At 69.1% G+C, this 46,230-nt stretch carries 47 protein-coding genes (1 of these 47 running past the window's edge); 25 read left to right on the top strand and 22 right to left on the bottom strand.

Going from position 1 to position 46,230, the window contains the following annotated elements; genetic code table 11:
* Positions 1 to 231 precede the first annotated feature (231 nt).
* The gene (xseA, locus tag HV742_RS22210; protein ID WP_059271491.1) at positions 232 to 1,596 is read right to left on the bottom strand and encodes an exodeoxyribonuclease VII large subunit; all 1,365 of its coding nucleotides are present in this window, start codon (positions 1,594 to 1,596) and stop codon (positions 232 to 234) included.
* Between the two features lie 355 nt (positions 1,597 to 1,951).
* On the opposite strand from xseA, the gene HV742_RS22205 reads away from it, so the two are divergent.
* The 3 genes from HV742_RS22205 to lpxK are packed head-to-tail and all read left to right on the top strand — an operon-like array spanning position 1,952 to position 4,028.
* Entirely contained in the window at positions 1,952 to 2,569 is a 618-nt protein-coding gene (locus HV742_RS22205) for a MotA/TolQ/ExbB proton channel family protein (RefSeq protein WP_049073098.1), read from the top strand.
* The gene (locus tag HV742_RS22200; protein WP_049073097.1) at positions 2,566 to 2,979 is read left to right on the top strand and encodes an ExbD/TolR family protein; all 414 of its coding nucleotides are present in this window, start codon (positions 2,566 to 2,568) and stop codon (positions 2,977 to 2,979) included. The genes HV742_RS22205 and HV742_RS22200 overlap by 4 nt, the downstream gene beginning before the upstream one ends.
* Positions 2,976 to 4,028, top strand: a complete 1,053-nt coding sequence (lpxK, locus tag HV742_RS22195) for a tetraacyldisaccharide 4'-kinase (protein WP_175146363.1) — start codon at positions 2,976 to 2,978, stop codon at positions 4,026 to 4,028. The genes HV742_RS22200 and lpxK overlap by 4 nt, the downstream gene beginning before the upstream one ends.
* Here the strand turns inward: lpxK and HV742_RS22190 are convergent.
* A complete protein-coding gene (locus HV742_RS22190) occupies positions 4,025 to 6,262 on the bottom strand; it encodes an IgaA/UmoB family intracellular growth attenuator (protein WP_175146362.1) in 2,238 nt (745 codons plus the stop codon). The two genes, lpxK and HV742_RS22190, sit on opposite strands and share 4 nt — an antisense overlap.
* A gap of 193 nt (positions 6,263 to 6,455) precedes the next feature.
* Here HV742_RS22190 and HV742_RS22185 point away from each other — a divergent pair, with 193 nt between their 5' ends.
* From HV742_RS22185 to HV742_RS22150, 8 genes are all read left to right on the top strand, one after another.
* Positions 6,456 to 6,641: a Trm112 family protein gene (locus HV742_RS22185; RefSeq protein ID WP_049073094.1), complete on the top strand. Its 186-nt coding sequence runs from the start codon at positions 6,456 to 6,458 to the stop codon at positions 6,639 to 6,641.
* Between the two features lie 11 nt (positions 6,642 to 6,652).
* A complete protein-coding gene (gene kdsB / locus HV742_RS22180) occupies positions 6,653 to 7,417 on the top strand; it encodes a 3-deoxy-manno-octulosonate cytidylyltransferase (protein WP_049073093.1) in 765 nt (254 codons plus the stop codon).
* A 92-nt stretch (positions 7,418 to 7,509) separates the two neighbouring features.
* Positions 7,510 to 8,166: an adenylate kinase gene (gene adk / locus HV742_RS22175; protein WP_175146361.1), complete on the top strand. Its 657-nt coding sequence runs from the start codon at positions 7,510 to 7,512 to the stop codon at positions 8,164 to 8,166.
* Positions 8,167 to 8,297: 131 nt separating this feature from the next.
* On the top strand, positions 8,298 to 9,056 hold the full coding sequence (locus HV742_RS22170) for a 3-hydroxyacyl-CoA dehydrogenase (protein WP_006384004.1): 759 nt from the start codon (positions 8,298 to 8,300) through the stop codon (positions 9,054 to 9,056).
* Between the two features lie 259 nt (positions 9,057 to 9,315).
* Positions 9,316 to 10,875 (top strand): murein biosynthesis integral membrane protein MurJ, encoded by a 1,560-nt coding sequence (gene murJ / locus HV742_RS22165; RefSeq protein ID WP_059271498.1) that lies wholly within the window; start codon positions 9,316 to 9,318, stop codon positions 10,873 to 10,875.
* Positions 10,876 to 11,073: 198 nt separating this feature from the next.
* Positions 11,074 to 12,045, top strand: coding sequence for a FecR domain-containing protein (locus HV742_RS22160; protein WP_175146360.1), 972 nt, complete (start codon positions 11,074 to 11,076; stop codon positions 12,043 to 12,045).
* 311 nt (positions 12,046 to 12,356) lie between these two features.
* Positions 12,357 to 12,620: a 30S ribosomal protein S20 gene (gene rpsT / locus HV742_RS22155; protein WP_006396042.1), complete on the top strand. Its 264-nt coding sequence runs from the start codon at positions 12,357 to 12,359 to the stop codon at positions 12,618 to 12,620.
* A gap of 31 nt (positions 12,621 to 12,651) precedes the next feature.
* A complete protein-coding gene (locus HV742_RS22150) occupies positions 12,652 to 12,834 on the top strand; it encodes a hypothetical protein (protein WP_175146359.1) in 183 nt (60 codons plus the stop codon).
* 60 nt (positions 12,835 to 12,894) lie between these two features.
* Here the strand turns inward: HV742_RS22150 and HV742_RS22145 are convergent, their stop codons facing one another.
* Complete coding sequence (locus HV742_RS22145) at positions 12,895 to 13,809, bottom strand: LysR family transcriptional regulator (protein WP_054415873.1); 915 nt, start codon at positions 13,807 to 13,809, stop codon at positions 12,895 to 12,897.
* Between the two features lie 115 nt (positions 13,810 to 13,924).
* On the opposite strand from HV742_RS22145, the gene lysA reads away from it, so the two are divergent.
* Positions 13,925 to 15,154 carry a diaminopimelate decarboxylase gene (gene lysA, locus HV742_RS22140; protein ID WP_175146358.1) on the top strand — a complete coding sequence of 410 codons (1,230 nt, stop codon included), beginning with the start codon at positions 13,925 to 13,927 and terminating at the stop codon, positions 15,152 to 15,154.
* A 48-nt stretch (positions 15,155 to 15,202) separates the two neighbouring features.
* On the opposite strand, the gene garL is transcribed toward lysA, so the two are convergent.
* The 5 genes from garL to HV742_RS22115 all read right to left on the bottom strand — a co-directional run bounded on the left by garL (position 15,203) and on the right by HV742_RS22115 (position 20,074).
* Positions 15,203 to 15,970, bottom strand: coding sequence for a 2-dehydro-3-deoxyglucarate aldolase (gene garL / locus HV742_RS22135; protein WP_049073087.1), 768 nt, complete (start codon positions 15,968 to 15,970; stop codon positions 15,203 to 15,205).
* Between the two features lie 69 nt (positions 15,971 to 16,039).
* Positions 16,040 to 17,035 (bottom strand): Bug family tripartite tricarboxylate transporter substrate binding protein, encoded by a 996-nt coding sequence (locus HV742_RS22130; protein ID WP_054502062.1) that lies wholly within the window; start codon positions 17,033 to 17,035, stop codon positions 16,040 to 16,042.
* A gap of 114 nt (positions 17,036 to 17,149) precedes the next feature.
* Positions 17,150 to 18,256 carry an Ldh family oxidoreductase gene (locus HV742_RS22125; protein WP_175146357.1) on the bottom strand — a complete coding sequence of 369 codons (1,107 nt, stop codon included), beginning with the start codon at positions 18,254 to 18,256 and terminating at the stop codon, positions 17,150 to 17,152.
* Positions 18,257 to 18,310: 54 nt separating this feature from the next.
* A complete protein-coding gene (locus HV742_RS22120; RefSeq protein WP_049073084.1) occupies positions 18,311 to 19,024 on the bottom strand; it encodes a FadR/GntR family transcriptional regulator in 714 nt (237 codons plus the stop codon).
* Between the two features lie 120 nt (positions 19,025 to 19,144).
* On the bottom strand, positions 19,145 to 20,074 hold the full coding sequence (locus HV742_RS22115; protein WP_175146356.1) for a dihydrodipicolinate synthase family protein: 930 nt from the start codon (positions 20,072 to 20,074) through the stop codon (positions 19,145 to 19,147).
* Positions 20,075 to 20,306: 232 nt separating this feature from the next.
* Between HV742_RS22115 and HV742_RS22110 the strand changes: the two genes are divergently transcribed.
* From HV742_RS22110 to HV742_RS22100, 3 genes are all read left to right on the top strand, one after another.
* A complete protein-coding gene (locus HV742_RS22110) occupies positions 20,307 to 21,305 on the top strand; it encodes a tripartite tricarboxylate transporter substrate binding protein (RefSeq protein ID WP_175146355.1) in 999 nt (332 codons plus the stop codon).
* 73 nt (positions 21,306 to 21,378) lie between these two features.
* Entirely contained in the window at positions 21,379 to 22,347 is a 969-nt protein-coding gene (locus tag HV742_RS22105; RefSeq protein ID WP_054415879.1) for a Bug family tripartite tricarboxylate transporter substrate binding protein, read from the top strand.
* Between the two features lie 166 nt (positions 22,348 to 22,513).
* A complete protein-coding gene (locus HV742_RS22100) occupies positions 22,514 to 23,470 on the top strand; it encodes a 2-hydroxyacid dehydrogenase (RefSeq protein WP_049073080.1) in 957 nt (318 codons plus the stop codon).
* Between the two features lie 200 nt (positions 23,471 to 23,670).
* Here HV742_RS22100 and HV742_RS22095 read toward each other — a convergent pair whose 3' ends face one another.
* From HV742_RS22095 to radA, 3 genes are all read right to left on the bottom strand, one after another.
* Positions 23,671 to 23,910 carry a hypothetical protein gene (locus HV742_RS22095; RefSeq protein WP_049073079.1) on the bottom strand — a complete coding sequence of 80 codons (240 nt, stop codon included), beginning with the start codon at positions 23,908 to 23,910 and terminating at the stop codon, positions 23,671 to 23,673.
* Positions 23,911 to 24,112: 202 nt separating this feature from the next.
* Complete coding sequence (locus HV742_RS22090; RefSeq protein WP_054415880.1) at positions 24,113 to 24,886, bottom strand: sulfite exporter TauE/SafE family protein; 774 nt, start codon at positions 24,884 to 24,886, stop codon at positions 24,113 to 24,115.
* Between the two features lie 12 nt (positions 24,887 to 24,898).
* Complete coding sequence (gene radA / locus HV742_RS22085; RefSeq protein WP_049073077.1) at positions 24,899 to 26,263, bottom strand: DNA repair protein RadA; 1,365 nt, start codon at positions 26,261 to 26,263, stop codon at positions 24,899 to 24,901.
* A gap of 432 nt (positions 26,264 to 26,695) precedes the next feature.
* Here radA and HV742_RS22080 point away from each other — a divergent pair, with 432 nt between their 5' ends.
* Together HV742_RS22080 and hpaR are read left to right on the top strand one after the other, a co-directional pair.
* The gene (locus HV742_RS22080) at positions 26,696 to 27,346 is read left to right on the top strand and encodes a hypothetical protein (protein ID WP_175146354.1); all 651 of its coding nucleotides are present in this window, start codon (positions 26,696 to 26,698) and stop codon (positions 27,344 to 27,346) included.
* 111 nt (positions 27,347 to 27,457) lie between these two features.
* Complete coding sequence (gene hpaR / locus HV742_RS22075; RefSeq protein WP_049073075.1) at positions 27,458 to 27,904, top strand: homoprotocatechuate degradation operon regulator HpaR; 447 nt, start codon at positions 27,458 to 27,460, stop codon at positions 27,902 to 27,904.
* Between the two features lies 1 nt (position 27,905).
* Here the strand turns inward: hpaR and hpaD are convergent, their stop codons facing one another.
* Together hpaD and hpaE are read right to left on the bottom strand one after the other, a co-directional pair.
* Complete coding sequence (hpaD, locus tag HV742_RS22070; protein WP_054415882.1) at positions 27,906 to 28,757, bottom strand: 3,4-dihydroxyphenylacetate 2,3-dioxygenase; 852 nt, start codon at positions 28,755 to 28,757, stop codon at positions 27,906 to 27,908.
* Positions 28,758 to 28,796: 39 nt separating this feature from the next.
* A complete protein-coding gene (gene hpaE, locus HV742_RS22065) occupies positions 28,797 to 30,263 on the bottom strand; it encodes a 5-carboxymethyl-2-hydroxymuconate semialdehyde dehydrogenase (protein WP_049073073.1) in 1,467 nt (488 codons plus the stop codon).
* A gap of 215 nt (positions 30,264 to 30,478) precedes the next feature.
* Here hpaE and HV742_RS22060 point away from each other — a divergent pair, with 215 nt between their 5' ends.
* From HV742_RS22060 to hpaI, 4 genes are read left to right on the top strand one after another with little or no spacing between them, the layout of a single operon-like run.
* The gene (locus HV742_RS22060; RefSeq protein ID WP_054415884.1) at positions 30,479 to 31,507 is read left to right on the top strand and encodes a fumarylacetoacetate hydrolase family protein; all 1,029 of its coding nucleotides are present in this window, start codon (positions 30,479 to 30,481) and stop codon (positions 31,505 to 31,507) included.
* 22 nt (positions 31,508 to 31,529) lie between these two features.
* A complete protein-coding gene (locus HV742_RS22055; protein ID WP_049073071.1) occupies positions 31,530 to 32,279 on the top strand; it encodes a fumarylacetoacetate hydrolase family protein in 750 nt (249 codons plus the stop codon).
* Positions 32,280 to 32,302: 23 nt separating this feature from the next.
* Positions 32,303 to 33,106, top strand: a complete 804-nt coding sequence (gene hpaH, locus HV742_RS22050; RefSeq protein WP_049073070.1) for a 2-oxo-hept-4-ene-1,7-dioate hydratase — start codon at positions 32,303 to 32,305, stop codon at positions 33,104 to 33,106.
* Positions 33,107 to 33,120: 14 nt separating this feature from the next.
* Complete coding sequence (gene hpaI / locus HV742_RS22045) at positions 33,121 to 33,921, top strand: 4-hydroxy-2-oxoheptanedioate aldolase (protein WP_049073069.1); 801 nt, start codon at positions 33,121 to 33,123, stop codon at positions 33,919 to 33,921.
* Between the two features lie 199 nt (positions 33,922 to 34,120).
* On the opposite strand, the gene HV742_RS22040 is transcribed toward hpaI, so the two are convergent.
* A complete protein-coding gene (locus HV742_RS22040; RefSeq protein ID WP_020928472.1) occupies positions 34,121 to 34,840 on the bottom strand; it encodes an SDR family oxidoreductase in 720 nt (239 codons plus the stop codon).
* 226 nt (positions 34,841 to 35,066) lie between these two features.
* The gene (alr, locus tag HV742_RS22035) at positions 35,067 to 36,197 is read right to left on the bottom strand and encodes an alanine racemase (RefSeq protein WP_049073068.1); all 1,131 of its coding nucleotides are present in this window, start codon (positions 36,195 to 36,197) and stop codon (positions 35,067 to 35,069) included.
* A 139-nt stretch (positions 36,198 to 36,336) separates the two neighbouring features.
* Between alr and hpnC the strand changes: the two genes are divergently transcribed.
* The 3 genes from hpnC to hpnE are packed head-to-tail and all read left to right on the top strand — an operon-like array spanning position 36,337 to position 39,387.
* Positions 36,337 to 37,167 (top strand): squalene synthase HpnC, encoded by an 831-nt coding sequence (hpnC, locus tag HV742_RS22030; RefSeq protein WP_049073067.1) that lies wholly within the window; start codon positions 36,337 to 36,339, stop codon positions 37,165 to 37,167.
* A gap of 19 nt (positions 37,168 to 37,186) precedes the next feature.
* Positions 37,187 to 38,050, top strand: a complete 864-nt coding sequence (gene hpnD / locus HV742_RS22025) for a presqualene diphosphate synthase HpnD (protein ID WP_175146353.1) — start codon at positions 37,187 to 37,189, stop codon at positions 38,048 to 38,050.
* Positions 38,047 to 39,387: a hydroxysqualene dehydroxylase HpnE gene (gene hpnE / locus HV742_RS22020; RefSeq protein ID WP_175146352.1), complete on the top strand. Its 1,341-nt coding sequence runs from the start codon at positions 38,047 to 38,049 to the stop codon at positions 39,385 to 39,387. Before hpnD ends, hpnE begins: the two co-directional genes overlap by 4 nt.
* 60 nt (positions 39,388 to 39,447) lie before the next feature.
* Here hpnE and HV742_RS22015 read toward each other — a convergent pair whose 3' ends face one another.
* The 4 genes from HV742_RS22015 to HV742_RS22000 all read right to left on the bottom strand — a co-directional run bounded on the left by HV742_RS22015 (position 39,448) and on the right by HV742_RS22000 (position 42,987).
* Entirely contained in the window at positions 39,448 to 39,840 is a 393-nt protein-coding gene (locus HV742_RS22015; protein ID WP_049073065.1) for a CrcB family protein, read from the bottom strand.
* Positions 39,841 to 39,844: 4 nt separating this feature from the next.
* Complete coding sequence (locus HV742_RS22010) at positions 39,845 to 40,399, bottom strand: HdeD family acid-resistance protein (protein ID WP_049073064.1); 555 nt, start codon at positions 40,397 to 40,399, stop codon at positions 39,845 to 39,847.
* A gap of 127 nt (positions 40,400 to 40,526) precedes the next feature.
* On the bottom strand, positions 40,527 to 41,486 hold the full coding sequence (locus HV742_RS22005; protein ID WP_059271517.1) for a tripartite tricarboxylate transporter substrate binding protein BugE: 960 nt from the start codon (positions 41,484 to 41,486) through the stop codon (positions 40,527 to 40,529).
* 34 nt (positions 41,487 to 41,520) lie between these two features.
* Entirely contained in the window at positions 41,521 to 42,987 is a 1,467-nt protein-coding gene (locus tag HV742_RS22000; protein WP_054415891.1) for an N-acyl-D-glutamate deacylase, read from the bottom strand.
* Positions 42,988 to 43,135: 148 nt separating this feature from the next.
* Here HV742_RS22000 and HV742_RS21995 point away from each other — a divergent pair, with 148 nt between their 5' ends.
* Positions 43,136 to 44,104: a LysR family transcriptional regulator gene (locus tag HV742_RS21995; RefSeq protein ID WP_175146351.1), complete on the top strand. Its 969-nt coding sequence runs from the start codon at positions 43,136 to 43,138 to the stop codon at positions 44,102 to 44,104.
* A gap of 68 nt (positions 44,105 to 44,172) precedes the next feature.
* Here the strand turns inward: HV742_RS21995 and HV742_RS21990 are convergent, their stop codons facing one another.
* The 3 genes in view from HV742_RS21990 to HV742_RS21980 are tightly spaced (at most 54 nt apart) and all read right to left on the bottom strand, a layout consistent with a single transcriptional unit that may run on beyond the window.
* Positions 44,173 to 44,616 (bottom strand): SRPBCC family protein, encoded by a 444-nt coding sequence (locus HV742_RS21990; protein WP_059271521.1) that lies wholly within the window; start codon positions 44,614 to 44,616, stop codon positions 44,173 to 44,175.
* A gap of 54 nt (positions 44,617 to 44,670) precedes the next feature.
* The gene (locus tag HV742_RS21985) at positions 44,671 to 45,501 is read right to left on the bottom strand and encodes a phosphoenolpyruvate hydrolase family protein (RefSeq protein ID WP_054415893.1); all 831 of its coding nucleotides are present in this window, start codon (positions 45,499 to 45,501) and stop codon (positions 44,671 to 44,673) included.
* Between the two features lie 11 nt (positions 45,502 to 45,512).
* Positions 45,513 to 46,230, bottom strand: the 3' portion of a protein-coding gene (locus HV742_RS21980) for a Tm-1-like ATP-binding domain-containing protein (RefSeq protein ID WP_049073059.1). It continues 494 nt past the right edge of the window; only the last 718 of its 1,212 coding nucleotides appear in the window; the start codon falls outside the window, past its right edge; it ends in the stop codon at positions 45,513 to 45,515.

Below are 46,230 nucleotides of genomic sequence, written 5' to 3'. Positions count from 1 at the left end.
GCCACGGCCCGGCTCTTGCTTTGCGCATTGGTCGGAACCGGAGGTCCGGCGTGCGCCGGCGGCGCGGCCAGAACCGAAGCGGCCGCCAGCAGCGCCGCCCCCACGGCGGCCCGCCCGGCCGTGGGGCGCGCCGCGCGCGCATGCTTGCGTGTGTTCAACCGCATCCTTGCACCCTTGCCGGCCGGCATCCGCACGGCCCGTGTTGACCTTCCACCGACCTGCCCGCGCGTGTCAGAGATCGCGCGTCTCGCGCACTTGCCTGACTTCGACGCGGGCGCCGCCCTGCGCGAAGCTCAGGTCCAGGCCCTGCCCCGCCGCCAGGCTGGCGGCATCGCGCACGATGCGGCCGTCGGCGTCCCGGGCGATAGCATAGCCGCGCGCCAGCGTGTTGCCTGGATCGAGCGCGCGCAGTTGCGCCCCGGCCGCGGCCAGTTGGTCGCGGCGCCGCGCCAGGAGGCGCGCATGCGCCTGGCCCAGTTGACGCGTCACGGCGGCCAGGCGTTCGGCGCCGCGGCGGGTATCGGGCACGCGATGCGCCAGGCGCTGCGCCAGCAAGTTGACGCGGGCGCCGCGGCGCGCCTGCGGACCGGCCCAGGCCGAGGCCAGGCGGTAACTCAGGCCGTTCAGGCGTTCCCGCTGGTGTTCCAGGCGCTGGGCCGGCGACACCAGTTGCGCGGTGGCGCGGTCCAGCCGCTGCGCCGCGCGTTCCAGGCGGCGCTGCTGCCCGCGCACCAGCGTCTCGGCCGCGTACATGACGCGGCCCAGCAGTTCCGAACGCGGCACGCAGGCCAGTTCGGCCGCCGCGGTCGGCGTGGGCGCGCGCACGTCGGCAACGAAATCGGCGATGGTGAAATCGGTCTCGTGACCGACGCCGCTGATGGTGGTGATGGCGCTGGCATCGATCGCGCGCGCCAGGGCCTCGTCGTTGAAGCTCCAGAGGTCCTCGATACTGCCGCCGCCGCGCACCAGCAGCAGCGTATCGACTTCGCCGCGGGCGTTCGCCAGGCGGATCTGCGCGGCCAGCCGGCCGGCCGCGTCGGCGCCCTGCACCGGCGCCGGGTAGATGATGACAGGCACCTGGGGGGCGCGCCGGGCCAGCGCCGACAGGACGTCGCGCAATGCGGCGGCGTGCAGCGAGGTGATCACGCCGATGGCGCGCGGCAGCGGCGCCGGCTCGCGCTTGCGCGCAGGGTCGAACAGGCCCTCGGCGTCGAGCTGTTCCTTCAGGCGCAGAAAGGCCTCGTACAGATTGCCCAGGCCGGCGCGGCGCATGGCATCGACCTGCAACTGGTAGTCGCCGCGCGGCTCGTACAGCGACACCCTGGCCCTGATTTCGACCTGGTCGCCAGCGCGCGGCACGAAACCCACCGCGCTGGCGCGGCCTCGGAACATGACGGCGCGCACCGCGGCGCGGCTGTCCTTGAGCGTGAAGTACCAATGCCCGGAAGCCGCCTGTGTGAAGTTGGAAATCTCGCCGCGCACCCACAGCGCCGGGATGCTGCGCTCCAACAACTGCCCCACTGCTTGGTTCAGCTGGGCAACCGTCAGGATATCCCGCGCAAATACGTTGTTTGTGACCGCAAGTTCAATTGTCATAAGGCTTTCCGTTGCGTACCTGTCCACAGGGCATACGTAGCGGGCCGCAATGATACCGCGTCCGGGCATTTTTGCCGCGACTGGCCCGAAAGCCAGCAAATTCGACCTAAAGATATGATTTTTATGGAAATTCCAGCCACGCAGCGCTGCTCGAAATGGGAGCAAACAAGCGCAAGCCCTGTGCCGACAAGCGTTCCGGGGAAGTTTTGCACAGAATTATCCACAAATTCTGTGGATAGTTTCGGCGGTCGGCCGCCCTTGCCACTTCCCCGCCGCGCCGTTACAGTTCCGGCTTGATCAGATGCCGGCGCGTGGCCCCGACCGCCCCCGGCCCTCTCCCGTGGAGTCGACCGTTTTGCTTTCCATCTTGCGCGAGGCCGGCTGGCCCATCTGGCCCCTGCTGGCGACTTCCGTGCTGGGCCTGGCGCTGATCTTCGAGCGCTTCCTGTCGCTGCGCCGCAGCCAGGTCATGCCGCGCGGCCTGAACGAGCAGGTCGCCGAGATGCTGCGCAACCGCCAGGACAGCCCCGAGGCCCTGAACCGCCTGGAACGCAATTCCCCGCTGGGCCGGGTGCTGGCCGAGGTCATGCGCCATCGTCACCTGCCGCGCGAGGAACTGCGCAACGTGGTCGAGGACACCGGCCGCGCCGTGGCCCATGACCTCAGCCGCTACATTCCGGCCATCGGCACCATTGCCGTGGTGGCGCCGCTGATGGGCCTGTTCGGCACGGTCGTCGGCATGATCGAAATCTTCGGCTCATATACGCCGGGCGGCGGCGATCCGGCCCAGCTGGCGCGCGGCATTTCCATCGCGCTGTACAACACCGGCTTCGGCATCCTCATCGCCATTCCCGCCATGATCGCCCACCGCTACCTGCGCGGTCGGGTCGACGGCTACCTGAACGCCATGGAAATCTCGGCCGCGCGCCTGGCGCGCGCCGTCTCGCCCGCGCCGCGCGAGGATCGCCCATGAATTTCCGGGGCTCCCGGGGCGACCGCGACGAGCTGGACATCAACCTGATCCCGCTCATCGACGTCCTGCTGGTCATCCTCATCTTCCTGGCCGCCACCACGTCCTTTGCCCGCTTCACGCAACTGAAGGTCACGCTGCCGCAGGCCTCGTCCGAGCAGGAAACCCCGCCGGCGCTGGAAGTGGCCATCAGCCAGGACGGGCGCTACGCGCTCAACGGCACCCTCATCGACGTGTCCACGCCGCCCGAGATCGCCGAGGTGCTGCGCCAGGCGGCGGCCGGCAAGACGGAACCGCTGGTGGTCATCAACGCCGACGCCCAGGCCACCCACCAGTCCGTGATCAACGTGATGGAGGCGGCCCGTCTGGCGGGCATCGGCCGCGTCAACTTCGCCGCCCAGACCGCCCGGTGAGCGCGCCGTCCTCCAAGGCCTCGCTGCTTGCGCGCCAATGGCAGCACGGCGGCTGGCTTTCCACCCTGCTGCGGCCGCTGGCCGCCCTCACCGCCCGCGTGGTGGCGCGCAAGCGCGCCGATTACCGCGACGGCCGCAAGACGGCCTATCGGGCGCCTGTGCCCGTGGTGGTGATCGGCAACATCTACGTGGGCGGCACCGGCAAGACGCCCATGGTCATTGCCACCGTCGACGCGCTGCGCGCCCGCGGCTATACGCCCGGCGTGGTCAGCCGCGGCTACGGCGTGAAACTCGGACCGCAGGCACGCGTCGGCCAGGGCGAACTGGCCGCGGCGCAATTCGGCGATGAGCCGGCTCTGATCGCGCGCGCCACCGGCGCGCCCGTGGCGGTGCATCCGCGCCGCGCGCTGGCGGCCCAGGCGCTGCTGCGCGCCCATCCCCAGGTGGACGTGATCGTTTCCGACGACGGCCTGCAACACCTGGCACTGGCCCGGGACGTGGAAATCGTGGTGCAGGACCAGCGCGGCGTCGGCAATGGCCGCCTGCTGCCCGCGGGCCCCTTGCGCGAACCCGCCAGCCGGCTGCGCGAGGTGGATGCGGTGATCACCAATATCGGCGTGCCCGACGGCCACGCAACGGCGCCCTCCGGCCCGGGGCCGCGCCAGGTCTCCATGTGGCTGGACCCCGATGACGCCCGCCAGATCGAGGGCGGCACGCGCCGCCCGCTGGCCGCCTTCGCCGGCCAGCCGGACGTGGCCGCGGCCGCCGGCATCGGCAACCCGGAACGTTTCTTCACCACGCTGCGGACCCAGGGCATCACGCTGGCGGCCACGCTGCCCCTGCCTGACCACCACGACTACGCCACTTCGCCCTTCCAGGCGCTGGCCGCGCGGACCATCCTGGTCACGTCCAAGGACGCCATCAAGTGCGCCGCGTTGCATGACGCGCGCCTGTGGGAAGTGCCGGTGCGGGCCGGCTTTTCCGACCCGCGATTGTTCGACTGGCTGGCGCAGGCGCTGCGCCAGCGCGCCCCGCGACAGCCTTCCTAGAAGAAGGCCGAACGCGCCGCGGCCGGACGCCGCGCGTACTCCGCCAGACCGCGCTTGCGGGCAGCCGCCGCGCGCAGCCGCAGCACCGCCAGGGGCGCATGCACCGCCAACAGCAGCAACGCCAGCGCCAGCCAGATGACGCGCGCCAGCGATGGCCACGGATCGTCCAGCGAACGCCGCGCATCGACGTCGACGACCGTCGCGCCGGACGCCTCGCGCCCGACCGCGGTGACCACGCCGCCGGCCTGGAACGGCCGGGCCCCATCGGCCGCCAGCATCGCGGTCTGGTGGCCCCACGACTGCAGCAGATCAGGCATGTTGTCGCGCGGCGGCAGTTGGGGCAGATCGGCGTAGCGGCCCGGCCACACCTGCAGGACCACGCCGCCGCGCTGGCGCGCCATCAGATCATTGCCCGCGCGCGCCAAGGCCTCGCGCACCTGGGGCTCCATGCTGCTCCTGGCCAGGCCGCGCAGCAGATCGGCGGCGCGCGTGATGATGACGCCATCATCGGCATTGCGCTGCTGCTTCAAGGCCCCGCCCTGTGCCAGCCGCAACAGTGCCAGCCAACTGTCCGGCTCGTCGCGCGCCAGCATCAGGCTGTCGACTGTCTCGGCCTTGAGGCGGTCGCACTCGGCGATGGCCTGGCCGGTGGCGGCCTCGCAGGCCAGCTCGATCGTCAGCACCAGATCGGTCACGCGGTTCACGGTCACCGCCGACACATTGCGGGCGTTGTAGGCGGCCAGCGGATTGCCGGCCATGCTGCCGTAGATCTGGTTGCGGACCAGCATGTCCATCATCGGATTGGGCCGGGTCTTCAGGAAAGCGCCCGAATACAACGCCAGCGCGGCCGGCGCCAGCCGCAGCTCGTCGGCCTGGATCGCATCGCCCTGCCAACGGATCCGCTCGCAGTCGAAGCGCACCTCGTCCTGACGATACGCATCGGGCTGGAACTGGCAGCGGCCCATCCCCTTCAAGGCCACCACGTCGCCAGGCGCGGGCGGGTCCTGCGCCAACGCCGTGGCCGAGTCGTAGACGCGCGGCTGGAAGCCGCGCGCCCAGGCCGACGTCAGCGCGACATCGCCGCGCAGATCGTCGCCGCCGACCAGGCCGAACGCCGCGCCGGCGATCAGCCCCGCGAGCGCCAGTGTCACATGGCGGCCCCAGGCCACCGGCGGGAACAGGCGCTGCTCCTCATCCACGGAAAAGCGATTGCCCAGGCGCAACACGGCGTAGTCCTCCACCCGCAGGTCCACGTCGACGCGACCATCGTCCGGCAGTTCCAGGTTGGCGCGCCAATGATCAGGCAGCGTCACCGGCAGCTTGTCGCCCAGGAACAACTGGGTCGACACGGCCTGCGCATTGGCCGGGTTGGTCAGCACGATTGCGTTCAGTTCGCCACGCACCCGGTTTACTTTCTGCGCCGCGCCCAAGGGCCGGCGGCGCCAGGTCAGCCAGACGGCCAGCAGCGCGGGCGTGGCGGCCGATACGAGCCACGCCAGGCCGCCGCCCGCCGCGGCCACGCCCAGGCAGACAAACGCCGCCAGCCACAGCATGGCGGGCCAGAAGGCGATGCCGGCCGGACGGCGCCAGGCGATCTCGGCGGGCGTTTCCTCGCGCTGGCTGAGGATCTCGACCCGCATGGCCTCGGCGCACTCGTGCTCGGCCTGGACGTCCGGCGTCTGGCCCGCGCCATCCGCGGTGACCGCGTCGGCATCGACCACGTTCTGCATCTCGCCCAGCTTGCCGCTGGACCATTGCTGGTTCTGCTTCTGCCGGCGCGCCTCGCGCTCGCGGCCGCCGACCAGGTCGAATTCGCCGTTCAGCGCCACCACGATGGCGAATTTCTCCGTCAGCACCACTTCGGCCTGATTGTCCTCGCGCAGATAATCGCGCGCGTCGTAAGGCAGCACCACGTCGACGCCGCCCAGCGTGTCGTGCAGCGTGGCGGCGCCGTGGCTCGATTCCAGCCCGTGACGCACGAAGGCGCCGCGCAACGGGAACACGCCGTCATTGAGCAGCGCGACGCTTTGCGTGGGCTTGGCGGGCCGCACCAGGAATGGCTGCACCAGCGCCTGCTCCTCGGCGCCAAGGCGGCGCAACGGCTGGCCTTCCCGCTTGAGCTGGCGCAGTGCGTCCTTGTTGCCGCTGCGGCGCGCCATGTAGGTGATGGCGCTGATGACCGTCCAGGCCAGGATGATGAGCATCAGCCCGATGCGGATGGTGTTGGAATCCATTGTCGTGTTTCCTCTTTCCTCACGTCGCGGCGGATCATAGCCATCATCCGTCCCGAAATTTCGGGCACGGGGCATCAAAACATGACAACAATTAACAAAACACGTAATTCGATCCTCCCGCAGCCGTCATTTCCGACGCACCAGGCGGCCCGGCGCGGGCTGCGCCCGCCCAAACTGTTTTAGAATCCCGGTCATGGAATCCCGCCTTCTCGACATCCTCGTCTGCCCCCTGTGCAAGGGCCGCCTCGAACACGACCGGACCCGGGCCGAACTGGTCTGCCGCGCCGACCGCCTGGCGTTCCCGTTGCGCGACGGCATTCCCGTCATGCTTGAATCCGAGGCGCGTTCGCTGGACGACGCCGCCGCCGCGTCCTCCTGACCCGCCCCGCCGTGAGCTTCATCGCCCTGATCCCGGCGCGCACCGCCTCGACCCGCCTGCCCGACAAACCGCTTGCCGACATCGCCGGCAAGCCGATGGTGGTGCGCACGGCCGAGCGCGCGGCGCAATCCGGCGCCTCGCAGGTCTACATCGCCACGGATGACGCGCGCGTCCAGCATGCCGCCCAGGCCCACGGCCTGCGCGCCCTGATGACGCGCGGCGACCATCCCACCGGCACCGACCGCCTGGCCGAGGCCGTGGAACAGCTGGGCCTGCCGGACGACGCGATCGTCGTCAACGTGCAGGGCGACGAGCCGCTGATCGAACCCGAACTCATCGACGCCGTGGCCGCCCGCCTGGCCGACAGCCCGGAGGCGGACATCGCCACCTGCGCCTGTCCGCTGGCCGACGCCCAGGCGCTGTTCAACCCCAATGTGGTCAAGCTGGTCTGCGCCGTCGACGGCCGCGCGCTGTATTTCTCGCGCGCGCCGATCCCGTGGGCGCGCGACGCGCTGGCCGGCGGCGAACGCGTGCTGGCCGAGGGCCTGCCCGCCTGGCATCACATCGGCCTGTACGCCTACCGCGTGTCGTTCCTGCGCCGCTACCCGACCCTGCCGCAAGGCGCGCTGGAACGGTTCGAGTCGCTGGAGCAGCTGCGCGCGATGGAGCACGGCCACGTCATCGTCGTCCATCGGGCGTCGCATCCTCCGGCCGCCGGCGTAGACACCCCGGCCGACCTGGAACGCGTTCGCTTGATCTACAGCAATCGTCTATAAGGGTTATTTCGCATGGCGCGGCCCCGCAGAGGCTGTTGCGTTGCGGCATAATCGCTCGGATCACAAAAATTAAACCCCATTCAGGAGCACTCATGCGTCTCATCTTGCTCGGACCTCCCGGCGCCGGCAAAGGCACTCAGGCCGCGTTTCTCACCCAGCATTTCGGCATTCCCCAGATCTCCACCGGCGACATGCTGCGCGCGGCGGTCAAGGCCGGCACGCCCCTGGGCATCGAAGCCAAGAAGGTCATGGATGCCGGCGGCCTGGTCTCGGATGAGATCATCATCGGCCTGGTCCAGGATCGCCTGAAGCAGCCCGACTGCGCCAACGGCTACCTGTTCGACGGGTTCCCGCGCACCATTCCGCAAGCCGATGCGCTCAAGAGCGCCGGCGTCAAGCTGGACTACGTGGTCGAGATCGAAGTCCCCGAAGAAAACATCATCGAACGCATGAGCGGACGCCGCGTGCACCAGCCCAGCGGCCGCAGCTACCACGTGCGCTTCAACCCGCCCAAGGTCGAAGGCAAGGACGACGTCACCGGCGAAGACCTGATCCAGCGCGACGACGATCGCGAGGAAACGGTGCGCAACCGCCTGAACGTGTACCGCCAGCAGACCCGTCCGCTGGTCGACTACTACTCGTCCTGGGCCCAGCAGAACCCGGCCGACGCGCCGAAGTACCGCAAGATCTCCGGCGTCGGCGCGGTCGAGGAAATCAAGTCGCGCCTGTTCGACGCCGTCAAGAGCTGATCGGCGCTTCGCAGGCCCAGGCCTTCGGCGCCGGCCGGACGCGACGCGTTCCGCCCCCGGCCCGAAGGCCTTTTCGCATCCGGCGCCCGGCGCGCCGCTTTCATCCCTTGAATTGATCTGGTGGTAGAGACATGGAAATCGCGAACAAGGTATTCATCGTGACCGGCGGCGCATCCGGCCTGGGCGCCGGCACCGTGCGCATGCTGGTGGCCAACGGCGCCAAGGTCGTCATCGCCGACCTGCAGGACGGCCCTGGCGAGGAACTGGCCAAGGAACTGGGCCAGCGCTACGTGCACTGCGACGTGACGCAAGAGGCCGACGGCCAGCGCGCCGTTGCCGCCGCCAAGGAACTCGGCACCCTGTTCGGCCTGGTCAACTGCGCCGGCGTGGCCCCCGCCGCCAAGATCGTCGGCAAGAACGGCGCGCACCCGCTGGACCTGTTCCAGAAGGTCGTGTCGATCAACCTGATCGGCAGCTTCAACATGATGCGCCTGGCCGCCGAGGCCATGAGCGGCAACACGCCCGAGCCCACCGGCGAGCGCGGCGTGATGATCAACACGGCCTCGGTCGCCGCGTTCGACGGCCAGATCGGCCAGGCGGCCTACGCCGCCTCCAAGGCCGGCGTGGCCGGCATGACCCTGCCGATCGCCCGCGACCTGGCCAAAACCGGCATCCGCTGCATGACGATCGCTCCCGGCATCTTCGGCACGCCGATGATCTTCGGCATGCCGCAGGAAGTGCAGGACTCGCTGGCCGCCAGCATCCCCTTCCCCGCCCGCCTGGGCCGTCCGGAGGACTACGCCAAGCTGGTGCACGCCATCATCACCAACGACATGCTGAACGGCGAGACGATCCGCCTGGATGGCGCCATCCGGATGCCGCCGAAGTAAAAATGCCCCCACGCTTCGCCCCCTGCGGGGGCTCTCTGCCCCCCGAGGGGGCTTTTTCCCCTTGGGGCGGCCCGGCGGGGAATATGCCCCCACGCTTCGCCCCCTACGGGGGCTCTCTGCCCCCCGAGGGGGCTTTTTCCCCTTGGGGCGGCCCGGCGGGGAAAAGCCATCCTTTGAAGCGCCCAGGCCTGCAACGGTCCTTCCCTTCGAGGAAGGCTATTTTCCATTGACGGCCGTCCGCCTCCATCCAGTCACCCCCATGAGCCTGTTCCGTTCCGCGGCCACCGTCAGCAGCTTCACCCTGCTGTCCCGTATTTCCGGGCTGGTGCGCGACATCCTGGTGGCGCGCGCCTTCGGCGCCGGCCCCATCACCGACGCCTTCTGGGTCGCCTTCCGCATTCCCAACCTGTTGCGCAGGCTGTTCGCCGAGGGCGCCTTCGCCCAGGCCTTCGTGCCGATCCTGGGCCATGCCCGCAACAACCGCTCCGAAGCCGAGGTCCGCACCCTGCTGGACCGGGTGGCGCTGCTGCTCACCGCGGCCCTGATGGCGATCACGCTGATCGGCATCATCGCCGCGCCCTGGGTGGTGTCGGCCATGGCCAGCGGCCTGCGCGGCGCCGCGCGCGACACCGAATTTGGCGCCGCGGTGTGGATGACGCGGGTGATGTTTCCCTACATCTTCTGCATGTCGCTGATTGCGTTCGCCTCCGGCGTGCTCAACACCTGGCGGCGCTTTGCCGTGCCGGCCTTCACGCCAGTGCTGCTGAACCTGTCCATGATCGCCGCCTGCCTCTGGCTGGCCCCGCGCATGGACGTGCCGGTCTATGCCCTGGCCATCGGCGTGATGATCGGCGGCGTGGCGCAACTGGCCGTGCAATGGGTGGCGCTGGCGCGGCTGGGCCTGACGCCGCGCTTCTCGCTGCGCTTTCGCGAAGCCTGGGCCGACCCGACGGTGCAGCGCATCCTCAAGCAGATGGCGCCCGCCACGCTGGGCGTGTCGGTGGCGCAGATTTCGCTGCTGATCAACACCAACATCGCCACCTGGCTCACGCCCGGCAGCGTCACCTGGCTGTCGTTCGCCGACCGCCTGATGGAATTCCCGACCGCCCTGCTGGGGGTGGCGCTGGGCACGGTGCTGCTGCCGAGCCTGTCGGCCGCCCACGCCCGCGATGACCATGGCGGCTACAGCGCGCTGCTCGACTGGGGCCTGCGGCTGGTGCTGCTGCTGGGACTGCCAGCGGCGGTGGGCATGGCGCTGCTGTCGGACGGCCTGGTGGCAACGCTCTTCCACTATGGCGCGTTCTCGGCGCAGGATGTGCTGCAGACCCGGCTGGCCGTGATTTCCTATTCGGCCGGCCTGATCGGCCTGCTGGCGGTGAAGATCCTGGCGCCCGGATTCTATGCCAAGCAGGACATCCGCACGCCGGTGAAGATCGCCATCGGCGTACTGATCCTGACCCAGTTGATGAACCTGGCGCTGGTGCCGCTGCTGGCCCACGCCGGCCTGGCGCTCGCCATCGGTCTGGGCGCCTGCCTGAACGCGCTGGCGCTGCTGATCGGCCTGCGCCGCCGGGGCGTCTACCAACCCGGCAGCGGCTGGGGCCGCTTCACGCTGCGGCTGATCCCGGCGCTGGCGGCGCTGGCCGCCCTGCTCGTCTACGCTGATGGCCGTATTGACTGGATCGGCCTGCAGGCCCATTCCGGCCACCGCGCGCTGTGGCTGGGCGGCGTGCTGGCGGCGAGCGGGGCGGTCTACTTCGGCATGTTGTTACTGTTTGGGTTCCGTCCCCGGGACTTCGGACGCCGGGCCGCTCGATGATTTTCGGCGTTTTCCCCGCCATCTCCGCAAAAAGCCGGCCAGCCGCCGGCTTTTTTTGCATTTGATTCGTCAAGAATTGACAAGCACCCGGTAATCTTTGGTAAAAAACCTTTATTATTTACAAATTGCCATCGAAAGGATTCCCGTCCGGCCTCCGCCGGGCGGCGTGATGAAGTGAAGTACGCCCAAGGACACCCCATGGCGGACCAAGTAATCAATTGGTTGCTGCTGCTGCGCTCCGGTAAAGCGACGGCGCAGGACTACAACGATTTCCTGGCGTGGCGCGCAGCAGATCCTCTCCATGAGAATGCCTGGCAACAATTGACGGGCACATTGACAGGATCGAACTTCGGCCGGTTGGGCGACGCCTACCCGGCCGGCTATGCCACGGCAGCCCCGCCACCGCTGATTTCCGCTCCGCCGACCCCCACGGCCGTCGGCGTGCCGCCGCGTCGCCGCTTCCTGGCCGGCTCGCTCGCGCTCGCCAGCGCCGGGGCCTGCGCCGCCTACGTGGGCAATGCCTTCTATCCGCTGAGCAATGTCGCGGCCGATGCCGCCACGGCCACCGGCGAGCGCCGCCGCTACATCCTGTCCGACGGCAGTCAGCTGCTGCTGGACGCCCGCAGCCGCGTCAACCTGGATTTCTCCCCCGCCTACCGCCAGGTGCGCCTGCTGGACGGCGCCGTCACGGTCTCGGTGGCGCCCGACGCCCGCCGGCCGTTCCTGGTCCAGACCGCCGAGGGCACCGTGCGCGCGCTGGGCACCCGCTACATGGTGCGCCAGCAGGCCCAGCGCACCGTGGTGGTGGTGCATGAACACGAAGTCGTGGTGGAAACCATGGCCGGCGCCCACGGCATCGTCCGCGCCGGCACCGGCGCGCGTTTCGACGCCTCGCGCATCGACACCCCGCGCGCCGAACTGATGGCCGAGGCCGCCTGGGAAGCCGGCTGGGTCGATGCCCGTGGCCGCCCCCTGGCCGAAGTCATCGCCGCCCTGCGCCCCTACCGTAGCGGCACCCTGCGGGTCTCCATGGCCGCCGGCGGCCTGCCGGTGTCCGGACATTTCCCGCTGGACGATACCGACGCCGCGCTCGATGCGCTGCAGGACCAGATGCCGATCCAAGTGCGGCGCTATACCCCCTGGTTCGTGTCGATCAACGTCGCGACCTGACCACGGTCGCCGACGCGCGGCTGTAACGAAAAGCCGCTTCGTTGTATACTCAGTACCGTATTTTTATCCAGTAGGCGCGGCAGGGCCACCATCAGGCGTTGATCACGGGTCGATCCCACGGCTCCCATCGATGCCCATCAGGTCTCCAGCCCGGGTGCCCAACCCGGGACCTGCGGCCCGAGGGGTTTTCCTCGCAGCGCCCCCCGCCCGGTTGACGGGCGCCTCATCGGCAGACACGGCATTTAAAGCTTGCAATCCCCCGGGGACTTGCTAAAATGTTCGACTTTGCCGAATTCAACTTACATAGCAACATGGCCAATACCGCCCAAGCCCGCAAGCGCGCTCGCCAATCCGTTGAGCGCAACAAGCACAATTCCAGCCTGCGCTCGATGCTGCGCACCGCCATCAAGCGCGTTCGCCAATCCATCGCCGCCGGCGACAAGGCTGCGGCTGGCGAAGTGTTCCAAAAGGCCTCCAGCGTGATCGATCGCGTGGCCGACAAGAACATCATCCACAAGAACAAGGCCGCTCGCCACAAGAGCCGCCTGGCTGCCGCCATCAAGGCGCTGGCCTAAGCCATTCTGCCGCTCCGCCAAGCGGAGCGTCATGAATACGGCAAATGAAGAAGGATGCCCACGGGCATCCTTTTTTGTTGCCTGCTTTTGTTGCCTGCTTTTGTTGCCTGCTTTTGTTGCCCGCTTTTGTTGCCTGCTTTTGTTGCCCGCTTTTGTTGCCCGTTTTTTTTGCCGGGCGCTTTTGCGTGGTACGTTAGTCCGCGCTTTTGCCTGATACCTTAGCCCGGCGCTTTTGCCTGTCGTTGTTGCCCACCCGTGTTTTTTGAGCGGCCCGTCACTGCGGCCGAGCCGCCAGCCGGGCGCGCATCTGCGCGGCTTCGTCCCGCAGCATGGCGGTGAAGGGATCAACCAGCGGATTCTTGGGACGATGCTCCGGAAACACCAGGTTGACCCGGAACGGAAACGACCGCCGCAGCGGCCGCAGGTGCAGGCCACGGCCGGCGAAATCGAGCGCGGTCAGCGGATTGACGATGGCCAGGCCCAGCCCCTGGCGCACGAACGCGCACACCGACACCGCCGTCGGCGTCTCGATGATGGCGCGCCGCAGGACGCCCTGGGCCGCGAAGGCCTCGTCGATCTGGATGCGATAGGGATCGCTGGGCGACAGGCTGACGAACGGTTCGCCGGCGAAATCGGCCAGGTCCAGCGCGGCCCGCGCCAATAGCGGATGGCCATCGGGCAACACCGCGACCTCATCGACCTCCACCAGCAGCTCCAGGCGCGTGCCGGCCGGCTCCAGCTCATGTTCGGTCAAGCCCAGGTCGTAACGCTGGGCCGTGAGCCATTCTTCCAGGAACGGCGACTCCTGCGCCTCCAGCGCCAGGCTGACGCCCGGATGGGCCTGGCTGAAGCGGCGGAACGCCCCGGGCAGCAGCGAATGCGAAAACGCCGGCAGCGCGATCACGGCCAACTGCCCATCCTGGAACGCGCGCAGGCGCGCGGCGGTCGAGGCGACACGCTCCAGCCCCGCATACGACTGCCGCACCTCGTCATACAGCGCCAGCGCCGGCATGGTGGGCCGCAGGCGGCCGCGCACACGCTCGAACAGCGCGAAGCCGATGGCCTGTTCCATGCGTGCCAGCTCGCGGCTCACGGTGGGTTGCGACGTGAACAGCAGATCGGCGGCCTTGGTGACACTGCCGGCGATCATCAGGGCGCGGAACACTTCGACGTGGCGATGGGTCAGCATGCTGAGTCCATATCAAGAATGAATCGATGTGAAAAATATAAGCATTTTACTGGATGACCCACGTCCGGCATCATGCCGGCCTCCCCCTTCTTTCCCGCTACAAGGTTCATCCGCGATGGCTTTCGATCCGCGCCAGCTCACCCAACTCGCCGCCGAGCACGGCACCCCGCTGTGGGTCTACGATGCCGCCGTCATCCGCGAGCGCATCGCCCAGTTGCGCCGCTTCGACGTCATCCGCTACGCGCAGAAGGCCTGCTCCAACCTGCACATCCTGCGCCTGATGCGCGCCGAGGGCGTGATGGTGGACGCGGTGTCGCTGGGCGAGATCGAACGCAGCCTGGCCGCCGGCTTCGAGCCCGCGGGCGAGCCGGCCGGCGTGGTGTTCACGGCCGACCTGATCGACCACGCCACCCTGGCCACCGTCATCAAGCACGGCATCACCGTGAACGCCGGCTCGCTCGACATGCTCGAACGCGTCGGCCAGCACGCGCCGGGCCACCGCGTGTGGCTGCGCATCAACCCCGGCTTCGGCCACGGCCACAGCAACAAGACCAACACCGGCGGCCCGCAAAGCAAGCACGGCATCTGGATCGACGACGTCGCGGCCGCCATCGGCATCGTGCGCCGCTACGGCCTGAAGCTGGTCGGCATCCACATGCACATCGGCTCGGGCGTGGACTATGGCCACCTGTCCAGCGTGTGCGACGCGATGGTCGACGTGGTCGCATCGATGGACCACGACATCGAGGCCATCTCGGCCGGCGGCGGTCTGTCGATTCCGTATCGCGAGGGCGAGCCGCGCATCGACTGCGACCACTACTTCGCGCAATGGGACGCAGCCCGCAAGCGCATCGAACAGCGCCTGGGCCACGAGGTGCGCCTGGAGATCGAACCGGGCCGCTTCCTGGTGGCCGAGGCCGGCGCGCTGGTGGCTGAAGTGCACGCGATCAACCGCCGCCCCGAGCGCGATTTCGCGCTGGTGGACGCCGGCTTCAACGACCTGATGCGCCCGGCCATGTACGGCAGCTACCACCGCATCTCGGTGCACGCGCCGGACGGCGCCACGCCGCCGACGGCCGAGACCCGCGTCGCCGTGGCCGGTCCGCTGTGCGAATCGGGCGACGTGTTCACGCAGGACGCCGGCGGCGTGGTCTCGGATCAGTCGCTGCCGCGGCCGCGCATCGGCGACTTCCTGGTGTTCCACAATGCCGGCGCCTATGGCGCGTCGATGTCCTCGAACTACAACACCCGGCCGCTGGCGGCCGAAGTGCTGCTGGACCGCAATGAGGCGCGCCTGATCCGCCGCCGCCAGACGGTCGCCGACCTGCTGGCGCTGGAGCAGTAAGGCAAGGCGCGGCCGTGGCGAACGCGACGGCCGCGCGATCAGGCAGGATCAGGTGGGGAAGGCCTCGCGCAAGGCGAAGGTGGCCTGCTTGAACACGCCCAGGTCGGTGCCGACCGCGACGAAGTGCATGCCCATGTCCAGGTAGCGGCGCGCATCGGCCTGCACCGGCGCCAGGATGCCCACCGCCTTGCCCTGCGCGCTGACGCGCTGGTACAGGTGGCGAATCGCTTCCTGCACTTCCGGGTGGCCCGGGTTGCCCAGATGGCCCAGGGCCGCGGCCAGATCCGACGGGCCGATGAAGACGCCATCCACGCCCTCGACCGCGGCGATCGCATCGACCGCCTCGATGCCCGGCCGGCTCTCGATCTGCAGCAGCACGCAGATGTTGTCGTTGATGGTCTTCAAGTAATCCGGCACGGTGCCGTAGCGGTTGCTGCGTTGCATGCCGGCCACGCCGCGGATGCCCTGCGGCGGATAGCGCGTGGCGGCCACGGCGCGGCGCGCGTCGTCCTCGGACTCGATGAAGGGGATCAGCAGGTTGTAGAAGCCGATGTCGAGCAGGCGCTTGATCTCGACCGGATCATTCCAGGTCGGCCGGCCGATGGCGGCGCTGGCGCTGCCCTGCAGGGCCTGCAGCTGCTGCAGGAACATCGGCACGGTGTTGGGCGAGTGCTCGCCGTCCAGCAGCAGCCAGTCGAAGTCGGCCAGGCCCGCGACTTCCGCGGTGATGTGGCTGGACATGCACATCCAGAAACCGATCAGGCGCTCGCGCGCCAGGATGCGTTGGCGAAAGCGGTTGGGCAAGGGTGAAGTCATCGCTGCGTGTTTCCCATCGTATTGAACCCCCGGCGCCGCCCGGCGCGCGGGGGGAGTTGATACAGAACGCTAGTCCATGCGGGCGCCGGAGGCCTTGGCCGCCGCGCCCCATTTGGTGATTTCGGATTGGACGAAGGCCGAGAACGCCTTGGGGTCGTCGCCCACCACCACGAAGCCTACGCTTTCCAGCTTCTGCCGGATATCCGGTGAAGCCAGGGCTTTGACGGTGGCCTGGTTCAGCCGCTGAATGACGGCCGGCGGCGTCTTGGCCGGCGCCGACAGGCCGAACCATGATTCGGCGGCGAAGCCCGGATAGCCGGACTCCGCGACAGTGGGCGTATCCGGATAGGCGGGATTGCGCTTGGCGCTGGCCACCGCCAGCGCGCGCAGCTTGCCGGACTTGACCTGCGGCAGCAGCGTGTCCTGGTTCAGGAACATCACCGAGACACGGCCGCCGATCATGTCGGTGATGGCGGCGGCGCCGCCCTTGTAGGGCACGTGCACCAGGTCGATCTTGGCGGCCTGCTTGAGCATCTCCATGGCCAGGTGGCCCGACGACCCATTGCCCGAGCTGGCGTGGGTGTACTTGCCCGGATTGGCGCGCACCAGCTTGATGAAGTCGGCGAAGTTGGTGGCCGGGAAATCCATGTTGGCCACCAGCACGTTGGGCCCGGTGGCCAGCAGCGAGATATGGGCGAAGTCGCTGTCGCGGTACGGCATGCTCTGGTAGAGCGAATAGCTGATGGCGTTCGAGCCCACGCCCGACAGCAGCAGCGTGTAGCCGTCGGGCTCGGCCTTGGCGACCACATCGGAACCGATGTTGCCGTTGGCGCCGCCCTTGTTCTCGACCACCACACTCTGCCCCAGTTCCTTGGACAGCTCGGCGGCCAGCAGGCGTCCGACCGCGTCGGTGCTGCCGCCCGCGGGGAACGGCACGATCAGCTTGACCGGCCGTGTCGGCCAGTCCTGCGCCAGCAGCAGCCCCGGCGCGATCGCCGCGGCCGCGCCCAATGCCAGCGCGGCCAGTCCCAGCCGGCGGCGCGCCGGCGATGTCTTGTGTTGCATGGTTGTCTCCTTGTCGTGTTTTTCTAATGCTTGCCGCCCGGTGACCGGGTCGGTGAATCAACGCGCGGGCAGGCCCGCGCGGCGGGGAAAACGTCATGCGACCGGGCGGAGGGCTCAGTCCAGCAGATACGGCACCGCGGCCCGCTGGCAGATCTCGCGCAGGCGCGAGGCGAGGGCGGGCGGGATCGGGATGCCCTGCTCGCGGCGGCGCGCGCGCTCGGCGGCCTCGGGTTCGCCGGCCACCAGCACCGGTTCGTCGGGCCGCGCCGGCGGGGTGTCGTGCAGCGTGTCGATCAGGTCGTCCATGTCCGACTCGAACGAGCCGCTGGCGCGGAAAGCGTCGGGATTGAGCGCCAGGAAGAAGTGGCCGACGTCGTCGGGTTCGCCGGGACGGCGCGTGACGTTGCGGCGCGCCGCCAGCGCGCTGCCGCTGAGCGTGCCGCCCAGGATCTGCGCCATCATCGCCAGGCCATAGCCCTTGTGGCTGCTCATGGCCGGCGTGCCACCCAGCGGCGTCAGCCCGCCCTCGGGATGCTTGAAGATGAACTGCATGGCGGTGTCGGCGGCGGTGACGGGCTCGCCCCGCCCGTCCACCGCCCAGCCCGGCGGCAGCGGCTTGCCGAGGAAGTCGTAGACCTTGACCTTGTTGGCCGCCACGGTGGTGGTGGCCATGTCGAGCACGAACGGCTCGTTGTGCGCGGCCGGCGCGCCGAAGGCGATGGGGTTGGTGCCCAGCATCGGCATGGCGCCGCGCGTGGGCACCATGATGACGCCATTGGCGCTGCTGGTGACCAGCCCGACCACGCCGCGCTCGACCGCGATGCGCGCATAGACGCCAGCCGCGCCGAAGTGATGCGAATTGCACACTGACACCGCGCCCACGCCATGCTCCAGCGCCTTGTCGACGGCCAGGTTCATGGCCTGCGCCGATACCGGATAGCCCAGCCCGCCCATGCCGTCGAGCAGCGCGCTGGCGCCGCCGTCGCGCAGCACGCGCGGGCGCGCGTCGAGCTTGAGCGTGCCGGCGCGCAGCTTTTCCTCGTATGACGGCAGCATCGAGATGCCGTGCGAATCGATGCCCAGCAGATCCGTCTCGGCCATCAGGCCGGCGGTGATGGCGGCCAGGTCGGGCGCCATGCCCCAGGCCTGCAACACGATCAGAATCTGTTCACGCACCTGCCCCGCCGATGCCGCTGTTCCTGCCGAACCATTGCCTTGCACGCGATGTCTCCTGCTGTTGTCAGTGTGAAGCTCCCGGACGGCGCGAGCGGCCGGTCAATCGCGTTCGCGGTCGACCAGCCGGTGGCGGGCCTGGCCCAGGTGGAATTGCATGGCGACCCGGGCGCGCTCGCCGTCCTGGGCGCGGATCGCGTCGAGGATGGTGGCGTGCTCGTCGAGGACGCGCTGGGCGCGCTGGCGCGACCCGGTGCGGGTCAGGTTGAGCGTCAGGCGCATGAAGCCGTTGATGGACTCGTGGATGCTTTCCAGCACCCCGAGATAGAAGTCGTTGCCGGTGGCCTCGGTGATGCTGGCGTGGAACGCCAGGTCGGCCTCGGCCGACATCTGGCCGCGCGCCAGGCTGTCGGCGAAGGCGGCGTGCGCGGCCTCGATCTTGTGCAGTTGCTCGTCGGTGCGGCGCAACGCCGCCAGCCGCGCGGCATCGCCCTCGAGCGCCACGCGCAATTCCTGCGCGCGCAGGTAGGCGCCGACATTGCCGACATCGCTGAAGGCCGTCAGGCGCGGCGCCGGCTGGTGGCTGACGAAGGTGCCCAGGCCCTGGTGGGCGGTGATGAGGCCGTCGGCGCGCAGCCGCAGCAGCGCTTCGCGCACCACCGGCCGCGACACGCCGAAGCGCTCGGAAATCTCGTTCTCGGAAGGCAGCTTGTCGCCGACGTTGAGATTGCCGGCGACGATCTGCTCGAAGATCTGGCCGTACAGTTGGTCGGCCAGCCGCACGCGATGGCCGCGTTCCAGCACCAGCGCGCCCATGGCGTCCGGCTCGGCGGGCGCGGACGGCGCGGAGGGAGGCGATGCTTTGGGTCGGGCCACGAAATCTCCTGGGGCGTATCGACAGCGCTCATCGTACCGCCGATGCGGCGGGCGCGGTCGTCAGGCCGCGACGGCTTCGCGGTCCCACTCGGCCAGCGCGCGCGCCACCGGCGCGACCCGCTCGCGCTCGACGCTGGAAATACCGGTCAGCAGCGGCAGCATCGGACCCATGTCAGCCACGCCCGACAGGGTCACGGCGTCATGCAGCACACGGATCGGGCTGATCGCGTCGCGGCAGTCCTCCAGGCCCAGGTAGTGGGCGCGCACCGACTCGGCCTCGTCGTGGCGGCCTTCCTTGAGCAGGCGCAGCAGGCGCATCGAGCCGCGCGGCGCCACGCAAACCGAGCCGGAGGTGAAGCTCTTCAGGCCGAAGTCGCGGTAGTGGACGATGGCCGGGCGCTCGCCGATGCCGCTGACCACGCGATTGGCGTCCACGCTTTGCAGCAGCGCCGACAGGTAGGCGTCGCGCGCCGGGTCCTCGCGCACCACGGCGTACTTGAACGCGACGATGCGGTCTTCCTCGACCAGGCGCGCCGCCGTGGCCGGCGCCAGGTAATCGGCGGACTTGATGTAGACCACCGCGGGCTTGCCCAGCGCGTCGGTGAAGCGGCGCACGCCGTCGGCCAGGCCGGCGTCGGTGTAGGGAAACGACATCGGCAGCAGCATGGCCGTGGGAAACGCGCGGCCGCGCAGGATCGCCGCCTGGTCCATCATCTTGCCGAAATCGGGGCCGACCGACGGCAGGATCCAGGTGTCCGGCCCGGCCAGCGCGGCCAGCATATCGACGATGCGCGCGTATTCGCCCACGCCGACGTTGTAGAAATTGGCATTGCCGCCGTACATCACGTTGCGCACCCCGCCCGCCTCCAGGTGCCGCAGCAGGGCCTGGTTGGCGGCTTCGTTCAGCGACAGGTCGGCATGGCGCGCCAGCGGCGGGACCGCGATGACGGAACGCTGCAGGTCCTGCACGGTGACCGGGGAGGTTTTCATGGCGGGTCTCCTGGCGGATTCCGAGGGGGAATCCAGTTGTTAGATGAGTGGCTTGGAAAAAGTATACTTGGTTGACAAGTAGACCCTCAATACCTATATTCGTTTTACAAGTCATCGGTATTCACGACGGCAAGGCGCGACAGACGCCGGCAGCATTCAGACCCGGGCCCCGGCCTGGCAGGAACACCCCACAAACGATGCGCGGCCACGCGCACACGAGGAGACGACTTCCATGCTTGCAGCCCCCTTGCGCGGCCGCCTGGCCCTTGCCGCCTGTCTGGCGGCGGCAGCCCTGTTGCCCGCCGCCGCGCGCGCCGCCGACTATCCGGCGCGCGACGTCAGGATCATCGTGCCCTTCCCCGCCGGCGGCACCGCCGACATCGCCGCGCGCGTGGTCGCGGCCGAACTGGGCAAGGCCTGGGGCAAGGCGGTAGTGGTGGACAACAAGGCGGGCGCGGGCGGCAACGTCGGCACCGCCGAAGCCGCCCGCGCCACGCCCGATGGCTACACGCTGCTGATGGGCACCGTCAGCACCCATGCCATCAACCAGTCCGTTTACGCCAAGCTGCCCTACGACCCGGTCAAGGACTTCACGCCGGTCACGCTGGTGATCCCGGTGCCCAACGTGCTGGAACTGAATCCGGCTTTTGCCGACAAGCACGGCATCCGCAGCGTGGCGGACCTGATCAAATACCTGAAGGCCAATCCCGGCAGCGTCAACATGGCCTCGACCGGCAACGGCACCTCGACCCACCTGTCGGGGGAACTATTCCAGACCATGACAGGCACCCGCATGACGCACGTGCCCTACAAAGGCAGCAGTCCGGCCCTGACGGATGTGATGGCGGGGTCGGCCGACCTGATCTTCGACAACCTGCCGTCGTCGATGGGCTTCATCAAGGGCGGCAAGCTGCGGCCGCTGGCGGTCACCACCGCCACTCGCTCGCCGGCGCTGCCGGACGTGCCGACGCTGGCCGAGGCCGGCGTGCAAGGCTACGAGGCGTCCAGCTGGTTCGGCCTGCTGGCCCCGGCGGGCACGCCACAACAGATCGTCGACAAGGTCCAGCGCGATGTCGCCGCGGCGCTACAGCAGGCGCCGGTGCGCGAACAATTGCAGGCCCAGGGCGCGACGCCGTCGGGCAACACGCCGGCGCAGTTCACCCAGTTCATGGCGCGGGAAACCGTCAAATGGGCCGCGGTCGTGAAGCAATCGGGCGCCAAGGTCGACTGACCCGCGCCGATCCGGGCCCGGCCGCCACGCGTGGGCGCCGGGTTCTTCATCATCACGCGAACCAGGAGACACCATGAACAGATCGATCAGCGCGGTCGCGCTGTCCGCCGCCCTGCTTGCCGGGCCGGCGGTCCACGCCGCCGGCTATCCCACCAAGCCCGTCACGATGATCGTGCCGTTCGTGCCGGGCGGCTCGTCCGACATCACGGCGCGCAGCGTCACGCCGGGGCTGACGAAAGCGTTGGGCCAGACCTTCGTGGTCGAGAACAAGCCGGGCGCCAACAGCGCCATCGGCGCGCAGGCGCTGGCCCGCGCCACGCCCGACGGCTACACCATGATGGTCGGCTCGATCGGCACCTTCGCCATCAACGAGGCGCTGTACAAGAACCTCTCGTACAACCCGAGCAAGGACTTCGAGTACCTCACGCAAGCGGTGCGCAATCCCAATGTGCTGGTGGCCTCGCCGTCGTTCCCGGCCAGCACGGTGGCCGAACTGGTCGACTACGCCAACAAGAATCCGGGCAAGGTGTCGTACGCTTCGTCCGGCACGGGCTCGTCCGACCACCTGTCGGCGGTGATGTTCCGCCAGCGCACCCAGACCTCGGGCGTGGACGTGCCGTACCGTGGCGGCGGCGCCGCCATCGCCGACCTGATCGGCGGCCAGGTCAACGTGTCGTTCCAGAACCTGGGCGCGGTACAGACGCATATCAAGGCCGGCAAGCTCAAGGCGCTGGCCATCACCGGCGACGCGCGCGCGGCGGACCTGCCGGACGTGCCGACGCTGGCCGAGGCCGGCATCAAGGACATGGTGGTGTATTCGTGGCAGGGCTTCGCGGTGCCCAAGGGCACGCCGCCGGCCGTGGTGCAGCAGCTGACCAAGGCCCTGCAGACCGCCCTGCGCGATCCGCAGACCGAGAAGACGCTGCAGGGCCTGGGCTTCGAGGTCGTGGCGAACACGCCGCAGCAGTTCAGCGCGTTCCAGCAGGCCGAGGTCAAGCGCTGGAAGGACGTGATCCAGAAGGCCAATATCCAGCTGGAGTAAGGCTGCTTGAAACGGGCTGCTTGGGGCAGGCTGCCTTGGGCAGCCCGATTCGAGCCCGCCGCTCAAGGGCGCGGCCCGGGAGGGTTCCCGCGGCCCGCGCCTTCTCAGCCGGATTCAAGGCCGGATCAAGTAGCATGAAGGTTTCGCCACCCACCTGTACGACAACATGACCACCAAGCATCGCATCATCCAGGTCGGCTCGCTGGCCGGCTCGCCCTCCGCCAACCAGCGCCTCGCCGAGCGCTACGACGTCATCGAGCTCTGGAAGCAGCCGGATCGCAAGACGGCCCTGGCCGAACTCGGCAAGGGCGTCACCGCCGTCGTCACCTCGGCCAACTTCGGCGCCAACGCCGAACTCATCAACGCCCTGCCCGACCTGAAGGCCATCTGCAGCTGGGGCGTGGGCTACGAGACCATCGACGTGCAGGCGGCGCATGCGCGCGGCGTGCAGGTCAGCAACACGCCCGACGTGCTGACCGACTGCGTGGCGGACCTGGCATGGGGCCTGATGATCGCAGGCGCCCGCCGCATGGGCCAGGGCGAACGCTTCGTGCGCGCCGGCCAGTGGGGCCAGGTGCACGGCAGCATTCCGCTGGGCCAGCGCGTCAGCGGCAAGAAGCTCGGCATCGTGGGCCTGGGCCGCATCGGCGAGGCCATCGCCCGCCGCGGCATCGGCTTCGATATGCAGGTGCGTTATCACAACCGCAGGAAGCGCGACGACGTCGACTACGGCTACGAGGCCTCGCTGACCGACCTGGCGGCCTGGGCCGACTTCCTGGTCGTGGCCACCGTGGGCGGCCCGGCCACGCGCCACCTGGTCAATCGCGAGGTGCTGGAAGCGCTCGGCCCGCGCGGCATCATCGTCAACATCGCGCGCGGCCCGGTCATCGACGAGGCCGCGCTGGTGGCCGCGCTGGAGGCCGGCAAGCTCGGCTGCGCCGCGCTCGACGTGTTCGAGCACGAGCCCAAGGTGCCCGAGGCCCTGATCAAGAGCGACCAGGCGGTGCTGCTGCCGCACATCGGCAGCGCCACGCTGGAAACGCGCCAGGCCATGGAAGATCTGATGCTGGAGAACCTGGCGGCGTATTTCGATACCGGCCGCGTGATCACGCCGGTGGATTGACGCGGGCGGGAACGGCGGCGCGCTCAGCGCCGTCGGCGTTCACGCAAGTGGCACCGATACGGGCAACACGACAGGTCCGCCACACAAACGAAAAAGCCTCTCGGCGCCCATACCGAGAGGCTTTCGACTTCCAGGCCCGAAGACCCGTCCGTCGTGCAAAGGAACTGCCGGACCTCGCGATCCGATGCTGCGTGACTGCCTTACTTCGCGGGCGCCGTGGCGGTGCCCGATTTGTCCATCTTGGCGGCGCCCGATTTCTCGGTGCCCTGCTTGGCGGACGTTTTGTCGGTCTTGTGATGCTTGTGCTGCGCCTGGGTCTTGGTTTCGCCCGACTTGGTCGTGGCATCGGCGCCCGCCGCGAACGCCGAAGGCGCGGCGGCAAGACCGAGGCACAAGGCCGAAGTGGACAGGAACGCAGCGATACGGGAGTGAGTCGTCATTACATGTACTCCTAATGGTGAAGACCCGAGGGCTGCCCCTCCGGCCTTTCCGACACGGGGCGGCAACATCGCCGCATGACCCGTACTCCGTTGGAACCCGCGCCCCGCCGAAGGTTCAGCCGCGGGCCGGAAATTTTCGCGTCCTTTCCGACGTTAACGCTTCGTCATGGGATCGTGACAATCGACCTTCGGCCGGCCGCGTTCAGCTTTCAAACACCAGCAGCGCCACGGTGGCGAACAGCATCGCCGCGAAGCAGGCTCTCAGCTTGCGTTCAGGCAGGCGATAGGCCAGCCGCACGCCCACCGGCACGAACAGCAGGCTGCCCGCGGCCAGCGGCAGGCCCACCAGCCAGTCGGCCTTGCCGGCCCATGAGTACGTCACCAGCGCCACCGCGGAACCGGGAATCACCATGCACAGCGCCAGCGCCTGCGCGGTGGTCTGCGACAGCCGGAACACCGTGGTGATGATGGGCACCGCCAGCACCGCGCCGCCCACGCCGAAGAAGCCGCCCAGCGTGCCGCACAGCACGCCCAGCAAGGTGGCGCGTCGCGGCGTGAAGACCGGAGCGTGGCCGCTGCCCTTGGGCGCGCGCCGGGCCGCGCCGGCGCGCCAGGTCTGCCATGCGTAGAACAGCGCGATGAAGAACAGGAACACGGCGAAGCTCAGCCGCAGCACGCCCGACTCGATGCCCAGCGCCAGCCGCGCGCCGACCCAGGTGAACACCACCGCGCCGCCCGCGCCCGCCAGCGCCACGCGGCGGTCGATGCGGGTCTGCTGGTTGTACTTGCGCACCGCCATCATGATGGTCGGCAGCACCATGATCAGCGCGGTACCCTGCGCCAGCTGCTGGGACATGCCCATCAGCAGCACCAGCGCCGGAATCGCGATCAGGCCGCCGCCGATGCCCAGCACGCCGCCCATGAAGCCAATAAGGCCTCCCGCGCCCAGGCACAGGGCGATCAGCAAAAGACTCACTTGGGGCTCCCGTCAGCGCAGCTTGTCGAGCGCGGCGTCGAGCCGGTCCACCGCCCAGATCTCCAGCCCCTCGATGGGCTGGCGCGGCGCGTTGGCCTTGGGAATCAACGCGATCGAGAAGCCCAGCTTGGCGGCTTCGCGCAGGCGCTCCTGGCCGCGCGGCGCGGGCCGGATCTCGCCCGCCAGCCCGACTTCGCCGAAGGCGATCAGGCCGCGCGGCAGGGGCCGGTCGCGCAGCGACGACATGATGGCCAGCAACACCGGCAGGTCGGCCGCCGGTTCGGTGATGCGCACCCCGCCCACGGCGTTGACGAACACGTCCTGGTCGAAGGTCGACACGCCGGCGTGGCGATGCAGCACGGCCAGCAGCATCGCCAGGCGGTTGCCCTCCAGGCCGACCGTCAGGCGGCGCGGATTGGGCGCGTGGGAGCTGTCCACCAGCGCCTGGATCTCGACCAGCAGAGGGCGCGTGCCTTCCTGCGTGGCCATCACGCAGGAACCGGCCACCTGCTGCTCGTGCTGCGACAGGAACAGCGCCGACGGGTTGGCCACGCCGCGCAGGCCGCGGTCGGTCATGGCGAACACGCCGAGTTCGTTGACCGCGCCGAAGCGGTTCTTGAAGGCACGCACCAGGCGGAACGACGAATGCGTGTCGCCCTCGAAGTACAGCACCGTGTCGACGATGTGTTCGAGCACGCGCGGTCCGGCCAGCGCGCCGTCCTTGGTAACGTGGCCGATCATGACGATGGCGATGCCGGTCTGCTTGGCCAGGCGCGTCAGCTGGGCGGCGCATTCGCGCACCTGCGACACCGAGCCGGGCGCCGCGGTCAGCTCGCCGCTGTAGAGCGTCTGGATGGAGTCGATCACGGCGACGCTGGGCTTCTGCTCGGACACGGCGGCCTGGATTGCCTCCAGGCGGATTTCCGCCAGCAGGTTGACGTTGCCGGTCTGCAGTCCCAGCCGGCGCGCGCGCAGCGCCACCTGTTCGGCCGATTCCTCGCCGGTGACGTACAGGACGTTGGTGCTTTCGGACAGCGAGGCCAGCGCCTGCAGCAGCAGGGTCGACTTGCCGATGCCGGGGTCGCCGCCGATCAGCACCACGGCGCCGGCCACCAGGCCGCCGCCCAGCACGCGGTCGAATTCCTCCAGCCCGGTGGGGGTGCGCGGGGTTTCGCGGGCCTCGATCTCGGACAGGCTGCGCACCGGGCTGCTGGAGGCCAGCGGCGCGTAGCGGTGCGCGGCCGCGGCGGCCGGCGTGGCCGATTCGACGGTTTCTTCGAGGGTGTTCCAGGCATTGCAGTGCGGACACTTGCCTTGCCACTTCGGGGTGGTGCCGCCGCACTCGGCGCACACGTATACGGTTCGGGTCTTGGCCATGGGCGCAAGTTTACCGGCACAGGCCGGGGCGCGGGGTCGTCGGCGGGCAGTCGCAATGCGCCTTTTCCCGCGCGTTTGGCGCCGTCTTGGTGCAGCACCCTTTCAATCTGCTTGCATAAACAGGGACGGTCTACAGTTACACCATGCAAACACAAGAAATTCGCTGGCAGATTTCTGCAAATCGCGCATAATCATCGGGTGATGCGCAATGTTGAACCGTCGGTTATGTGGCGGCATACCCGGCGCCGCCGCCCAACAGGGCGGCACGACGGGAATCGCGGCGCATCGCGAGACGCTTGGGCCGCGCACGCGGCCACCTAAACCGGAACAAGACCCGATCCTGCACGAGACCGCCGGACCACCGGCGCGGCACAGGCCCAGGTCAAACGCGGATGCGCCCTGCCACCAGGCGCATGCGCGAGGAGTACGCGCATGAGCATTGCCTATCGCCCCCCCTTCGACGAAGACGACGAACTGGATTTGCGCGCCCTGTATCGCAAGCCCAGGGCCGGCGGCAGCCCCGAACTGGAAGCGGCCGTGCGTCGCACCTGGCACCCCGGCCGCAGCTGGCATCCGGGCTGGGCCGCCGCCGCCTGCGCGGCGCTGGTGGCCGGCCTGTTCGCCTGGACCGACATGCGCGAAAACGCCGAGATGGCCGACCAGGCGCCGCAATTGGCGGTGTCACAGGAAGCGCCCATCAACATCGAGCGTGGCCCGGCGCCGCGTCCGATCCTGACCGAAGCGCCCGCGCCGCAGGCGGCCCCCGCCCCGGCGCAACGGACCGCATCGGCGCCGGCCGAGGCACCCAGCGCCATCCCGGCCGCGCTTCCCGCCCAGCAGGCGGCCAGCGACGCCGCGCCGCAAGCCGCCAGCGCCGAGGCGCCCGCCGAGCAAGCCAGCGCGGAACCCGTCGCCTTCAGCGAGCAGGACATCGAGGCCCGCATCGCGCACATCCGCGCCTTGGTGCAGGACGATCAGCAAGAGGACGCCGTTGCCGCGCTGCGCGAGTTGCAGCAGGGCGCGCCCGACCTGACGCTGCCCGACGACCTGCAGGAACTGGCGCAGCAGAATCCCGCTTCCTGACCTCCTTTTTCCGTTCCGTTCCCGCCCAGGCCCGCGTTCGTCGCGGGCCTGGGCGTTCACAGGCCTGAACATTCAACGGAAATAGAACGGCTTCTTGCTAACATAGCCGCCATGAGTCCGAGCTTCCACCACCGCAATCTTCCCCATCTGCTGCTTTACGCGCGCGAAACCCTGATGGCGCACTTCCGGCCGATCCTGCACGCCGCCGGCGTCACCGAACAGCAATGGCGGGTGCTGCGCACCTTGAGCGAGGTGGGCGCGATGGAACCCAACCAGATCGCCCGCAGCTGCCAGATCCTCAGCCCCAGCCTGACGCGCATGCTGGCCGGCATGGAAGAACAGGGCCTGATCAAGCGGGTGCGGTCGAACGCCGACCAGCGGCGCCAGGAAATCTCCCTGACGCCCAAGAGCAACAAGCTGATCGACCGCATGCGGCCGCAGGTCGACGCCAAGTACCAGGAAATCGAAGCGCGCATCGGCAAGGAACTGCTCGACCGTCTGTACACCGACGTCGACACCATGGTCGAACTGATCAAGCGCGAACCCGCGACGCAATGAGTCAACCGGGCACGGGCAGGATCGCGTTGATCTGCCCCGTGCCGGAACTGGTGAAGTAGTCCGTCACCACCTCGGCCGGCCGGTCGTAGGCATCCCAGCCCAGCAGCCCCAGCAGCATGGCGGTATCGTGCATGCCGCCCTCGCCCACGCACAGCTCGGCGTATTCCGGCAGCATGGCGCAGAACGTCTTCCAGTCGCCCTGGCGCCACAGGTCCACCACCCGCAGGTCGACCTGGCGGTAAAACTCGCGGCTGATCTGGTGCATGGCGGCCTCTGGGCTGCCGTTGTCGTTGAAGCGGTGCGACAGCGAGCCGCTGGCCAGCACCGCGACGCGGCTGTCGCTCTGCTCGATGGCCTGGCGCAAGGCCGCGCCGAAACGGCGGCTGTCGTCCAGCGAATGCCAGGCGCACCAGGCCGCCACCGACACCACCTTGAAGCGGTCATCGCCATTCATGTAGCGCATCGGCACCAGCGTGCCATATTCCAGTTCGAGGCTGGCGATTTCGTGCGCGCGGGTGGGGACCCCAGCTGCGCCGGCGCATTCGGCGATGCGTCGGCCGAGCGCCGGGTCGCCGCGGTAGGCGTAGTCCATGTCCTTGATGAAATGCGGCAGCTCGTTGCTGGTGTAGCGGCCGGCGAAGCGTTCGTTGCAATTGATGTGGTAGCCAGCGTTCACCAGCCAGTGCACGTCCAGCACCACCAGCGTATCCACGTCCAGGTCGCGGCAGCGCTGGCCGATGATCCGATGGCCCTGGATCGCGGCTTCGCGGCAGCCGTGATGGCGGCCGGGCATTTCAGATAGGTACATCGACGGCACGTGCGTTACTTTGGCCGCCAGCGCGAGCTTGCCCATGATGCGTGTCTCCTGTTGTTTTCGGTATCCGGGCGCCGGTCAGACGCCCCACTTCGGAATGGGGTGGCTGCCCATCGAGACGCAGACGTTCTTGATCTCGGCGAACACTTCGTAGCTGTATTCCCCGCCCTCGCGGCCGGTGCCGGATTCCTTGGTGCCGCCGAACGGCTGGCGCAGGTCGCGCACGTTCTGGCTGTTGATGAACACCATGCCGGCCTCGATGCCGCGCGCCAGCCGGTGGGCCCGGCCGATATCGCGGGTCCAGATGTAGGAGGCCAGGCCGTACTTGACGTCGTTGGCCAGCGCCAGGCCGTGGGCCTCGTCCTTGAACGGAATCAGGCAGGCGACGGGCCCGAAGATCTCTTCCTGGGCGCAGCGCATGCGGTTGTCGACGTCGGCCAGCACCGTGGGCCGCACGAAATTGCCGCCGGCCAGGTGCGCCGGCAGGCCCCGCGGCGCGTCGGCGCCGCCAGCCAGGATGCGCGCGCCCTCTTCCTTGGCCAGGCGGATGTAGCCGGTGACCTTTTCCCAGTGCTGGCGGGTGATCATCGCGCCCACATTGGTCTTGTCATCAGTCGGGTCGCCCACCACCAGGCGATTGGCGCGCTCGGCGAAGCGGCGCACGAAGTCATCGTAAATCGATTCCTGCACGAAGATGCGCGAGCCCGCGGTGCAGCGCTCGCCATTAAGCGAGAAGATGGTGAACAACGCCGCGTCCAGCGCGCGCTCGACGTCGGCGTCGTCGAACACCAGCACTGGCGACTTGCCGCCCAGCTCCATCGAGAACTTCTTGATGCCGCCCGCGTTCGCCATGATCTTCTTGCCGGTGACGGTGCCGCCGGTGAACGAGATCGCGCGCACCCCGGGATGACGCACCAGCGCGTCGCCGGCACTGGCGCCATACCCCTGCACCACGTTGAGCACGCCGGGCGGGATGCCGGCTTCCAGCGCCAGCAGGCCGAGCTGATCGGCGGTCAGCGGCGACAGCTCCGACATCTTCAGCACGGCGGTATTGCCCAGCGCCAGGCAGGGCGCGGTCTTCCAGGTCGCGGTCATGAAGGGCACGTTCCACGGCGACACCAGCGCGCACACGCCGACCGGCTGGTACAGCGTGTAGTTCAGCATCTGGTCGTCCACCGGATAGGTGTGGCCGTTCATGCGGGTGCAGACTTCGGCGAAGAAGGTGAAGTTCTCGGAGGCGCGCGGGATCAGCTGCTTGCGCGTCTGCGAGATGGGCAGGCCGGTGTCGCGGGTTTCCAGCTCGGCCAGCTGCGGCACGTTGCGGTCGATCAGTTCGCCCAGGCGGCGCATCAGCCGGGCCCGTTCCTTGGCGGGCATGCCGGCCCATTTGGGAAAGGCCTCGGCCGCGGCGGCCACGGCGGCGTCGATCTCGGCCTGTCCGCCGGCGGCCACTTCGTCAATGGCCTCGCCCGTGGCCGGGTTGAAGGTAGTGAAGCGGTCGGCGCTGTCGACCTGCCTGCCGTTGATCCAGTGCTTGATGCTCACGTGCGTCTCCTCGCCTGTCGCTGACGGCCGGCCGCCAGAACGGCAGCGGGCCGGAATTTAATTAACAAGTTAACTTTATGCGCGGCCGATGGTGCTGTCAACGGCGGAAAACCCCTGTCTCGCGGCCGCCCCGGCGATTGCCGCCGGCCGGTTTTTTTCGCTATTATTATTAACATGATAACAATATGCCGGAGGGGGCTGGTCCCGCGCCTGTCATGCCACATATCTGGATTGAGTACTCCGCCAACCTGGACCTGGACACCCGCGCCCTGATGCGCGCGGTGCAGGGCGCCGCCGTCGGCGACGGCAGCCTGTACCCGCTGGCCGGCGCGCGCACCCGCGCCGTGCGGATCGATGACTACCTGATCGCCGACGGCCATCCCGACAACGCTTTCGTGCACGTGCTGCTGCGCATCGGCCACGGCCGCAGCGCCGCGCAGCAGGCGGCATTGGGCGAACGCACGTTCCAGGCCCTGCGCGACGCGCTGGCGCCGGAAATGGCGCGCCGGCCGCTGGGCCTGTCGCTGCAGGTGGAAGAAGCCGACGCGGTGCTCAACTACAAGCACAGCAACTATCGCGAATACCTGGCGGCCCGCGCCGCCGCGCTGCCGCGCACGGTGGCGGGCGCCGCGCTCAATACGCGCCAGGCGCTGGCCGCGCTGGGCGAGGCGGTGAACGCACCGCCCTACCAGGCCGCGCCGCGCGCGCCGGTGCTGTATATCAAGCCGGCCAATACCTATGCCGCCGACGGCGACGCGATCACGCTGCCCGCCGACGTGCCCCAGGTGCGCATCGGCGCCACCCTGGGCATCGTGTTCGGCCGGCGCGCCAGCCGCGTCAGCGAAGCCGAGGCGCTCGCCCACGTGGCCGGCTATCGCGTGGTGGCCGATCTGTCGGCGCCGCACGACAGCTATTTCCGTCCAGCGCTCAAGCAGCAATGCCGCGACGGCTTCTGCCCGATCGGCCGCGCGCTGGCGCCGGTGTCGTCCGTGGCGGACCCGGACGCGCTCGCCATCGAGGTCTGGGTCGACGGCGAACTGGCGCAGCGCGCCAGCACCGCCGACCTGGTGCGACCGGTGGCCCGCCTGATCGCCGACGTCACCGCGTTCATGAGCTTCGAGCCGGGCGACATCCTGCTGGCGGGGGCCCGCGCCGACGCGCCGCTGGCGCATGCGGGCCAACGCTACGAGATCCGCATCGACCAGGTCGGCACGCTCGGCAACACGCTCATCGCCGGCGCCTGAGGCGCCCCCAACGGAACCCGCCATGAAACACGCACGCATCGCCCATGAAGGCGCCATCCACGCCGCCACCGACGCCGGCCACGGCCAGATCCGCCTGGCCGACGGCCGCCTGCTGGCCGAGGACGCGGTGACCTGGCTGCCGCCGATCGAACCGCGCACCACTTTCACGCTGGCCATCAACTATGCCGACCATGCCAAGGAACTGGCGTTCAAGGCGCCGCCCGAACCGCTCGGCTTCCTGAAGGCAGCCAACACCTTTGTCGGCCATCGCGCGCAGACGCTGCGGCCGGCGGACGTGGGCTTCATGCACTACGAATGCGAGCTGGCCGTGGTGATCGGCAAGACCGCGCGCAACGTCACGCGCGAGCAGGCCTATGACTACGTGGCCGGCTACACCGTGGCCAACGACTACGCGCTGCGCGACTACCTGGAGAACTGGTATCGCCCCAACCTGCGCGTCAAGAGCCGCGACACCTGCACGCCGCTGGGGCCATGGCTGGTGGACCGCGACGACGTGGCCGACCCGATGAACCTGGACCTGCGCACCACCGTCAACGGCGTCGAGACCCAGCGCGGCAACACCCGCGACATGGTGTTCGACATCCCCGCCCTGATCGCGTACTTCAGCGGCTTCATGACGCTGTCGCCCGGCGACCTGATCCTGACCGGCACCCCGGATGGCATCGTCAACGTCCAGCCGGGCGACGAGGTCGTGACCGAGATCGACGGCATCGGCCGTCTGGTCAACACGCTGGTGCCCTGCCCCGCCTGATCCCCCCTACCTGGATACCCCGCATGCTCGATTCCACCACCGTGCGCGCGCTGGCCGCGCGCCTGCACGACGCCGAACGCACCCGCCAGCAGATCCGCCAGATCTCGCTGGAACACCCCGACATCACCATCGCCGATGCCTACGCCATCCAGCGCGCCTGGATGGACATCAAGCTGGCCGAGGGCCGCGTCAAGCGCGGCCACAAGATCGGCCTGACCTCGCGCGCCATGCAGTTGTCGTCGCAGATCGACGAACCCGATTTCGGCATGTTGCTCGATGACATGTTCTTCGAGGACGGCGGCGACATTCCCGCCGGCCGCTTCATCCTGCCGCGGCTGGAAGTGGAGCTGGCCTTCGTGCTGGGCAAGCGCCTGCAAGGTCCCAACGTGACCCTGTTCCAGGTATACGACGCGGTCGACTACGTGATCCCGGCGCTGGAGATCATCGATGCCCGCTCGCACGGCATCGACCCCGACAGCAAGCGCCCGCGCAAGGTGTTCGACACCATCGCCGACAACGCGGCCAACGCCGGCGTGGTGATGGGCGGGCGGCCGGTGAAGATCGGCGAGCTGGACCTGCGCTGGATCGGCGCGATCCTGTCGCGCAACGCGGTGATCGAGGAAACCGGCGTGGCCGCCGGCGTCTTGAACCATCCGGCCAATGGCGTAGTATGGCTGGCGAACAAGCTGGCCGCGCACGAGGTGGCGCTGGAAGCGGGCGAGATCATCCTGTCGGGTTCCTTCACCCGGCCGGTGGCCGCGCGCCCCGGCGACACCTTCAACGTCGACTACGGCGTGCTCGGCTCCGTCAACTGCCACTTCATCTGACCTCAACGCGGCCCATGGATATCCTGACCAATCAGTTCAAACGCGCGCTGCGCGCCGGCACGCCCCAGATCGGCCTGTGGGCCGGGCTGGCCAGCGCCTACACCTCCGAGATCATCGCCGGCGCCGGCTTCGACTGGCTGCTGATCGACGGCGAGCACGCCCCCAACACGCTGCAGACCACGCTGGCGCAACTGCAATCGGTGGCCGCCTATCCGGTGGCGCCGGTGGTGCGGCCGGCCTGGAACGACCCCGTGCAGATCAAGCAGATCCTCGACACCGGCGCGCAGACGCTGCTGGTGCCGATGGTGCAGTCGGCCGAAGAGGCCGCGGCGGCGGTGGCCGCGGTGCGCTATCCGCCCGCCGGCATCCGTGGCGTGGGCAGCGCGCTGGCGCGCTCGTCGCGCTGGAACCGCATCCCCAACTACCTGGAGCGCGCCAACGACGAGATGTGCGTGCTGGTGCAGATCGAGACGCCGCGCGGCGTCGATGCGCTGGAGGACATCCTGGCGGTGGACGGCGTGGACGGCGCCTTCATCGGGCCGGCCGACCTGTCGGCCAGCATGGGCTACCTGGGCCAGCCCGAGCATCCCGAGGTCGCCCGCACCATCGACGCGGCCATCGGCCGCATCGTCAAGTCGGGCAAGGCCGCCGGCATCCTGCACAGCGGCGTGGCGCAGGCCAGGCACTACCTGTCGCTGGGCGCGACCTTCGTGGCGGTAGGCGTGGACGCGGTGCTGCTGGCGCGCGCGGCCGAAAAACTGGCCGGCGAATTCAAGGATCTCAAGCCGGTCGGCAAGGCCGGCGGGCCGTACTGAGTGCCCCGGGGAGGCCGCGGCAAGAAAAACGGCGCCCCGCTGAACTGCCCTCCGGGGAGTTGGAAGGTCAGCGAAAAACCCCCGAAGGTTGGATTGCGTCCAGCTTTCGGGGGTCAGTTCACGCGGGCGCCATCTTTTTATCGGAAGCCAGGCGCGGCGTAGCCACGCCGGGCCCCGCCGCCTGGCCCGAAGCGGGCGATCAGGAACGACCGCCCAGGCTGCCGCCGCCGTCCACGCCCAGCACCTGGCCGGTGATGAAGCCGGCGTCGTCCGACAGCAGGAAGGCGATGGCGGCGGCCACTTCGGCCGGCGTGCCCAGGCGCTTCATCGGCACCGAGGCCAGCGCGCGCTTTTCGCCTTCGCTGCCCGCCGGGCGGGTGGCGCGGAACATTTCGGTTTCGATGGGGCCCGGCGCCACCGCGTTGGCGGTCACGCCGTATTCGGCCAGTTCCAGCGCCCAGGTGCGGGTGCAGCCCACCAGCGCGCTCTTGGCGGCCGAATAGGCGGTGCGTTCCAGGCCGCCGTGGATGGCCCGGCTGCAGACGTTGACGATGCGGCCGGCGCGGCGCGCCTTCATGGATTCGATGAAGGCTTGCGTCACCTGCACGGCGACGCGCACGTTCAGGTCCAGCACGTTGTACAGGGTGGCCAGGTCGATCTCGCCCAGCGGTTGCGGCGAGGCGATGCCGACGTTGTTGACCACGGCGTCGACCGGGAATTTCTCGCGGATCTCGCGCAGCACTTCCTCGGTGCGGCCGGCGTCGGCCAGGTCACAGGCGTACAGGTAGCCCGGAAAATCGACGTCGCCGGTGTTGCGGGCGATACCGACCACATGACAACCCATGTCGGACAGCCGCTGAGTAAGCGCCCAGCCGATGCCTTTGGTGGCGCCCGTAATGAGCACGCATTTGTCCTTCATGGATCGAAACCTCGTTGTTCGTTACTGGGTCGAAAACGGGCGCTTGGGCGCCCGGTTTTTCAAGTAGACACCATCCGGCGTTACCTGTCTTGTAAATTGCGTAGCAATTCTTGCATGCTGGACACCCGGCGTCCGGGCGGGGAACCATCCGGACGGAAAATCGGACGCCGACCGGCATCCGGCAAGCCGGGGCCGGAACGCCGCCCGGGGGATGTTCAAGAAATGATCACGTATCGCGGGTAACCGGCACGCGCGGCGCCAGGGCGCAGAGCAGCTCGTAGCCGATGGTGCCGGCCGCCAGGGCGACCTCGTCCACCGAGGGGCCCTCTTCGCCCCACAGCGAGACCGGCGCGCCGACGCCCGCCGCGGGAACCGGGTCCAGATCGACGATCAGCATGTCCATGGAAACCCGTCCCACCAGGCGGGTACGGATGCCGGCCACCACCACCGGGGTGCCGGTGGCGGCATGGCGCGGATAGCCGTCGGCATAGCCGCAGGCCACGATGCCGACGCGCATCGGGCGGTCGGCGCGGAACAGCGCGCCGTAGCCAACCGAATCGCCGGCCTTCAATTCCTGCACCGCGATGATCTCGGAGCGCAGCGACATGGCCGGCTTGAGCCCGAACGCGCTGGCGTCGGCGTCGGCGAACGGCGAGGCGCCGTACAGGCAGATGCCGGGGCGGACCCAGTGCGCCTGGGCCTCGGAACCGACGGCGACCTCGGCAAAGCGCAGCGTGGCCGCCGAGTTGCAGACGCTGATGGGACCGGCCGCCATCTTATGCGTCACCGAATTGAACACGGCCAGTTGCTCGGTGATGCCCTGGGGGCCGTCGGCGCAGGCGAAATGGGTCATCTTGCCGATCGAGCCGAGCACGCCCTGCTGTTGCAGCAGCAGCGCGCGCTCGTGGGCGGCCGGATAGGCGGCGGGTGAAAAACCCAGGCGGTTCATGCCGCTGTTGAGCTTGAGCATGATGTCGACCCGCCGCGACAGGCGAGCCCGCGCCAGCATGTCGAGCTGTTCACGCTGGTGCACCGTGGTGCTCAGGTGGTAGCGGTCGACGATTTCCAGGTCGGACGGGTTGAAGAAGCCTTCAAGCAGCAGGATCGGCCCGCCCCAGCCGGCCTCGCGGCAGCGCACCGCTTCGTCCAGGTCGAGCATGGCCAGGCCTTGCGCCTTGGAGAAGCCGGCGACGGCCTGCTCGATGCCGTGGCCATAGGCGTTGGCCTTGATCACCGCCCAGATCGAGGGCGCCAGGCCGGACGCGGCGGCGGCGGTCTGGTCGAGGTGACGCCGCACCGCGGCCAGGTTGTGGGCCAGGGCGGAAACGGAAACGGTGGCGGAAATTGGGCGGGGCATGGTATGAGGTCCTGTGGCGCTTAAGTCTAACTGATCGGCGTGCCGGCGGCGCGGGGCCGCGGCTTCGCGCGTACTCTAAAATGACCGTGATCCGGCCCGCGCGGCCGGACCGCAGTCAGAACGAATGCAGGACCCGACCATGCCCATCGATCACTACGAGAATTTTCCCGTCGCCTCGCTGCTGTTGCCGCGCCGGCTGCGTGGCGCCGTGACCGATCTATACCGGTTCGCCCGTGCCGCCGACGACATCGCCGATGAAGGCGCCGCCAGCGATGACGAGCGGCTGGCGCAGCTGGCGGCGTTCCGCGCCGAACTGCACCGCATCGGCGCCGAACCGGGCGCCGTGCCCACCCCCGGCGCGCCCGCGCTGGCCGGCATTTTCGTGCCGCTGGCGGCCACCATCGCCCGCCACCAGTTGCCCATCACGCCGTTCTACGACCTGCTGTCGGCCTTCGAGCAGGACATCGCGGTCAAGCGCTACGAAGACTACGCCACGCTGGCCGATTACTGCACCCGCTCGGCCAATCCGGTCGGGCGGCTGATGCTGTGCCTGTTCGAGGCAGCCGATCCGCGCAACATGGAACAGTCGGACGCCATCTGCACCGGGCTGCAACTGGTGAACTTCTGGCAGGATGTGCGGGTCGACTGGCATAAGCACCGCGTCTACCTGCCGCAGGAAGACCTGCGCCGCTTCGGCGTCTCGGAAGAAGACCTGGCCGCCGCGCGGCTGACCCCGGGATGGCGCGCGCTGATGGCGTTCCAGGTGGAACGCACCCGCGCGCTGCTACACTTCGGCGCTCCGCTGGCGCGCCGCCTGCCGGGCCGCATCGGCCTGGAACTGCGCCTGGTGGTGCAAGGCGGGCTGCGCGTGCTGGAGCGGATCGAGGCGAGCGGCTACGATGTATTCATGAACCGACCCGAATTGGGCGCCAAGGACTGGGCCATCATGCTCTGGCGCTCCATCAAGTAAGCAAACGGCCCTGCCAACTATGACCCCTGACGAGTACTGCCAGGAGAAAGCCGCCAAAAGCGGTTCCAGCTTCTACTATTCCTTCCTGTTCCTGCCGCCCGAGCGGCGGCGCGCCATCACGGCGCTGTACGCCTATTGCCGCGAAGTCGACGACGTGGTGGACGAATGCACCGACCCGTCGCTGGCGCGCATCAAGCTGGCCTGGTGGCGCACTCAGGTCGACCAGATGTTCGACGGCAAGCCCGACCATCCCGTGACCCGCGCGCTGCAGCCGCACCTGCAGAGCTGTTCGATCACCCGCGAGCGCCTGCTGGCCGTGGTCGACGGCATGGAAATGGACCTGGACCAGACCCGCTACCTGGACTGGCCCGGCCTGCGCAAGTATTGCTGGCACGCCGCCGGCGTGGTCGGCGAACTGTCGGCCGGCGTCTTCGGCTACTCCGATCCGGCCACGCTGGTGTACGCCGAGAAGCTCGGCCTGGCGTTCCAGATGACCAACATCATCCGCGACGTCGGCGACGATGCCCGCCGCGGCCGCATCTACATCCCGGTCAACGACATGCAGCAGTTCGAGGTCAAGGCCTCGGACATCCTGAACGGCGAGTATTCCGAGCGCTTCTCGGCCCTGATGAAGTTCCAGGCCGAGCGCGCGCGCGAGTTGTACCGCGAGGCGATGCGCAGCCTGCCCGAAGCCGACCGGCGCGCGCAGCGTCCCGGCCTGATGATGGCGGCGATCTATCACGCGCTGCTCGACGAGATCGAGCGCGACAACTGGCAGGTGCTGCATCAGCGCATCTCGCTGACGCCGCTGCGCAAGCTGTGGCTGGCGTGGAAGACCTGGGTAGGCGGCGGGCGCGGACTGGTCCGCCGGTTGGCACGGTGAAGGCGGCGGTCATCGGCGCCGGCTGGGCGGGCCTGGCGGCCAGCGTCGCCCTGCGCGAAGCCGGCGCCAAGGTCACCGTGTTCGAAGCCGGCCACACGCCCGGCGGCCGCGCCCGGCGCGTGTTCCACGATGGCTTCGAATCGCCGCTGGACAACGGCCAGCACCTGCTGTCGGGCGCCTACACGCACACGCTGGCGCTGATGCGCCGGGTGGGCCGAAACCCCGATGCCCTGCTGATGCGCCGGTCGCTGCGGCTGGCCAGCCTGGACGGCCGTTTCCGGCTGTCGGCGCCGCGCCTGCCCGCGCCGCTGCACATGGCGGTGGCGATCCTGGGCGCGCGCGGCCTGTCGTGGGCCGACCGCTTTGCCACGCTGCGCCTGATGCGCGGCCTGCGCGCCATGTCCTGGACGCCGCCGCGCGACTGGACCGTGCAACAGCTGCTGCATTATCACGCGCAGTCCGACGCCCTGATCCGCCAGGTCTGGGAGCCGCTGTGCCTGGCCGCGCTGAACACCCCGGTGGCCAGCGCCAGCGCCGGGCTGTTCGCCCGCGTGCTGCGCGACAGCCTGGCCGGCCGCCGCGAAGACAGCGACCTGCTGCTGCCCTGCACCGACCTGTCGGCGCTGTGGCCGGACGCCGCCGCGCGCCAGGTCACCATGCGCTACGGCAGCACGGTGCGTCAGTTGCGGCCGGCGGAGGATGGCATCGACATCAACCAGGAACGCTTCGACGCCGCCGTGCTGGCGGTGCCGCCGGCGTTCGCCGCGCGCCTGCTGGACGCGCCGCTGCGGGCGGCCGGCGCCACCGGGCTGCTGGACGCGCTGCGCGCCTTCGACTATCTGCCGATCGCCACGCTCAACCTGCGGCTGGCCGGCCCCTGGCGCCTGCCCGAGCCCATGATGATGCTGCGCGAAGAGCCGGCCCGTGGCCACGTCGGCCAATGGCTGTTCGACCGCGCGCAACTGGCCGGCGATGCCCTGGCCGGCGATGCCCTGGCCGGCGAACTGGCGGTGGTGGCGAGCGCCGCCACCAGCCTGGCCGACCGCAACCGCCAGCAGGCCATCGAGGCCCTGATCGATCAGGTGGCCGAACAGGCCGCCGCCCATCCGCAGCGGCTGCCGCCGATGCCGGAAGTCGCGGCGGCGGAATTGTTCATCGAAAAGCGCGCCACCTTCGCGGCGGTGCCGGGCCTGACGCGGCCCTTGAACAGCACGCCGTGGCCGACGCTGGCGCTGGCCGGCGACTGGACCGATACCGGCTATCCCGGCGTGCTGGAAGGCGCGGTGCGCAGCGGCCTGGAAGCGGCGCGGGTGCTGAATCCGCGGGCCGGCGACTGAAGCGTCGCCAAGGCGCCATGCAACCGCATGGCGGCCCCGCGCCGCCGCAACGCGGGCGGCTCAGCGCAACAGGCTGGCCGTTGCCAGGCCCAACCCCGTCAGCAACAGGGATCCGAGCAAACTGAAGCCGGCGTAGCCGAGCGCGCCGCCGTACGCGCCGCGCTCGAGCATCGCCACGGTTTCGGCCGAGAAAGTCGAGAAGGTGGTCAGACCGCCCATGAAGCCGGTGATGGCCCCCAGCCGCACCCAGGCCGGCCATTCGGGATGGCCCGCCACCAGCGCCAGCACCAGCCCCACCAGATAGCCCCCGGCCAGGTTGACCGCCAGCGTGCCCCAGGGCCACGACTCGGTGTTGAGCCACAGGCTGACGAGCCAGCGGGCCCAGGCGCCGAACATGGCGCCCAGGCCCACGGCCAGGAAGTTCAGGGGAATCAGGGTCTGGTAAGCGGTCATGGACTCAGGGCGCGCGGTGCTGCTTGAGGCGCAAGGAAAAGACCAGCAGCAGTATGCCAAAGAACACGGCATAGATACCGATGACCCACACCAGCGCCAGCGCGCCGGCCCCCGGCTGCATCACCAGCATCGCGCCGAACAGGACCGACACCAATCCGGACAGCCCCAGGAACCATTCGTTGCGGATTTCCTTGCGGAAACGGATCGCGGCAATGATCTGGAACACGCCGGCCACCAGCGCCCAGATGGCGATGATGTAGAGCAGGATCAGCGCCGTCAGCCCCGGCCACAGGAAAGTGACGATGCCGGCCGCCACGCCCAGCAGGCCGACGATGATCAATGCCCACAGCGGCTTGCCGTGGTCGCGGATACGGATGCCGGCGATCAGCGCCAGCACGCCATCGGCCAGCGCGAACGCGCCCCACACCAGCACCAGCGCCGACAAGGTGATCGCCGGCATGAACACGGCCATCAGGCCGAACAGGATGGCGACGACGCCGCGCAACGCCACCCAACCCCAATGACGACCGATCTGATCCACGACTTGCGATTCAAGCATGACGACCTCCGGTAACACGTAACGGGTGACTTATCTTATTTGAATTTCCCCGCCCGTGGACCGCCTGGGCGCCGTGACCCGGTTGGCCGGAAAGGCCGTACTCCCCGGAGACGGCCGGCTCCCCGCCTTACTGCAGCTTGATCTGCGCGCGCTCGATCACCGATTTCCAACGGTCGCGCTCGGCGCGGATCTGTTCCCCGAACTCGGCCGGCGTGTTGCCCAGCGGGAAAGCGCCCGTCTCTTCCATCTTGGCGGCGGTGGCGGGGTCGCGCACCGCCTTGGCGAAGGCCTGCGCCAGCTTGTCGCGCACGTCGGCCGGCATGCCGGCCGGTCCCACCACGCCGTACCAGGCCGTCACGTCGTAGTCCTTGTAGCCCTGCTCCGCGAAGGTCGGCACGTCCGGCAGGCGCGGATTGCGCGCGGTCCCGGTGATGGCCAGCGCGCGCAGGTGGTTGCTCTTGATGTACGGCAGCGACGACGGGAAGTTGTCGAAGATCACCGGCACCACGCCGCCCACCGTGTCGGTCAGGGCCGGCGCCGAACCGCGGTACGAAATGCTGTTCATCTTGCCGCCGGTGATCTGCAGGAACCAGATCATGCCCAGGTCATTGACCCCGCCGGCGCCGGCGTTGGCGTAGCCGTCCTTGCCGGGATTGGCTCGCACGTGCGACACGAACTCGGCCAGCGTCTTCGCCGGGTATTGCGGGTTGACGCTGAGGATGTTGGGGCTGGTCACCAGGTTGCTGATGGGCGTGAAGTCCTGGACCGGGTCATAGGCCAGCTTGGGGAACAGGTGCGGCGCGGTGCCGTGGGTGCTGACGGTCGCCAGTCCCACTGTGTAGCCATCGGGCTTGGCGCGCGCGGTGGCGGCCATGCCGATGGTGCCGGAGGCGCCGGTGCGGTTCTCCACCACGACCTGCTGCCCCAGGATCTCGCCCGCCTTGGCCGCGGCCAGCCGGCCGACGATGTCGGTGGGGCCGCCGGCCGGGAACGGCACGATCAGGGTGATGGGGCGATCGGGGAATTCGGCGTGGGCGGCCGGCAACACGGCGGCCAGCGCCAGGGCGATGCAAGTCTTGCGGATCATCGGGATTGTCTCCTGTGGGGATCGGTTCTGCTTGTTATCGGGAAAGAACGGGCGCGGCGGCGATGCTGGCGTCGCGGCGCAATATCCTGCCGGGACGATGCGTGCCGGGCGCCGCCGGGAACACCGGGCAGCCGTTGACCAGCACATGCTCGATGCCGGCCGAGGCCAGCGTCGGCGCGTCCCAGGTGGCGCGGTCGCACACCGTGTCGGCGTCGAACACCACCACGTCGGCCCAGGCGCCCACGGCCAGCCGGCCGCGATCGGCCAGGCCGAAGACGCGCGCCGGCAGCGAGGTCATCTTGGCCACCGCGGCCTCCAGCGTCAGCAGCTCGGCCTCGCGCACGTAGCGTCCCAGCACGCGCGTGAAACTGCCCCACAGGCGCGGGTGCGGATGGGCGTCGTTGGGCAGGCCGTCGGAGCCCACCATGCAGCATTCGTGCTGGAAGATGCGGCGCACTTCGTTTTCGTCCATGGCGAAGTAGATCGCGCCCGCCGGGCACAGGCGGCGCGCCGCCGTGACCGGATCGCAGCCCCAGCGCGCGGCGATCTCGGCCAGCGACTGGCCGCCGCATTCGGGATGCGGCGTCGACCAGGTGATGCGGATGTCGTCGATCTGGTCGGCGCGCTCGGGAATCAGGATGGTGGAGCTGCCGGGGTACGGGTAGATGTCCAGCGCCACGTCGACGCCGGCGGCGCGGGCGCGGTCGATGTTGGCCAGCGTGGCGGCGCTCTTGCCCCAGTTGGCCGGCATCATGCATTTGTGGTGCGACAGCACCGTGGCGCAGCCGGTGCGGCGGCCGATGCCCAGCACCTCGTCGACGGCGGCCTCGACCGCGTCGCCCTCGTTGCGGATGTGGCTGGTGTGCAGCGCGCCGTGCGCGGCCGCCACCCGCGCCAGGCCGTCCAGTTCGGCCTCGCCGGCGACGCCGCCGGGCTGATAGGCCAGGCCCGTGCTGAACCCCACCGCGCCAGCCTCCAACGCCTCGGCCAGCATGCGCTCCATGGCCTGCTGTTGATCAACGCTGGGCTGCGCCGCCGGATCGGGCATCGCGGCCAGGCGCAGGTTGGCGTGGCCCACCAGGGCGGCCACGTTGATCATCGGCCGCTGCGCCTGCAGCGCGCCGAAATACGCGGCCATGTCCGCGAACAGCGGCGAATCGCCCAGCAGCGCCAGCGCCGCGGCGGTGTTGCCCGGCAGTGGCGCGGGGGCGCCGCTGATGCCACAGTTGCCGACCACCACCGAGGTGATGCCCTGGCTGGTCTTCCATTCCAGGCCCGGCTTTTCCACGAACATCAGGTCGTCGTGACCGTGGGTGTCGATGAATCCGGGCGCGACGATCCTGCCGCCGACATCGAGGCGCCGCGCGGCCGGAGCGGCCGACAGATCGCCAATGGCGGCGATGCGCTCGCCGCGGATGCCGACGTCGGCGCGGCGGCGCGCGGCGCCCGTCCCGTCGATCACCCAGCCGCCTTCGATAACCAGATCCAGTTCTTCCTGCATGCCACTTCCGTCTCGATAGGGCCGGCATCGAGGCCGGCCGCTTGCGGGCCGTCCACCGACGGCTCCGATGCTTGATGAAGCCCCTAGTATCGTCGGCCCGATCAATCTGGAAAAATTGTTTTTATTGATCCATCCATCGTGATTTGAAATGAATCGTCTGCCCAAGCACGTCACCCTCAAGCATCTGACCGCGTTCGTCGCGGTGGCCCAGGAATCCAGCTTCACGCATGCGGGCAAGCGACTGTTCCAGACCCAGTCGTCGGTGACCAGCCTGGTGCGCCAGTTGGAAGAGGCGCTGGCCACGCGCCTGTTCGCGCGCACCAGCCGGCGCGTGCTGCTGACGGCGGCGGGCGAGGAGTTCCTGCCGCGCGTGATGCGCCTGCTGGCCGATTTCGATGGCGCGATCGAGGACGTGGTGCGCTTTGGCGCGCTGGAACGCGGCCGGGTCGGCGTGGCGGCCGCGCCCTCGGCCATCACCGAGCTGATCGCGCCGGCGGCGGCGCGGTTCGCGGCGCAGTATCCCGCCATCCGCCTCTACCTGAGCGACGACAACTCCGGCCGCATCCAGCGCAAGGTGGCCGCGCGCGAAGTCGATTTCGGCCTGACCAGCCGCTGGGCCGATGCGCCCGGCCTGCAATTCGACGCGCTATTGGAAGACCGCTTCGGCGTGCTGTACCGGCGCGACGACGCCAGCCTGCGCCCGGGCCGCGACGGCGCCATGCGCTGGTCCGACCTGGCGGGCCGCAAGCTGGTGGGGGTGGTGGACGAGACCGGCATCATGGCGCTGCTGCGGGCCCGCGCGGACCTGCCGATCGAAGCCGCCGCGCCCTTCTACGAAGCCTCCAGCACCACTTCCCAGGCAGCGTTGGTGAAGGCCGGCATGGGCGTGGCGCTGCTGCCCGCGCTGGCGGCGCAGCGGGTGCTGGAACCGGGGTTGGCATACGCGCTGCTGGCGCGGCCGACGGTGGTGCGCACGCTGTGCATCATCCGCCACAAGGAACATGCGCTGAGCCCGGCGGCCGAAGCGCTGATCCGCGCCATCCGCGACTACCTGCGCGGCGCGGCGCTGCCGGCCGGCTGCAAGCTGTCGGCGAGCGCGACGCGCCGGCGCGCCTGACGCGGATCGCGTCGCCACGGCAACGCCAGCGGGGCATGCGCCCGCCCCGCCGCGACGCTACGCGCCGCTCAGGCGCGCAGTTTCTCGTCCAGGGCCGCCAGACCGGCGGCGAACACGCCCTGTCCCACGGCGGTCGCCACCGCCTGCAGGTCGGCATCCGCCTCGACGCGGAAATCGGCCCACCATTCCACCAGCGTCGTGCCGCTCTCGGTGATGGCGCGCAGATTGACGCCCGCGACGTAGTCACGCATCGGCAGATCGGTCTCGATGATGGAATAGCGCAGCGCGGTGCCCGGGTCGTCCAGCATCAGCAACTGCTCGCGCACGAAGCCCGAAGGCTTGAGCGACAGGTAGCGCACCGAGCCGATGGCGTCGTGGCGGCCGCCGTCTTCCAGGCGGCTGTGCGCAATGCCGGGGTGCCACCCCGCCAGGCCGTTGAAATCACGAAACAGCGGCCAGACCTTGGCCAGCGGCGCCTGGACGATGGCGCTGGTGTAGACGGTATGCGGCATGCGGACTCCTGACGGGCGCGCGGCGCCCCGACGGAAACGGAGGAAGGGGAAATTTCAGAACGTCAGTTGCTTGAACTCGCGGGTAGCGGCGGTCAGCGCCTGCTCGGTGGGCAGGCGCTCCATCGAGCTGGCGCCGTAGAAACCGTGGCAATGCTGGCAATGGCGCAGGATGTGGGCGGCGTCCTCGGGCGTGGCGATGGGGCCGCCGTGGCACAGCACGATCACGTCGGGGCGCACGGCCAGGGCGGCCGCCGCGATGCGGTCGATGGCGGCGACGCAGTCATCCAGCGTCAGCGCGGTCTCGGCGCCGATCGAACCGCCGGTGGTCAGGCCCATGTGCGCCACGATGATATCGGCGCCGGCCCGCGTCATGGCCACGGCGTCGTCCTCGTTGAAAACGTAGGGCGTGGTCAGCATGCCCTTTTCGTGCGCTAGGCGGATCATGTCCACTTCCAGCGCGTAGCCCATGCCGGTCTCTTCCAGGTTGGCGCGGAAGGTGCCGTCGATCAGGCCCACGGTGGGGAAATTCTGCACGCCGGCAAAACCCTGGCGCTTGAGGTCGTCCAGGAACACGTCGAAGTCGCAGAACGGATCGGTGCCGTTGACGCCGGCCAGCACCGGCGTGCGCTTGACCACCGGCAGCACTTCGCGGCCCATGTCGACCACGATCTCGTTGGCATTGCCGTAGGCCAGCAGGCCGGCCAGCGAGCCGCGCCCGGCCATGCGATAGCGGCCCGAGTTGTAGATCACGATCAGGTCGATGCCGCCCGCTTCCTCGCACTTGGCGGACAGTCCGGTCCCGGCGCCGCCGCCCACGATGGGGGTGCGGTCGCGCACCATGGCGCGGAACTTGTCCAGCAGTTGGTTACGGTCAAAGCGCGGCATGGCGAAAATCCTCAATGTTTGGCGATGGCTAGGAACTGCTCGACCGCCGTGCGGGCGAACAGCGGATCGTTGATGTGGCACGGCACGCGCACCAGGCGCCGGTCGGCGGTCTGCACCAGGCGCGACTCCAGCGCCTCGAACAGCGCGGCGTCGGCCTGCGGATCCCAGAATGCCTGGCCCGGCGCGTCCAGCGCCGAGACGCCGCCTTCCGGGATCAGGAAGCGCACGGGGCCGTCGCAGCGGTTCAGCCGGTCGGCGATCCATTCGCCCTGGCGGCGGTTCTCTTCCGCCGTGGTGCGCATCAGCGTCACCTGCGGGTTGTGGGGGTAGAAGGTGCGGCCCTGGTAGCGCTCGGGCACCGAATCCATGGCGCCGAAATTGACCATGTCGAGCGCGCCGCAGGAGCCCACGTAGGGCGCGCGCGTGCGGGCCACGGCGCCAAAGCGGTCTTCGGTGCAGGCCAGCACGCCGCCGAACAGGAAGTCGCAGACCTCGGTGGTGGTCAGGTCCAGCACGCCGGACAGCAGATGGCTGTCGAGCAGCTTTTCCATCGACTGGCCGCCGGTGCCGGTCGCGTGGAATACCAGGCAGTCATAGCGCGATTCGAGCAGCGGCGTGACCTGCTGCACGCAGGCGGTGGTGACGCCGAACATGGTGATGCCGACGGCGGGCCGGCTGTCATCGCCCGCGGCGCTGGCGGCCTGGCGGAAGGCGCCGCCGATGGCGCCG

It is taken from the genome of Achromobacter ruhlandii, from assembly GCF_902859695.1.
Classification (GTDB): Bacteria; Pseudomonadota; Gammaproteobacteria; order Burkholderiales; family Burkholderiaceae_B; genus Achromobacter; species Achromobacter ruhlandii.
This window is presented reverse-complemented; position numbering and strand designations above follow the sequence as displayed.

Coding starts and splice junctions, on each gene's coding strand:
- hpnD (WP_175146353.1), top strand. CDS start 37,187: ATGACCCCTGACGAGTACTGCCAGGAGAAAGCCGCCAAAAGCGGTTCC.
- HV742_RS22145 (WP_054415873.1), bottom strand. CDS start 13,809: ATGCTGACCCATCGCCACGTCGAAGTGTTCCGCGCCCTGATGATCGCC.
- alr (WP_049073068.1), bottom strand. CDS start 36,197: ATGCCCCGCCCAATTTCCGCCACCGTTTCCGTTTCCGCCCTGGCCCAC.
- HV742_RS22160 (WP_175146360.1), top strand. CDS start 11,074: ATGGCGGACCAAGTAATCAATTGGTTGCTGCTGCTGCGCTCCGGTAAA.
- garL (WP_049073087.1), bottom strand. CDS start 15,970: ATGACTTCACCCTTGCCCAACCGCTTTCGCCAACGCATCCTGGCGCGC.
- hpaH (WP_049073070.1), top strand. CDS start 32,303: ATGCTCGATTCCACCACCGTGCGCGCGCTGGCCGCGCGCCTGCACGAC.
- HV742_RS22190 (WP_175146362.1), bottom strand. CDS start 6,262: ATGGATTCCAACACCATCCGCATCGGGCTGATGCTCATCATCCTGGCC.
- HV742_RS22005 (WP_059271517.1), bottom strand. CDS start 41,486: ATGATCCGCAAGACTTGCATCGCCCTGGCGCTGGCCGCCGTGTTGCCG.
- HV742_RS22130 (WP_054502062.1), bottom strand. CDS start 17,035: ATGCAACACAAGACATCGCCGGCGCGCCGCCGGCTGGGACTGGCCGCG.
- murJ (WP_059271498.1), top strand. CDS start 9,316: ATGAGCCTGTTCCGTTCCGCGGCCACCGTCAGCAGCTTCACCCTGCTG.
- HV742_RS22185 (WP_049073094.1), top strand. CDS start 6,456: ATGGAATCCCGCCTTCTCGACATCCTCGTCTGCCCCCTGTGCAAGGGC.
- HV742_RS22010 (WP_049073064.1), bottom strand. CDS start 40,399: ATGCTTGAATCGCAAGTCGTGGATCAGATCGGTCGTCATTGGGGTTGG.
- HV742_RS22015 (WP_049073065.1), bottom strand. CDS start 39,840: ATGACCGCTTACCAGACCCTGATTCCCCTGAACTTCCTGGCCGTGGGC.
- HV742_RS22000 (WP_054415891.1), bottom strand. CDS start 42,987: ATGCAGGAAGAACTGGATCTGGTTATCGAAGGCGGCTGGGTGATCGAC.
- hpaR (WP_049073075.1), top strand. CDS start 27,458: ATGAGTCCGAGCTTCCACCACCGCAATCTTCCCCATCTGCTGCTTTAC.
- hpaI (WP_049073069.1), top strand. CDS start 33,121: ATGGATATCCTGACCAATCAGTTCAAACGCGCGCTGCGCGCCGGCACG.
- HV742_RS22095 (WP_049073079.1), bottom strand. CDS start 23,910: ATGACGACTCACTCCCGTATCGCTGCGTTCCTGTCCACTTCGGCCTTG.
- HV742_RS22150 (WP_175146359.1), top strand. CDS start 12,652: ATGAATACGGCAAATGAAGAAGGATGCCCACGGGCATCCTTTTTTGTT.
- lysA (WP_175146358.1), top strand. CDS start 13,925: ATGGCTTTCGATCCGCGCCAGCTCACCCAACTCGCCGCCGAGCACGGC.
- HV742_RS22120 (WP_049073084.1), bottom strand. CDS start 19,024: ATGGGCGCGCTGGTGCTGGAACGCGGCCATCGCGTGCGGCTGGCCGAC.
- HV742_RS22115 (WP_175146356.1), bottom strand. CDS start 20,074: ATGAAAACCTCCCCGGTCACCGTGCAGGACCTGCAGCGTTCCGTCATC.
- hpaD (WP_054415882.1), bottom strand. CDS start 28,757: ATGGGCAAGCTCGCGCTGGCGGCCAAAGTAACGCACGTGCCGTCGATG.
- HV742_RS22170 (WP_006384004.1), top strand. CDS start 8,298: ATGGAAATCGCGAACAAGGTATTCATCGTGACCGGCGGCGCATCCGGC.
- HV742_RS22105 (WP_054415879.1), top strand. CDS start 21,379: ATGAACAGATCGATCAGCGCGGTCGCGCTGTCCGCCGCCCTGCTTGCC.
- rpsT (WP_006396042.1), top strand. CDS start 12,357: ATGGCCAATACCGCCCAAGCCCGCAAGCGCGCTCGCCAATCCGTTGAG.
- adk (WP_175146361.1), top strand. CDS start 7,510: ATGCGTCTCATCTTGCTCGGACCTCCCGGCGCCGGCAAAGGCACTCAG.
- HV742_RS22055 (WP_049073071.1), top strand. CDS start 31,530: ATGAAACACGCACGCATCGCCCATGAAGGCGCCATCCACGCCGCCACC.
- radA (WP_049073077.1), bottom strand. CDS start 26,263: ATGGCCAAGACCCGAACCGTATACGTGTGCGCCGAGTGCGGCGGCACC.
- HV742_RS22110 (WP_175146355.1), top strand. CDS start 20,307: ATGCTTGCAGCCCCCTTGCGCGGCCGCCTGGCCCTTGCCGCCTGTCTG.
- HV742_RS22060 (WP_054415884.1), top strand. CDS start 30,479: ATGCCACATATCTGGATTGAGTACTCCGCCAACCTGGACCTGGACACC.
- HV742_RS22200 (WP_049073097.1), top strand. CDS start 2,566: ATGAATTTCCGGGGCTCCCGGGGCGACCGCGACGAGCTGGACATCAAC.
- HV742_RS21985 (WP_054415893.1), bottom strand. CDS start 45,501: ATGCCGCGCTTTGACCGTAACCAACTGCTGGACAAGTTCCGCGCCATG.
- HV742_RS22040 (WP_020928472.1), bottom strand. CDS start 34,840: ATGAAGGACAAATGCGTGCTCATTACGGGCGCCACCAAAGGCATCGGC.
- HV742_RS22100 (WP_049073080.1), top strand. CDS start 22,514: ATGACCACCAAGCATCGCATCATCCAGGTCGGCTCGCTGGCCGGCTCG.
- HV742_RS22080 (WP_175146354.1), top strand. CDS start 26,696: ATGAGCATTGCCTATCGCCCCCCCTTCGACGAAGACGACGAACTGGAT.
- HV742_RS21995 (WP_175146351.1), top strand. CDS start 43,136: ATGAATCGTCTGCCCAAGCACGTCACCCTCAAGCATCTGACCGCGTTC.
- xseA (WP_059271491.1), bottom strand. CDS start 1,596: ATGACAATTGAACTTGCGGTCACAAACAACGTATTTGCGCGGGATATC.
- HV742_RS21990 (WP_059271521.1), bottom strand. CDS start 44,616: ATGCCGCATACCGTCTACACCAGCGCCATCGTCCAGGCGCCGCTGGCC.
- hpnC (WP_049073067.1), top strand. CDS start 36,337: ATGCCCATCGATCACTACGAGAATTTTCCCGTCGCCTCGCTGCTGTTG.